49 protein-coding genes (2 of these 49 running past the window's edge) are annotated in these 57,671 nt (G+C 60.8%); 14 read left to right on the plus strand and 35 right to left on the minus strand.

Annotated elements, in window-relative coordinates:
• From HQN82_RS15240 to HQN82_RS15280, 9 genes are all read right to left on the minus strand, one after another.
• Positions 1–38: the 5' end (the start) of an HAD family hydrolase gene (locus HQN82_RS15240; RefSeq protein WP_037092314.1), read on the minus strand. It extends 682 nt beyond the left edge of the window; 38 of the gene's 720 nt are visible here — the first part of the coding sequence; it begins with the start codon at positions 36–38; the stop codon falls past the left edge of the window.
• A 7-nt stretch (positions 39–45) separates the two neighbouring features.
• Positions 46–1,530 carry a mannitol dehydrogenase family protein gene (locus HQN82_RS15245; protein ID WP_173615150.1) on the minus strand — a complete coding sequence of 495 codons (1,485 nt, stop codon included), beginning with the start codon at positions 1,528–1,530 and terminating at the stop codon, positions 46–48.
• 119 nt (positions 1,531–1,649) lie between these two features.
• Positions 1,650–2,648: an ABC transporter ATP-binding protein gene (locus tag HQN82_RS15250; RefSeq protein WP_173615151.1), complete on the minus strand. Its 999-nt coding sequence runs from the start codon at positions 2,646–2,648 to the stop codon at positions 1,650–1,652.
• A 12-nt stretch (positions 2,649–2,660) separates the two neighbouring features.
• On the minus strand, positions 2,661–3,485 hold the full coding sequence (locus HQN82_RS15255; protein WP_004445255.1) for a carbohydrate ABC transporter permease: 825 nt from the start codon (positions 3,483–3,485) through the stop codon (positions 2,661–2,663).
• Positions 3,486–3,497: 12 nt separating this feature from the next.
• Positions 3,498–4,370, minus strand: a complete 873-nt coding sequence (locus tag HQN82_RS15260) for a carbohydrate ABC transporter permease (protein ID WP_034496826.1) — start codon at positions 4,368–4,370, stop codon at positions 3,498–3,500.
• Between the two features lie 166 nt (positions 4,371–4,536).
• Positions 4,537–5,850, minus strand: a complete 1,314-nt coding sequence (locus HQN82_RS15265; RefSeq protein WP_034496827.1) for an ABC transporter substrate-binding protein — start codon at positions 5,848–5,850, stop codon at positions 4,537–4,539.
• Positions 5,851–5,994: 144 nt separating this feature from the next.
• Positions 5,995–6,948, minus strand: coding sequence for a sugar-binding transcriptional regulator (locus HQN82_RS15270; RefSeq protein WP_004445260.1), 954 nt, complete (start codon positions 6,946–6,948; stop codon positions 5,995–5,997).
• Positions 6,949–7,230: 282 nt separating this feature from the next.
• Positions 7,231–9,081 carry an ABC transporter ATP-binding protein gene (locus tag HQN82_RS15275; RefSeq protein WP_173615152.1) on the minus strand — a complete coding sequence of 617 codons (1,851 nt, stop codon included), beginning with the start codon at positions 9,079–9,081 and terminating at the stop codon, positions 7,231–7,233.
• A 49-nt stretch (positions 9,082–9,130) separates the two neighbouring features.
• Positions 9,131–10,294 (minus strand): M20 aminoacylase family protein, encoded by a 1,164-nt coding sequence (locus HQN82_RS15280; protein ID WP_173615153.1) that lies wholly within the window; start codon positions 10,292–10,294, stop codon positions 9,131–9,133.
• A 305-nt stretch (positions 10,295–10,599) separates the two neighbouring features.
• Here HQN82_RS15280 and HQN82_RS15285 point away from each other — a divergent pair, with 305 nt between their 5' ends.
• The 3 genes from HQN82_RS15285 to HQN82_RS15295 all read left to right on the plus strand — a co-directional run bounded on the left by HQN82_RS15285 (position 10,600) and on the right by HQN82_RS15295 (position 14,374).
• A complete protein-coding gene (locus tag HQN82_RS15285; protein ID WP_173615154.1) occupies positions 10,600–12,309 on the plus strand; it encodes a peptide ABC transporter substrate-binding protein in 1,710 nt (569 codons plus the stop codon).
• A 141-nt stretch (positions 12,310–12,450) separates the two neighbouring features.
• Positions 12,451–13,461 carry an ABC transporter permease gene (locus tag HQN82_RS15290; protein ID WP_004445267.1) on the plus strand — a complete coding sequence of 337 codons (1,011 nt, stop codon included), beginning with the start codon at positions 12,451–12,453 and terminating at the stop codon, positions 13,459–13,461.
• Complete coding sequence (locus HQN82_RS15295; RefSeq protein WP_004445269.1) at positions 13,454–14,374, plus strand: ABC transporter permease; 921 nt, start codon at positions 13,454–13,456, stop codon at positions 14,372–14,374. The genes HQN82_RS15290 and HQN82_RS15295 overlap by 8 nt, the downstream gene beginning before the upstream one ends.
• A 77-nt stretch (positions 14,375–14,451) precedes the next feature.
• Here the strand turns inward: HQN82_RS15295 and HQN82_RS15300 are convergent, their stop codons facing one another.
• The 14 genes from HQN82_RS15300 to HQN82_RS15365 form a co-directional block, all read right to left on the minus strand.
• Positions 14,452–14,802 (minus strand): ribbon-helix-helix domain-containing protein, encoded by a 351-nt coding sequence (locus HQN82_RS15300; RefSeq protein ID WP_004445271.1) that lies wholly within the window; start codon positions 14,800–14,802, stop codon positions 14,452–14,454.
• A gap of 69 nt (positions 14,803–14,871) precedes the next feature.
• On the minus strand, positions 14,872–15,438 hold the full coding sequence (locus tag HQN82_RS15305) for a DJ-1/PfpI family protein (protein ID WP_004445273.1): 567 nt from the start codon (positions 15,436–15,438) through the stop codon (positions 14,872–14,874).
• Between the two features lie 97 nt (positions 15,439–15,535).
• Entirely contained in the window at positions 15,536–16,930 is a 1,395-nt protein-coding gene (locus HQN82_RS15310; protein ID WP_173615155.1) for an amidase, read from the minus strand.
• Between the two features lie 53 nt (positions 16,931–16,983).
• Positions 16,984–17,805: an ABC transporter permease gene (locus HQN82_RS15315; RefSeq protein ID WP_173615156.1), complete on the minus strand. Its 822-nt coding sequence runs from the start codon at positions 17,803–17,805 to the stop codon at positions 16,984–16,986.
• Entirely contained in the window at positions 17,802–18,752 is a 951-nt protein-coding gene (locus HQN82_RS15320) for an ABC transporter permease (protein ID WP_173615157.1), read from the minus strand. The genes HQN82_RS15315 and HQN82_RS15320 overlap by 4 nt, the downstream gene beginning before the upstream one ends.
• Before the next feature lie 194 nt (positions 18,753–18,946).
• The gene (locus tag HQN82_RS15325; protein WP_173615158.1) at positions 18,947–20,482 is read right to left on the minus strand and encodes an ABC transporter substrate-binding protein; all 1,536 of its coding nucleotides are present in this window, start codon (positions 20,480–20,482) and stop codon (positions 18,947–18,949) included.
• 211 nt (positions 20,483–20,693) lie between these two features.
• Positions 20,694–21,596: a LysR family transcriptional regulator gene (locus HQN82_RS15330; RefSeq protein WP_035207068.1), complete on the minus strand. Its 903-nt coding sequence runs from the start codon at positions 21,594–21,596 to the stop codon at positions 20,694–20,696.
• A gap of 260 nt (positions 21,597–21,856) precedes the next feature.
• Complete coding sequence (locus HQN82_RS15335) at positions 21,857–22,606, minus strand: ABC transporter ATP-binding protein (protein WP_045531559.1); 750 nt, start codon at positions 22,604–22,606, stop codon at positions 21,857–21,859.
• Positions 22,603–23,439, minus strand: a complete 837-nt coding sequence (locus tag HQN82_RS15340) for an ABC transporter ATP-binding protein (protein WP_173615159.1) — start codon at positions 23,437–23,439, stop codon at positions 22,603–22,605. Before HQN82_RS15340 ends, HQN82_RS15335 begins: the two co-directional genes overlap by 4 nt.
• Positions 23,436–24,368, minus strand: coding sequence for an ABC transporter permease (locus tag HQN82_RS15345; protein ID WP_004445289.1), 933 nt, complete (start codon positions 24,366–24,368; stop codon positions 23,436–23,438). The genes HQN82_RS15340 and HQN82_RS15345 overlap by 4 nt, the downstream gene beginning before the upstream one ends.
• Entirely contained in the window at positions 24,365–25,432 is a 1,068-nt protein-coding gene (locus HQN82_RS15350; protein WP_173615160.1) for an ABC transporter permease, read from the minus strand. The genes HQN82_RS15345 and HQN82_RS15350 overlap by 4 nt, the downstream gene beginning before the upstream one ends.
• A gap of 18 nt (positions 25,433–25,450) precedes the next feature.
• Complete coding sequence (locus HQN82_RS15355; RefSeq protein ID WP_173615161.1) at positions 25,451–27,091, minus strand: ABC transporter substrate-binding protein; 1,641 nt, start codon at positions 27,089–27,091, stop codon at positions 25,451–25,453.
• 50 nt (positions 27,092–27,141) lie between these two features.
• Entirely contained in the window at positions 27,142–28,197 is a 1,056-nt protein-coding gene (locus HQN82_RS15360) for a dipeptidase (RefSeq protein ID WP_173615162.1), read from the minus strand.
• A 204-nt stretch (positions 28,198–28,401) separates the two neighbouring features.
• A complete protein-coding gene (locus HQN82_RS15365) occupies positions 28,402–29,112 on the minus strand; it encodes a phosphoribosyltransferase (RefSeq protein WP_173615163.1) in 711 nt (236 codons plus the stop codon).
• Positions 29,113–29,321: 209 nt separating this feature from the next.
• On the opposite strand from HQN82_RS15365, the gene HQN82_RS15370 reads away from it, so the two are divergent.
• Both HQN82_RS15370 and HQN82_RS15375 read left to right on the plus strand, forming a co-directional pair.
• Positions 29,322–30,494, plus strand: a complete 1,173-nt coding sequence (locus tag HQN82_RS15370; RefSeq protein WP_173615164.1) for a M20 aminoacylase family protein — start codon at positions 29,322–29,324, stop codon at positions 30,492–30,494.
• Between the two features lie 216 nt (positions 30,495–30,710).
• Positions 30,711–31,412, plus strand: coding sequence for a DNA helicase (locus tag HQN82_RS15375; RefSeq protein WP_173615165.1), 702 nt, complete (start codon positions 30,711–30,713; stop codon positions 31,410–31,412).
• 45 nt (positions 31,413–31,457) lie between these two features.
• Here the strand turns inward: HQN82_RS15375 and HQN82_RS15380 are convergent, their stop codons facing one another.
• The 8 genes from HQN82_RS15380 to HQN82_RS15415 all read right to left on the minus strand — a co-directional run bounded on the left by HQN82_RS15380 (position 31,458) and on the right by HQN82_RS15415 (position 40,217).
• On the minus strand, positions 31,458–33,254 hold the full coding sequence (locus tag HQN82_RS15380) for an adenine deaminase (protein WP_173615166.1): 1,797 nt from the start codon (positions 33,252–33,254) through the stop codon (positions 31,458–31,460).
• Positions 33,251–34,183 (minus strand): nucleoside hydrolase, encoded by a 933-nt coding sequence (locus tag HQN82_RS15385; RefSeq protein WP_173615167.1) that lies wholly within the window; start codon positions 34,181–34,183, stop codon positions 33,251–33,253. Before HQN82_RS15385 ends, HQN82_RS15380 begins: the two co-directional genes overlap by 4 nt.
• 2 nt (positions 34,184–34,185) lie before the next feature.
• Positions 34,186–35,211: an ABC transporter ATP-binding protein gene (locus tag HQN82_RS15390; RefSeq protein ID WP_173615168.1), complete on the minus strand. Its 1,026-nt coding sequence runs from the start codon at positions 35,209–35,211 to the stop codon at positions 34,186–34,188.
• The gene (locus HQN82_RS15395; RefSeq protein ID WP_004445302.1) at positions 35,204–35,983 is read right to left on the minus strand and encodes an ABC transporter permease; all 780 of its coding nucleotides are present in this window, start codon (positions 35,981–35,983) and stop codon (positions 35,204–35,206) included. The genes HQN82_RS15390 and HQN82_RS15395 overlap by 8 nt, the downstream gene beginning before the upstream one ends.
• The gene (locus HQN82_RS15400) at positions 35,980–36,807 is read right to left on the minus strand and encodes an ABC transporter permease (protein WP_173615169.1); all 828 of its coding nucleotides are present in this window, start codon (positions 36,805–36,807) and stop codon (positions 35,980–35,982) included. Before HQN82_RS15400 ends, HQN82_RS15395 begins: the two co-directional genes overlap by 4 nt.
• 275 nt (positions 36,808–37,082) lie before the next feature.
• A complete protein-coding gene (locus HQN82_RS15405) occupies positions 37,083–38,105 on the minus strand; it encodes an ABC transporter substrate-binding protein (protein ID WP_173615170.1) in 1,023 nt (340 codons plus the stop codon).
• Entirely contained in the window at positions 38,102–39,163 is a 1,062-nt protein-coding gene (locus tag HQN82_RS15410) for a LacI family DNA-binding transcriptional regulator (RefSeq protein ID WP_173615171.1), read from the minus strand. The genes HQN82_RS15405 and HQN82_RS15410 overlap by 4 nt, the downstream gene beginning before the upstream one ends.
• A 133-nt stretch (positions 39,164–39,296) precedes the next feature.
• Positions 39,297–40,217: a LysR family transcriptional regulator gene (locus HQN82_RS15415; RefSeq protein WP_173615172.1), complete on the minus strand. Its 921-nt coding sequence runs from the start codon at positions 40,215–40,217 to the stop codon at positions 39,297–39,299.
• 96 nt (positions 40,218–40,313) lie between these two features.
• Here HQN82_RS15415 and HQN82_RS15420 point away from each other — a divergent pair, with 96 nt between their 5' ends.
• Positions 40,314–41,501, plus strand: a complete 1,188-nt coding sequence (locus HQN82_RS15420; protein ID WP_173615173.1) for an acyl-CoA dehydrogenase — start codon at positions 40,314–40,316, stop codon at positions 41,499–41,501.
• 87 nt (positions 41,502–41,588) lie between these two features.
• Here HQN82_RS15420 and HQN82_RS15425 read toward each other — a convergent pair whose 3' ends face one another.
• The gene (locus HQN82_RS15425; protein WP_173615174.1) at positions 41,589–43,655 is read right to left on the minus strand and encodes a TonB-dependent receptor; all 2,067 of its coding nucleotides are present in this window, start codon (positions 43,653–43,655) and stop codon (positions 41,589–41,591) included.
• Positions 43,656–43,949: 294 nt separating this feature from the next.
• Between HQN82_RS15425 and HQN82_RS15430 the strand changes: the two genes are divergently transcribed.
• Positions 43,950–44,726, plus strand: a complete 777-nt coding sequence (locus HQN82_RS15430; protein ID WP_173615175.1) for an IclR family transcriptional regulator — start codon at positions 43,950–43,952, stop codon at positions 44,724–44,726.
• Here the strand turns inward: HQN82_RS15430 and HQN82_RS15435 are convergent.
• A complete protein-coding gene (locus tag HQN82_RS15435; RefSeq protein ID WP_173615176.1) occupies positions 44,723–46,030 on the minus strand; it encodes an NtaA/DmoA family FMN-dependent monooxygenase in 1,308 nt (435 codons plus the stop codon). The genes HQN82_RS15430 and HQN82_RS15435 overlap by 4 nt on opposite strands.
• A 214-nt stretch (positions 46,031–46,244) precedes the next feature.
• Between HQN82_RS15435 and HQN82_RS15440 the strand changes: the two genes are divergently transcribed.
• From HQN82_RS15440 to HQN82_RS15470, 7 genes are all read left to right on the plus strand, one after another.
• A complete protein-coding gene (locus HQN82_RS15440; RefSeq protein ID WP_173615177.1) occupies positions 46,245–47,045 on the plus strand; it encodes an ABC transporter ATP-binding protein in 801 nt (266 codons plus the stop codon).
• Positions 47,042–48,055 (plus strand): FecCD family ABC transporter permease, encoded by a 1,014-nt coding sequence (locus HQN82_RS15445; RefSeq protein ID WP_173615178.1) that lies wholly within the window; start codon positions 47,042–47,044, stop codon positions 48,053–48,055. Before HQN82_RS15440 ends, HQN82_RS15445 begins: the two co-directional genes overlap by 4 nt.
• On the plus strand, positions 48,052–49,116 hold the full coding sequence (locus tag HQN82_RS15450) for a FecCD family ABC transporter permease (RefSeq protein WP_173615179.1): 1,065 nt from the start codon (positions 48,052–48,054) through the stop codon (positions 49,114–49,116). Before HQN82_RS15445 ends, HQN82_RS15450 begins: the two co-directional genes overlap by 4 nt.
• A 22-nt stretch (positions 49,117–49,138) precedes the next feature.
• Positions 49,139–50,092 carry an ABC transporter substrate-binding protein gene (locus tag HQN82_RS15455; RefSeq protein ID WP_173615180.1) on the plus strand — a complete coding sequence of 318 codons (954 nt, stop codon included), beginning with the start codon at positions 49,139–49,141 and terminating at the stop codon, positions 50,090–50,092.
• A 233-nt stretch (positions 50,093–50,325) separates the two neighbouring features.
• Entirely contained in the window at positions 50,326–51,165 is an 840-nt protein-coding gene (locus HQN82_RS15460; protein ID WP_173615181.1) for a siderophore-interacting protein, read from the plus strand.
• Positions 51,158–51,436 carry a phosphopantetheine-binding protein gene (locus HQN82_RS15465; RefSeq protein ID WP_108081550.1) on the plus strand — a complete coding sequence of 93 codons (279 nt, stop codon included), beginning with the start codon at positions 51,158–51,160 and terminating at the stop codon, positions 51,434–51,436. The genes HQN82_RS15460 and HQN82_RS15465 overlap by 8 nt, the downstream gene beginning before the upstream one ends.
• 61 nt (positions 51,437–51,497) lie before the next feature.
• A complete protein-coding gene (locus HQN82_RS15470; RefSeq protein ID WP_173615182.1) occupies positions 51,498–54,332 on the plus strand; it encodes a condensation domain-containing protein in 2,835 nt (944 codons plus the stop codon).
• Between the two features lie 111 nt (positions 54,333–54,443).
• On the opposite strand, the gene HQN82_RS15475 is transcribed toward HQN82_RS15470, so the two are convergent.
• Positions 54,444–55,790 (minus strand): condensation domain-containing protein, encoded by a 1,347-nt coding sequence (locus tag HQN82_RS15475; RefSeq protein WP_173615183.1) that lies wholly within the window; start codon positions 55,788–55,790, stop codon positions 54,444–54,446.
• A gap of 60 nt (positions 55,791–55,850) precedes the next feature.
• Positions 55,851–57,671, minus strand: partial view of an amino acid adenylation domain-containing protein gene (locus HQN82_RS15480; RefSeq protein WP_173615184.1) — the 3' end only. The gene runs 2,631 nt beyond the window's last position; only the last 1,821 of its 4,452 coding nucleotides appear in the window; its start codon lies off the right edge, out of view; the stop codon is at positions 55,851–55,853.

Consider the following 57,671-nt stretch of genomic DNA (forward strand, 5'->3'; position numbering starts at 1 on the left):
CAGTCGAAAATCAAAAGGGGGCCGGTGTCGTCTTCCATCTCATCGTCACTTTTCAGCCAGCTTGTCATCCAGATAAAGCTGCAAGGTCTTCGCTGTACCCTCTTGCCACAGCGTCTTCAGCGCGTGGGCGAAGCGTTTACGGAAAAGTTCCGATTCGGCAACTGCTCCGAAAATATCGTTAAGCGCGAGGAAGGCCATGGGATCGTCCTTGGCCTTGATGGCCGCCGCCTGCAGGCGCTCGGCGCTGGCATCGTTGAAGACGATTTCCTTGCCGCTGTCGGACGTGCCGTAGAAATAGCGGCACCACAAGGCCGAAACCAGCGAAAGACCGATGATATCCTCTCCGCGCTCCAGCCGGTCGGCGGTGGAAGGCAGGATGAATTTCGGCTGGCGGTTGGAACCGTCCTGCGCCAGACGCGGAATGGTGTCGCCAATCTTCGGATTGAGGAAGCGCCGCTCGATCAGCGAGAAATACTCATTGAGATCGGTATCCGGCACCGGCGGAATGACCGGTATGATCTCTTCCTTTTCGAGCTTTGCCAGAAACGCCCGGATCAGCGGATGCTCCATCGCTTCGTGGACAAAGTGGATGTCGAGCAGCGCCGCCGGATAGGCGATTGCCGCATGGCCGCCATTGAGGATGCGGATTTTCATATGCTCATAGGGCGCAACATCGGATACGAACTGCACGCCCGCCTTTTCCAGCGCCGGCCGGCCGGCCGGGAAATTATCCTCCATCACCCATTGCTTGAATTCTTCGCAGAAGACCGGCCAGTTGTCGTCGATGTTGAAGTCATCCCGGGCGATGTTGCGTTCGCGCTCGCCGGTGGCTGGCGTGATGCGGTCGACCATCGAATTGGGGAAGGCAACGTTTTCGCCAATCCAGTTGGCGAAGGCCGGATCGGACAGGGCCGCCAGCCCGACCACGGCATTTTTCGTGACCTTGCCATTATGCGGAATGTTGTCGCAGGACATGACGGTGAAAGGCTGCACGCCCTCCTCGCGCCGCGCCTTCAGCCCGGCGACGATCAGCCCGAACACGGTTTTCGGCGAAGCCGGGTTTCTGCCGTCTTCGGCAATCGCCGGATGCTGCGGATTGAAGGAGCCGGAGGCGTCAATGAAGTAACCGCCTTCCGTGATCGTCATGGAGACGATGCGGATCTGCGGATCGGCCAGTTTTTCGATGATCGCCGCGCTGTCTCCGACCGGCAGAATATCGATCATCGGCCCGGTGACACGCGCACCGGTGCGGTTATTGTCCTGCTCCACAACGGTCGTCAGGAAATCCTGTGCGGCGAGTTTTTCGCGCATCACCGTATCCGACGGCAGGACACCCGCGCCGATGATCGCGAAGTCATGGTCCGCTCCGGTGTTGAACAGGTCGTCGAGATAAACCGCCTGATGGGCGCGGTGGAAATTGCCAACGCCGAAATGCACGATGCCGGCGGAAAGATCGTCCCGGCTATAGGACGGAACCGCCGCCGTTTTTCTGGCTTCGTCAAGCGTTGCGAGGGAAAGTTTGCATGTCATGTCATGATCCTCGAAGGGAAAACGGTGGTCTTGCCAATCGCCCTGTCGCGGGCATTCGGACTATCTGCAAACGGCCGCCACCGAATGGCGAGCCGCTGCGTCTTGAGGGCCAGCCCCGCCTAGATTGCTTTGCCCTTGTCATCGAACCTGTGGATTTTGGTATCGTCGGGCGTGATGAAGACAGTGTCGCCGTGTTTGCAGGCGAATTCGCCGTCGGCGCGGGCGGTAATCGGGCCGATGCCTGGGACATCGATATGCAGAAAAGTGTCGGAGCCGAGATGTTCGGCGACCGTGACCTTGCCCTGCCACAGCCCGCTTTCCTTCGATAGCACCAGATGTTCCGGCCGTACCCCGGCGGTGGTGGCATTCTTGCTGCGGGCGAAGTCGCCGGTGATGAGGTTCATGCGCGGCGAGCCGATGAAGCCCGCAACGAAGAGGTTGGCGGGAGAACGATAAAGCTCCATCGGCGAGCCGACCTGCTCGATATTGCCGCGGTTCAGGACAACGATCTTGTCGGCCATGGTCATGGCTTCCACCTGGTCGTGGGTGACGTAGATCATCGTTGTCTTCAGCGTGTTGTGCAGCTCGGATATTTCCAGCCGCATGGTGCCGCGCAGTGCCGCATCGAGGTTGGAAAGCGGCTCGTCGAACAGGAAGGCGGAGGGTTCCCGCACGATGGCGCGGCCGATGGCCACGCGCTGGCGCTGGCCGCCCGAGAGCTGCGAGGGCCGGCGCTCGAGATAATCGGTGAGGTTCAGCACGCGGGCGGCATCCTCCACCTTCTTGTCGATGACGGCCTTGTCGAGCTTGGCCATCTTCAGCGGAAAGGCGATGTTGTTGCGAACGCTCATATGCGGATAAAGCGCATAGGACTGGAACACCATGGCAAGGCCACGCTCGGCCGGCGCACGCTCGGTCACATCCTTGCCATCAATGACGATCTTGCCGCCGGAGACGTCTTCGAGCCCGGCGATGAGGCGCAGCAACGTGGACTTGCCGCAGCCGGACGGACCGACAAAGACGACGAATTCGCCGTCATTGATATCGAGATCGATCGACGGGATGACCTTTGCCTCACCGAAGACCTTGGACACGTTCTGAAGGGAAATGCTGCCCATGTTTGTCGTTCCTTATTTCACGGCGCCAAAGGTCAGGCCGCGCACGAGTTGCTTCTGCGAGAACCAGCCAATGACGAGAATGGGGGCGATCGCCATCATCGAGGCGGCCGAAAGTTTTGCCCAGAACAGCCCCTGCGGCGAGGAGAAGGAGGCAATGAAGGCCGTCAGTGGTGCCGCATTGGTGGTGGTCAGCCGGATGGTCCAGAAGGATTCATTCCAGGCGAGGATGACGTTCAAGAGCAGCGTCGAGGCAATGCCGGGCACCGCCATCGGTGTCAGCACATGCACGATCTCGTTCCACAGCGATGCACCATCCATGCGCGCCGCTTCCAGGATCTCGCCGGGAATTTCCCGGAAATAGGTGTAGAGCATCCAGATGACGATCGGCAGGTTGATGAAAGTCAGCATGATGGTGAGGCCAATGCGGGTATCGAGCAGGCCGGCATTGCGGAAGATCAGATAGATCGGCACCAGCACGGCCACGGCCGGCATCATCTTGGTGGAAAGCATCCACATCAAAATGTCCTTGGTGCGCTTGGTCGGCGAGAACGCCATGGCCCAGGCGGCGGGAATGGCGATGATCAGCGCGATGATTGTCGAGCCGAGCGACAGCACGACCGAGTTCATGAAGGGCTTGAAGTAATCGCGCTGGGTCTGGACCGTCACGTAATTCTCAAGCGTGCCCGAGGGGATGAGGCTGAAGCCGGCGATCGCCTCCGGCTCGGTCTTGATGGAAGTGAGGAAGGCGTAAAGGATCGGGAAGAACAGCAGGAGCGCGACGATCCATGCAGCGATGGAGAAGCCGATCTTTGCGCGAGTGGTTGTCTTGCGGGCCATGATGTTTCCCCTTTACCGGTCGAGGTTCTTGCCGACCGCGCGCATCAGGAAGATGGCGACGATATTGGCGAGGATAACGGCGATGATACCGCCGGCCGAGGCGCCACCCACGTCATAACCCAGAAGTGCGGTGCGATAGATCAGGAAGGCAAGGTTGGTGGAAGCGTAGCCTGGGCCGCCATTGGTGGTGACGAGGATTTCCGCGTAGACGCCGAGCAGGAAGATCGTCTGGATGAGGATGACGACCGTGATGGCGCGGGAAAGATGCGGCAGCGTCAGATAGATGAAGCGGTTGGCGAAGTTGGCCCCATCCATCTCGGCCGCTTCCTTCTGCTCACCATCGAGCGATTGCAGCGCGGTGAGCAGGATCAGCGTCGCAAAGGGCAACCATTGCCAGGCGACGATGATGATGATGGACAGCAGCGGAAACTGTGCAAACCAGTCCACCGGCTGGAAACCGAAGAAGCGCGACAGATCGGCGAGCACCCCATAGCCGGGATGCATGATCATATTCTTCCACACCAATGCTGCCACCGGCGGCATGACGAAGAAGGGCGAGATGATCATGATGCGCACAATGCCCTGGCCGAAAATGTCGTTGTCGAGCAAAAGCGCAATGGCAATACCGCCGATGACGGTGATCAAAAGCACCCCGCCGACGATCAGAAGCGTGTTCCAGATCGACTGGAAGAAGGCCGGATCGGTGTAGAAATACTGGTAATTGAACAGGCCGGCGAAGCTGACATTGGCTGGGTTCAGGAGGTTGTAGTTCTGGAACGAGAACCACAGGGTCATTGCCAGAGGCACGATCATCCAGACCAGAAGCAGCAGAACCGAAGGCGCAAGCATCACCCGCGCAAGACCGCTTGTGTTTCGTGTTGCCATTTGCACTCACCTCCCCTTGGGCTCGGGCATCAAGAGATGCGCCCGGCATATCCGGAAGAACCGGCTCATTCTTGTTTTGATTTGAAAGCTATCGAAGCCGCATGGCGGTCTTCAGCCCGCAGTCTCGCTGCCCGGCATTGGCGCCGGACAGCGATCTTCGGGAGGATTACTTGATGTAACCGGCGCGGGTCATTTCGCGCGTCGCGGTCGACTGGGCGCTGGCAAGCGCATCATCGACGCTGGACTGGCCGGCGACGACCGCCGAGAACAGCTGACCAACCGTGGTGCCGAGCGCCTGGAATTCAGGGATCGCCACGAACTGCCCACCGGTGTAAGGCACAGGCTTTACAGTCGGCTTGGTGATGTCGGCGGCATCCATGGCGGCAAGCGTCGGCTTGGCGAAGGCGGCGGCCTTTTCATAGTCGGCGTTCTTGTAAAGCGAGGTGCGGGTGCCCGGAGGCACGTTTGCCCAGCCTTCCTTGGAAGCGACGAGTGCGGTGTAATCCTTGCTGGTTGCCCAGGAGATGAACTTTTCCGCAGCTTCAGCCTTCTGCGAGCTCTTCGGGATCGCAAGGTTCCAGGACCACAGCCAGTTGCCGTGGTTCTTCAGCTCGCCATGGGTCGGGAAGAGTGCATAACCGACCTTGTCGGCAACGGTGGAATCCTTCGGGTTGGACACGAAGGAGGCTGCCACCGTGGCATCGATCCACATGCCGCATTTGCCCTGCTGGAACAGCGTCAGGTTTTCGTTGAAGCCATTGGAGGAGGCACCGGACGGGCCGGCATCCTTCATCAGATCAACGTAGAACTGCAGCGAGCTCTTCCATTCCGGCTGATCGAATTGCGGCTTCCAGTTTTCATCGAACCAGCGGCCACCGAAGGAGTTGGTGAGCGCGCTGATGAAGGCCATGTTTTCGCCCCAGCCGGCCTTGCCGCGCAGGCAGATGCCGTTGATATCGGCCTTGCGGTCGGTGATCTTGCGGGCCGCATCGCCGATGAATTCCCATGTGGGGTTATCAGGCATCTTCAGGCCGGCTTTTTCAAACAGGTCCTTGCGATACATGATCATGGCGGATTCGCCATAGAAGGGGGCTGCGTAAAGCTTGCCGTCAGCGGAAAGGCCGCCACGGATCGCCGGCAGAATGTCGTCGACGTCATATTTGTCGCCGAGCTTTTCGAGCGGCAGCAGCCAGCCCTGCTTGGCCCAGATCGGCACTTCGTAGTTGCCGATGGTCATGATGTCATATTGACCGCCATTGGTGGCGATATCGGTCGTCACGCGCTCGCGCAGGACGTTTTCTTCAAGCGTTACCCATTCAACCTTGATATCCGGGTTCTTGGCGGTGAAGTCCGAGGTGAGACCCTGCATGCGGATCATGTCGCCGTTGTTCACGGTGGCAATGGTCAGCGTTTCGGCGGAAGCAAGGGTCGAAAAGGCGAGTGCCGAGCATGCGCCCAGCAAAATGGTCTTCAATGTCATATCTTCCTCCCAGAAGAAAAATGATGAGCATTCGCTTTGCTCTGGGGCATTTACTCACCCGGAGACCAAAAATGTCAAGCGACATCCTGTGCTGCGACGCACATGGAAAAACCAAGCTCTTGATTTTACGTGATTAATTTTTGCTCAGTGCGTGAGCAAATATTCGCTTGTCGCTTCGTCGGTGATGAGGCCGTTCAACAGGCCACCCTTCAGCGCCGCCAGAATCGATGCGTTCTTGCGCGCACCCTGCGCCATGCCGATGACGGTGCAGGTGTCTCGTGAGGGAATGGGAACGGAGGCGACGCGCTCGTTGACAGCGTGATCGAGGATGTGGCCGTTGGCATCATAAATCCACCCACAAATCTCTCCCACCGCCCCGCTCGCCATCAGTGCCTTCATCTCATCGACATCAAGAAACCCATCGACGCAGAGCGGTGCATTTTCGCCGAGCTCACCGATACCGACGAAGGTAACATTGGCAGCGGCCCCCAGCGCCAGCGTGGAGCGCACCATGGATTGGTCGTGCAGCAATTCGCGTTCTTCCGCCGATGAGCAGAGCACCGGCAACGGCATCGGGAAATGCCTGGCCTTGATCGCGTCGGCCATGCTGAAGATGACGTTGTAATAGGCGGCCGATCCGTCTGGGCCGATATTGCCCGTCAGCGAGACGATGCGGTGCTGCGGGCATTCCATCGGCGGCAGCTGATCCACCGCGGCCTTCAATGTACGGCCGGTGCCGATGGCGAGCACGATGGGATCGACATTTCTCAGCCAGCGCTCGATTTCCGCCGCTCCGGCCTCGGCGATCCCCACCGTGGAAGAAATCCCGGCAGGATCGCTCGGCACGACTTCGATATATCCAAGGCCGAATTTTTCCTTGAGACGCTCGGCCTTCTCGAGACAGGCGGCAATGGGGTGGTCGAGCCGAACCTTGATCAGCCGCTCGGCAACGGCCAGCGACACCAGCCGCTGCGCCGACTGCCGGGAAATGCCCATGGCGGCGGCAATCTCGTCCTGCGTGCGACCGGCGACATAATAAAGCCAGCCGGCACGGGCCGCATCATCCAGCCGTCCATGTGCGTCGTTTCGTCTGGCCATGCCGCTGCCCTCTGAGAATTACGTCTGCGCATTTGCTGGCATTTTTTTGCAGCGGCTGTCAAACGGGGGATGCGGAAGAGAACGCTGGGCGGTGCGGCGTAATTCTTCTCCCCGCCGGGGAGAAGGTGGCCCGAAGGGTCGGATGAGGGGGCAACGCCAGTAATATGCGGAGAGCTTGCCCCCTCATCCCGCTGCCGCGGACTTCTCCCCGGCGGGGAGAAGAAATATGCGGGAACCACCCGGTCCCTTTACCTGCGTCAGCCCGAAGCCAGCACTGCTCAATCACGCCGCTTCCTGCACCAGATGCCCCGCCGAAACCTCACGATAAAGCCGCTGCGGCGGCACATAGTCCACCGGCCGGATCGGGCTTCTGATCTCGTCGGTCGCCATGTTGCGCTTGATCTGCCGTCGCGCGGGATCGGGCACCGGAACGGCGGACATCAGCTTCTTCGTATAGGGGTGCTGGGGGTTATCGAAGACGGCAGCGCGCGGGCCGATCTCGACGATTTCGCCGAGATACATCACCGCCACCCGGTGACTGACGCGTTCCACCACCGCCATGTCATGGCTGATGAACAGGAAGGCGAGGTTGAGGTTCTGCTGCAGGTCGAGCAGCAGGTTGCAGACCTGCGCCTTGATCGAAACATCGAGCGCCGAGACCGCCTCATCGGCGACGATGACCTTGGGATCGAGCATCAGCGAGCGGGCAATGGCGATGCGCTGGCGCTGGCCGCCGGAAAATTCATGCGGGAACCGCCGCATCATGTCCGGGCTGAGGCCCACTTTTTCCAGAAGATCGGCCGCCTTTTCCCGGGCCTGCTGTTTGGTTCCGAGGCGATGTTCGATAAAGGGCTCCATGATCGCCGTGCCGACGCTCATGCGCGGATCGAGCGAGGCGAAGGGGTCCTGGAAGATCATCTGCACGCTGCGGCGCATCGTTCGCAGCGTCGTCTTGTCAAGCTTCAGCACCTCGTAGCCATCGAGCATGACATTGCCTGACGTCGGCTCGATCAGCCGGGTGATGGAGCGGCCCGTGGTGGACTTGCCGCAGCCCGATTCACCCACCAGCGAGAGGGTTTCGCCCTCGGCGAGATCGAAGGAAACCTTTTCCACCGCATGCACGGCGCCGGATTTGCGGCCGAACAGGCCGGAGCGGATGTCGAAACGGGTGGTCAGATCCTTGACCGAAAGGATGGGCGTGCGGCCGCCGGAGACAGTATCCTTCACGTCCGCCACCGGCTGACTTTCGCCGGTCTTGATATCGATGATCGGGAAACGGGCCGGCAGCAGCCTTTCCTTCATCGAACCCAGCTTCGGCACCGCGGAAAGCAGGGCACGCGTATATGGGTGGCGGCCACGATGGAAGATGTCGTCGGTGGTGCCGGTTTCCACCACATCGCCACGGAACATGACGATGGTGCGGTCAGAGACTTCCGCCACCACGCCCATATCGTGGGTGATGAAGAGGACCGACATGCCCTCCTCTTCCTGCAATGTCTTGATGAGGTCGAGAATCTGGCCCTGAATGGTCACATCGAGCGCCGTCGTGGGCTCGTCGGCGATCAGCAGCTTCGGTTTGGAGGCAAGCGCCATGGCGATCATCACGCGCTGGCGCATGCCGCCGGAAAACTGGTGTGGATAATCGTCGAAACGGTTCTTCGCATTGGGAATGCGGACTTTTTCCAGAAGCCGGATGACCTCGGCCTTTGCGGCAGAGGAGGAAATATCCTGATGCACGGTCAGCGCTTCGGCGATCTGCTTGCCGATCGGAAAGATCGGGTTGAGGCTGGTCATCGGCTCCTGGAAGATCATCGAAATGTCCTTGCCGCGGACCTTGCGCATCTCTTCTTCCGGCAGCGCCAGCAGATCGCGCCCGCCGAGCATGACCTTGCCTTCGATGCGGCTCGTCTTTTTATCGAGGAGCCGCATGATGGAGAGCGAGGTGACGCTCTTGCCCGAGCCGCTCTCGCCAACGATCGCAACCGTCTCACGCGGCGCGATCTCGAAACTCATATTGCGCACCACGGATTTCCAGCCGCCATCGACGCGGAAGGAGGTGGTGAGATTTTGAACCGATAAAACCGGGCTGACCGAACCGCCGGTCTGTTCCATTGATGTCGCTGCCAAAAGCATGCCGATCTCCTGAAAAGCAGAAGGCGGCCACGAGGGGCCGCCAGATGTCTCATGCAGCAAGTGCGGTTTCGGCCATCGAAACCCAGTAGCTGATGCCGTAAGGCAGCGCGTCGTCGTTGAAATCATAGGCGGCATTGTGCAGCCCGGCGGTATCGCCATTGCCGATGAAGATGAAGGCGCCGGGGCGCGCTTCCAGCATGTAGGAGAAATCCTCGGCGCCCATATGCGGATTGGGATTGGTGTTGACGGCGTTGGCGCCGGCCACACCCATTGCCACGCCGGTCGCGAATTCTGTCTCGTAACTGTGGTTGAACGTGACGGGATAACCGCGATCGTATTTCACCTCCACCGTCGCGCCATGAGCCATGGCGGTGGCGGCGGCCACTTCCTTGAGGCGCTTTTCGGCGAAATCGCGGGTCTCCGGCAGCAGCGTGCGCACGGTGCCGGTCAGCGTCACCGCACCGGGAATGACGTTGGACGCCGTGCCGCCATGGGTGGTGGCCACGGTGACGACGAGTGATTTCAACGGATCCGTCTCGCGCGAGACAATGGATTGCAGGGCGATGATGATATGCGCCGAAGTCAGCACCGGATCGATGGAAAGATGCGGTGCCGCCGCATGGCTGCCCTTGCCGGTGATGGTGATTTCGAAACTGTCCGCAGCCGCCATGGTGGAACCCTTGCGGATGGCGAACTGCCCGACGGGGATGCCCGGCTCGTTATGCATGCCATAGACCTGCGAGATGCCGAATTTCTCCATCATGCCGTCATTCAACATGGCGAGCGCTCCAGCGCCACCTTCTTCCGCCGGCTGGAAGATCACCGCCACCGACCCCTTGAAATTGCGCGTCTCGGCCAGATATTGCGCCGCACCCAAAAGCATGGCGGTATGCCCGTCATGACCGCAGGAATGGGCCTTGCCCGGCGTCTTCGAGGCCCATGGCTTGCCGCTCGTCTCAAGGATCGGCAGCGCATCCATATCGGATCGGAAACCGATGGTCGGACCATCCCCGTGCCGGCCCTTGATGATGCCGACCACGCCTGTTTTGCCAATGCCCGTTTCGACCACGTCGCAGCCAAAGGATTTCAGTTTCTCGGCAACGAATTTCGATGTTTCGTAGACATCGTAGAGCAGTTCCGGGTGTTCATGCAGATGGCGCCTCCAACCGGCAACTTCTTCCTGCATTTCAGCCACACGGTTCAATATCGGCATTCTCTTTTTCCCTTTTTTTGTTCCCCGCCGGGTTGTCGGACGCCATATTGAGTTTGGAATTTCCTCTTTTGCAAGCATGAAATTTGCTGCATGGGCGAAAAATAGGCCCAAAACTAAATGGCTCAAAATTTGTTCATCAATGAGACATTGGGACTTGCTTTTCAAAAAAACTGACAATAGCATCATCGGGAATGGAGGAATATTCCTTAGCAAAGTCAAATAGTTAGAACAACAGACCTTGCAGATGACGACGGGAAAAGCGTCAAACATTCAAACAGATAAAATCCAAAAAGGGGAAAACGACAATGAAGAAGCGCAGCGTTCTCTTTGCCGGCACGGTGGCGGCCATGGCTCTCGCGGGCTCTGCCGCCCACGCCGAGCGCGGCAGTGACGGCGAACTGAAAATCCTGTTCTGGCAGGCCGTATCGACGCTTAATCCCTATCTTTCGGGTGGCACGAAGGAAGTCTACAGCTCGTCCATGGTTATCGAGCCGCTGGCGCGGTATGACGAAAAGGGCGAGCTGGTGCCGATGCTGGTGACGGAAATTCCGACGATCGACAATGGCGGCGTCGCGAAGGATCTGCTCAGCATGACCTGGAAGCTGAAAAGCGACGTGAAGTGGTCGGATGGCACGCCCTTCACCGCCGAGGACGTTATTTTCACCTGGAAATATTGCACCGCACCCGATGGCGGCTGCGCGCAGGCGGCACAATATGAGGGCGTGAAGAACGTCGAGGCCGTCGACGCCCACACCGTCAAAGTCAGCTTCACCGAGCCGAAACCCTACCCCTATTCGGCATTCGTGGGCGCACAGTCGCCGGTCATCCAGAAGAAGCAGTTTGAAAAATGCGTCGGCGCGGCGGCTCCCGGCTGCACCTCCGCCAATTTCGGCCCCATCGGCACCGGCCCCTTCGTCGTCAAGGATTTCAAGCCGAACGACGTCATCAGCTTTGTTGCCAACCCCAATTACCGTGACCCCGCCAAGCCCGCCTTCGCCACGGCGACCCTGAAGGGCGGCGGCGATGCCGCTTCCGCCGCGCGCGCCGTGCTGGAAACCGGGGAATTCGACTATGCCTGGAACATGCAGGTGGAGCCGGAAATCCTCGCCACCATGGTGGCCGCCGGGAAGGGCAAGCTGGAAACCGCCTTCGGCACGCAGGTCGAGCGTATCAATCTCAACTGGTACAATGCCGATCCTTCGCTGGGCGACAAGCGCTCCACCAAACAGGCCGGTCCCCATCCGGCAATTTCCGATCCCGCCGTGCGCCGCGCGCTTTCGCTCGCCATCGACCGTGAGGTCATCGATGAAGCAGGCTACGGAGAAGCGGGCAAGCCGACCTGCAACATCGTACCGGCTCCAGAAGCCGTCGCTTCCACCAAGAATGACAGCTGGTGCCTGAAGCAGGATGTGGAAGGCGCAAACAAGCTATTGGACGATGCCGGCTGGGTGAAGGGTGCCGATGGCATTCGCGCCAAGAATGGCGTGAAACTTTCCTTCCTTTACCAGACGTCCACCAACTCGGTTCGCCAGGCCACGCAGGAACTGGTGAAGGACATGTGGTCGCAGATCGGCGTCGCTTCCGAACTGCGCAATGTCAGCGCCTCGGTCTTCTTCGGCGGCGACCCGGCGAGCCCGGATACCTTCCAGAAATTTTATGCCGACGTCGAAATGTACACCAACAACTTCGACGGTACGGACCCGGAAAAATATCTGGCGGAATGGCTGTGCGACAAGATTCCGGCCCCTGAAAACGGCTGGCAGGGGCAGAATATTCCGCGTTACTGCAACCCGGAATTCGACAAGCTTGTGGGTGAACTCTCCAAGACCGCCGACCTTGCCAAGCGTGCGGAGATTTCCAAGCAGCTCAACGACATGCTGACGGAGGAAGGCGCGCATATTCCGCTCATCCACCGCGGCAGCGTTTCCTCGCATTCGCTGACGCTGGAAGGCGTGCGCATGAATGCCTGGGACTCGGAACTCTGGAACGTCGCGGACTGGTCCCGCAAGAAGTAACACGCAGATGCGCCGGCTTCTCCCCGGAGGGGCCGGCCTTCTGCATGCCCCTGGACCATGTTCTGAAGACACATTTGCCGCGTTAAGGCGAAATAGCTCCCAATTTTCGCTCTGCCGCGCTCTGGGTCTGGAGAGTTTCAGATGTTTACCTTTACGCTCCGGCGGCTAGCCTTTGCCGTTCCGACGTTGCTCGTCATCAGCTTCGTCATCTTCGCGCTGCTTGATCTCGCGCCCAACGATCCGACCGGCGACCTTCCCCTCACCATCCCGCCTGAAGTGCGTGAGCAAATCCGCGCCTCGCTTGGCCTCGACCAGCCCTTCTTCATCCGTTACCTGATGTGGCTGCAGCAATTCTTCATCAACGAGCCGCTGAACCTCTTCGAAAAGCTGACCGGCTGGCAGATCGGCGATGGCAGCCGTATGCGGGTGCTTTCCTGGGCGACACGCAGCCCGGTGGTCGATCTCGTCATCCAGCGCATGCCGCAGACACTGTGGGTGGTAGGCCTTGCCTATCTCTTCGGTGCGCTGCTAGCGATCCCGATCGGGGTGATCTCCGCCTACAAGCAATATTCGATCTTCGACCAGATCGGCACTTTCGTCTCCATGGTCGGTTATTCGGTGCCGACCTTCTTCACCGGCGTGCTGCTGGTCGTCATTTTCAGCTCTTACCTGCAATGGTTCCCTTCAGTCTACGACACCAATCTGAGGGTCACGGACTGGGCGAGCTTCGTGGCGCAGGTGAAGCAGATGTTCCTGCCGGTGCTGGTCCTGACGCTCTATAACGTCTCGCAGATCAGCCGCTTCGTGCGCGCCTCCATGCTCGACAATCTGCATCAGGATTATGTGCGCACCGCACGCGCCAAGGGCGTGAAGGAAAAATCCGTGCTGCTCATTCACGTGCTGCGCAACAGCCTCATCCCGGTCGTAACGGTTATTGCGCTTGGGGTGCCGACCATCTTCTCCGGCGCCATCATCACCGAGCAGATTTTCCGCGTGAACGGGCTTGGCCAATTGCTGATAACAGCCGTTCAGGGGGCGGATATTCCGCTGGTTCAGACGCTGACCTTCATCTTTGCGGTGCTGATCGTGCTCTTCAACCTGATTGCCGACGTACTTTACGGCATTCTCGACCCGAGGATCCGCTATGACTGACGCCACCATTACAGCGCCGACGGTTGCGGCCACCCCCACGCAATCCGCCCTTGCCGATATCTGGAAACAGTTTCGCGTTCACAAGGGCGGCGTGGCGGGGCTCTTCGTCTTCATCTTCATCCTGCTCGCGGTCTATGTCGGGCCTTACATCCACACCGTTGCTCCGAACGCCATCAATGTGAAGGCGCGCAACCAGTGGCCGTCGCTTGCGCATCCCTTCGGCACCGATAATCTTGGCAAGGACATGCTGGCGCAGGTCCTGGCCGGCGGGCGCATTTCGCTTGCCGTCGGCATCACCGCCATGCTGCTGGCTCTGTTCCTCGGCACGCTGGTGGGTGTTCTGTCAGGTTATTTCCGCAGGCTGGACGGACCCTTGATGCGCCTCACCGACCTGTTCCTGGCGCTACCGCTTTTGCCGCTGCTGCTCGTCATCCTGATGCTGTTTCGCGATACGCTGCGTGCGGCCTTTGGGCCGGAGACTGGTATTTTCATCCTGATCGTCTTCGTGATCGGGATAACCAGCTGGATGCATACAGCCCGCATCGTGCGCGGTGATGTGCTGACGATCAAAAGCCAGGAATTCATCATGGCCGCGAAATCGAGCGGCATGCGCGAATACCGCATCATTCTCAGGCATATTCTGCCGAATGTGCTGAGCTCGATCATGGTCTCCGCCACGCTCGGCATCGCTGCCGCCATCATCACGGAATCCGCCCTCTCCTTCCTCGGTCTCGGCTTCCCCTCCGACTTTCCGACCTGGGGACGGCTGCTGTTCGACGGCGCGAACTTCCTGCAACTGACGCCCTCGCGCGTGTTGTGGCCGGGGCTGGCGATTTCGCTGACGGTTCTGAGCGTGAATTACATCGGCGATGCCGTGCGCGATGCGCTTGATCCGCGGGCGCTAAAGAGCTGAACGCTTCCCCTCCCTCATCCCTGTGACAAGCACAGGGATGAGGTTGAGCGTATCGCGGCACAAAAGCGGGACGCGTCCTAGTGATAATTCACCTTTTCAGCATCCAGAATGCTGTCCGCATCCAGCGCCGCAATCGGGATATCGTTCCGCGCCGGAATATCCCCGGAAAGCTGAAGCGCGAGATAACGCCCGCAGCAGACCCGCAGGAACGAGGTGAAATTGCCGAGATCGTGCCCGGCATCGATCGATTCGTTGTAAAGCTTGGCGATGAGCTGCACGCTGTTCATGCCGTCGCGCCGCGCGATCTCGTCCAGCGTCGTCCAGAAAAAGTTCTCAAGCCGGACACTGGTGACCATGCCATCGATGCGGAGCGACCGCGTATGGCTTTCCCAGAGCGCCGGGTCTGCCTTGATGAAGAGCTTGCACATAGTTTCCTCCCTCACCACGCCTGAGATATAGGCGGAAAACGGGGCCGGAAAAAGCCCCGTTCACCGGTCTTATTTACCGAGCACCGCCATGAACTGCGAAAGCCAGGCGGGATGGGCGGGCCATGCGGGCGCCGTTACCAGCTTGCCATCGGTCACCGCCGCATCGATGGCGATATCGGCATAGGTGCCGCCTGCCAGCTCCACCTCGGGGCGGCAGGCCGGATAGGCCGAGCAGGTGCGGCCCTTGAGCACACCCGCAGCCGCCAGCAATTGCGCACCGTGGCAGACGGCCGCGACAGGCTTGTCTGCCTCGAAGAAATGTTTCACCGCCGCCAGCACGTCCGCATTGAGCCGCAGATATTCCGGCGCACGGCCACCCGGAATGACCAGCGCATCGTAATCCGCCGGTTTGATATCGGCGAAGGTGGCATTGAGCGCGAAATTATGGCCGCGTTTTTCCGAGTAGGTCTGGTCGCCCTCGAAATCGTGGATGGCCGTGGCGATGGTCTGGCCCGCCTTCTTGCCGGGGCAGACGGCGTGCACCGTGTGGCCGACAGCAAGCAGTGTCTGGAACGGCACCATGGTCTCGTAATCCTCGGCGAAATCACCGGTGATCATCAAAATCTTCTTCGGCATGTCTGCTCCTCCCGTTTTCGAATGCCTTTGGGCACCCTAACAGGAGGGATCGGGATGCGGGTATTATGGCAATACTACAGGCCCGATAAAGGTGATATCAGCCGGCCGGCGGCTCCGGCCAGCGCCGGACGCCACCACCCCAATCCTCGAAAGACTTGGACAGTTTGAGCACGAATAGATCCTGGTAACGCGGACCGACGATCTGCAGGCCGATGGGCATGCCGGATGTCGAGAAGCCGCAATTGATCGAGGATGCGGGCTGCTCCGACATGTTCCACGGCACGGTGAAAGCGATATGCTCGAAGGGGCGTGCAGGATCGTTGGTGGGAGAAGCCCAGTCAGCAGGATAGGAGACGATGGGGTTAACAGGTGAAATCAACACATCAACGGACTGCATCAACCGCCCGCAAACTTTACGCATTTCCATGGTCTGGTTGAAACCGAAAACGGCACGCGCGCCGGAAACATCAGCACCCTTTTCCGCCCATTCGTGAATATAGGGAAGGATCGCGGCACGACGATCCGCGCTCAACGCCACCATGTCGCCCCAGAACTTCGCCCGCCAAAAATCATCCAGCCCGTCGAGCATCTCACGCGTCAGCACCGGCTCGACCGGGATGACAATGGCGCCGGCTGCCTCGAACAGCTTTGCAGCCGCGACAACGGCATCGCGCACCTCTTCGTCCAGCGGCAGGCCGCAGCCCGCATCCAGCATCAGTCCGATTTTCAGGCCTTTCACATCAATATCAAGGTCCATCCAGTCGATGCTGTTCGGCGGCAGCGATGTGCCGTCGCGCCAGTCCGGCCGCGAAAGCGTTGCCATGGCATAAGCCGCATCAACGACCGTGCGCGTCATCGGCCCGGCACAGCGGCCAGTATAATAGGGATCAACCGGGATACGACCCTGGCTCGGCTTGAAGCCGAAGAGGCCCGTCCACCCGGCCGGCAGCCGCACCGAGCCGCCAATATCCGTGCCAATATGTAAGGTGCCGTAACCCGCAGCACCGGCCGAAGCAGCACCGGCGCTGGAGCCGCCGGGATTCTGGGTGGGGTCCCACGGATTGCGGCTGAGCTTATGGAAGCTGGAAAGGCCGGAAGAGAGCATGCCGTAATCCGGGCATGTCGTCTTGGCATAGATAATCGCACCATCCTCACGGCAACGGGCGGCCACCGGCGCGTCTTCAACCGCGGGCACAAGCTCCACCGCCCTGGTGCCGAGCGGCACAGGATGGCCTTTTGTGGCGATGAGCTCCTTCAGCGAGACCGGAATTCCATCGAGGGCTCCCAGCGTTTCGCCGCTGTGCCAGCGCTCGGTCGAGGCCAACGCCTGCCTGCGCGCATCCTCCGGATCGTAAGCGTAAAGGGCGTTCACAACCGGCTCGAAAGCCTCGATACGCGCCTCCACCGCCTGCCAATATTCCGAAGGCGAGAGCTTCTTTTCCCGGTAAAGCGCCAGAATTTCGAGCGTGTTGAGGTGTATGAGATCGGTCATGGCATCGTCTCGTCAGAAAAACAGGAAATAGCGGCGATATCGGCTTGAAGCGGTCAGCTTGTATCGCGCGGGTCCAGCAGGTCGCGCAGGCCATCACCGAGGAGGTTGAGGCCGAAGACGGCGAGCGCAATGGCAAGGCCGGGCATGATGGCAAGCCAGGGCGCCGCGCCGAGATAGGTTTGCGCGTCCGCCAGCATCCGCCCCCAGGTGGCGGCGGGCGGCGGCATGCCGAGACCGAGGAAGGAAAGGCCTGCCTCCGTCAATATCGCCAGACCCAGCTGGATCGTCACCTGCACGATGATCTGGTTGGAAATATTCGGCACGACGTGCAACATCGTGATCTTGGCGCGGTTCTGGCCAATGCTGGTGGCGGCGGTGATGTATTCCCGCGCCCATATCTGCAGCGCAGCGCCAAGCGTCAGTCGCGCAAAGACCGGCACCATGAAGGTGGCGATGGCGATGATGGCGGTAAAGCGTCCCGTGCCGATGAAGGCGCCGAGCATCATGGCCGACAGGATGGGCGGCACGGCGAAAATGATATCGCAGATGCGCATGACGATGGTTTCGGTAAAGCCGCGCAACGCCGCGACCGTGACGCCGATCGCCGTGCCGATAAAGGCGCCGATGGCGACGGCGGCGATGGCGGTGGAGAGCGAGTTCCACGCACCGGCCATCAGCATGGAGAGCACATCGCGGCCGAAATGATCCGTGCCGAGACCGCCATAAACGAAAGGCGATTTCAGCTTTTGCACGATCTGCATCTTGGTGGGCGAAACCGGCGTCCAGACCAGCGACAACAGCGCGACGGCGACGAGGAAGGCCGTGACGACAATGCCGATAACGAAGGCCGGGCGGCGGCGGATAAATCGCATCATCGCGCACCTGCCCGCAGTCTCGGGTCGATGAAGAGATAGGCTATATCGACCACGAAATTCATGATGATGACCAGCGCCGAGAAGAACAGCACGACAGACTGCATGACGACGATATCCCGCTGGGTCAGCGCCTGATAGGCAAGCCGGCCGAGGCCCGGCAGGTTGAAGACGTTTTCCACCAGCACCGCACCCGCAATGAGGAAGGTGAATTGCAGGCCGATCATGGTGACGACGGGGATCATCGCGTTCGGCACCGCATGCCGCCACAGCGCCACCCGCTCGCTCAGGCCCTTGGCCCGGGCGGTGCGGACGAAATCCTCGTTCATCACTTCAAGCACGGCGGAACGGCAGACGCGGGTGAGAACGCCGGCCTGCGACAGCGCAAGAGCGACCGCCGGCAGGATAAGCGCCGTGAGACCCGCTGCAAAGCTTGGCGACCAGCCGGGAAAACCGCCAGCCGGCATCCAGCCGAGCGTGGTGGAAAAGACGATGATGAGCAGCAACCCGGCCCAGAAGCCCGGCACGGCAATACCCACATGGGAAAACAGCCCGGCCGCGAAATCCAGCGCCCCGTTGCGGTTCCTCGCCGCCGCTACGCCGAGCGGGATGGCGATAGTGACGGACAGGCAGACGGCCAGCAGCGCAAGCGGCAGCGTCACGGCCAACCGCTCGACGATCAGGCCCGCCACCGGCACTCCATAGGTATAGGATTGTCCGAGATCGCCGTGGAAGACGCCAGCAAGCCAGTGGATGTAGCGCAGCAGCAGCGGCTGATCGAGACCCATCTGCTTTTGCAGCGCGGCCAGCGTATCCGGACTGGCCGAGGTTCCCAGCATGATGGCGGCCGGATCACCCGGCAACAGGCCCATGACGAGATAGATGATGAGCGAGACGGCAAACAGCGTGATGACGAGGCTTACGAGACGCCGGATGAGGACGGCTAACATCTGGCATCTGCTCCTTGCTATTCTTTACGCGCGACGGCTGGAAAGCTCCACACTCTCCCGTCATGCCGGACTTGATCCGGCATCCAGCCGACGCGCGTCTGCGCGGCGGAGGGAGCCTTTTCAGCCCAAGCACTTGGGCTGGCTGGATGCCGGATCAAGTCCGGCATGACGGAAGACATGAGTATGGTCAAACGTCACTCTTCCCAATGCACATCCGTCAGCACATTCGAGGGAATGGGCTCGTTTTCCCACAGCCCTTTCACCTTCTTGTCCCAGACCCCGAGCTTCGGCATCACGAACAGGAACAGCGCCGGCACATCTTCGGCGAGGATTTTCTGGGCGTCGCCATAAAGCTTTTCCTGCTCAGCTGCATCCGCCGTCTTTTCGACGCTGGCAATGACCTCGTTGAAGGCCGGGTTCTTGTAGTTGAAATAATAGGGATCACGGGAGTAGATATCGATATCCATCGGCTCGGCATGGGCGACAATGGTCATGTCGTAATCCGCACCCTTCAGGACGTCCGCCACCCATTTGGCCGGAAATTCCGTGGTCTCGATGGTCATGGTGACACCGATTTCAGCCAGCATCGCCTGCAGGATTTGCGAGGTGCGCTGGGCATAGGCCATCTGCGGGGCCTTGATGGCGAAGCTGAAACCGTCGGCATACCCCGCTTCGGCAAGCAGCGCCTTGGCCTTATCGACATCATAGGGATGAACGCCCGTCATATCGATGTATCCGCGATCATTCGGCGTATAGTGACTGCCGATGGCCGTTCCGAAACCGGACCATGCACCCTCGATGACGGTGCCACGATCCACCGCCATCATCAGCGCCTGGCGCACGCGCTTGTCGCTGAAGGGCTTGCGGGCGCTGTTCATGCCCGCCACGACCTTCAACTCGGTATTGCCGACGAAGGTGCCGAGGCGCGCATCGCCGTCAAACGAGCTCATCAATTCCGGCGCACCGAATTCCGGGAAGGCGTCGATATCGCCGGATTTTAGCGCCGCCGCCTGCGCCTGCGGATCGGAGACGAAACGGAACGTCGCCTTTTCCAGCTTTACCGACACGGCCTTGTCCCAATAGGCGGCGTTCTTCTGCAACTCCACCTTGTCGCCCTTGGCCCAGTTCACGAATTTAAACGGGCCGGTGCCGACGGGCGTGGTGCGGTTGGTCTCTGCGCTCTTGGGCGCGACCATGACGGAGGCCGGCCAGCCGAGCCAGTAGATGAGGCTGCCGGCGGGCTGCTTCAGCTTCAGCACCAGCGTGTCGGCATCCGGGGTCTCGATGCTGTCGATCGCTGCAAAGAAGCGTTTCTGCGGATTGACGGAGGCTTCGCCACGCGCCCGGTCCAGCGAGAACTTTGCGACGGAGGAATCGAACGCCTCGCCGTCATGGAAGGTGACACCCTTGCGCAGCCTGAAGGTGTAGGTCTTGCCATCAGGGGAAATTTCCCAGCTTTCGGCGAGCTGCGGCTTCACCTTGCCCTTGCTGTCGATGGTGACGAGGCCTTCGAAGACATTCTGCCACGTCACCTGCCCAATCGCGACGGGAGCGGCAATGGTCGGATCGAGACCGGTCGGCTCCACCGTCATGCCGAGCGTCAAAGCGGTTTTCGCCGCAGCTTCGGCCTCAGCAATCGAGAGCGGCAGAAAGAGCGCCGTGCCGAGAGCAAGCGCCAGCGCGGTACGGCGCGAGAGCTTCGCCGCCTGCGAAAGATAGGTACGTGGCATCCTTTAGTCCCCTGTCTGGCGGCCGGGGCATTTTTGCCCTTCAAAAGACCACCCGTTGCAAAAACAGTGTCATGTTGCAGGCGCACACACAATCATGATTTTTGTGTGCTCCGTGTAGCTGAAATGGCTACACGGGAATGCGGGTGAAAATCAACCTTGGTGGGCAATTCCGGGAACGTCTCCGGTTCCTCGCCCCGCCGAGGAGAAGAAACTATCCCGCAGTCGCCTCACGCATGAAACGCTCGATGAAATCGGCAAGCTTGGAAGCTGCGAAGGACAATTGCCTGTCGGGCGCTACACAGAGGTCAATCTGGGTGTGGATACCCTTCTTGCCCGAGAGCGGAACGGCGACCATCTGGCCGCTACGGATTTCGCGCGCCACCGAAAGCGCCGGCAGCAGCGTGGCCGCGGCGTGGCCCAGCACCAGCTCTTTCAGCATTTCCAGCGAACTGGTGATGAAAACGGGGTCAAGTTCGATATCCGCCTCGGCAAAAAGCGTATCGAAGGCCTGACGCGCGGCAAAACTCTTGTCCGGCAAGGCAAGTGGCAACCCGGCCAGTTCCTTCAGCGACACCTCCGGCTGACCGGCAAGGGCATGACCGGCGGGAAAGATCGCATCGTAATTGATGCGCGTGCGCGAGCGCACCTTGACCCCGGAAACCTTTGGCGCAAACAGGCTGACAACGAGGTCTGCTTCCGCAGCCCCCAGCGCTTCCATGGCCTGGCGCGCACTGGTGATATGGACCTCGAAACGCAGCTTCGGATACTTGAGGCTGAACTGCGCCAGCACCGGCGCCAGAAGGTTGGCCACTGTCGCGCCATTGGCGTAAATGGTTACCCGGCCGCGCTGCAGACCTTTGAGATCGTCGATCAACTGGTGCACATGGTCGAGTTCGCGCAGCGTCTTGCCGGCGCGGGCGGCCAGCAGCTCGCCCGCCGCCGTTAGCTTCACGCCACGGCTGGAACGCTCCACCAGGGGCGAGCCGAAATAATATTCGAGATTTTCGATCTGCCGGCTCACCGCCGTCGGCGCCACATTCAGGTTTTCCGCTGCGGCGCGCATGGAATTGGTGCGGACGAGTTCATCGAAATACATCAAGGCGCGCAATTGCATGGGTGGTACCTTGTTCAGATATGCGGGTTTGGCGGGCCAGCATATCACTGTGGCGCGATGAGAGAATACGTCACCGGAGAAGATCGCGCGTGGAATGAAAGATCGCCGCTTGTTTCTTCTCCCCGCCGGGGAGAAGGTGGCGCGCAGCGCCGGATGAGGGGGGCCACGCCGGAGATATACGGAGAGCATGCCCCCTCATCTGCCCCGTTCGGGGCATCTTCTCCCCCTCGGGGAGAAGAAACGCCCGCACCCTCACGCCATCAAACCCGCTTGAAACCCTCGCTCGCCACCAGCAGCTGCCTTGTATAATCCGCGCTGAACTCGCGGCTTTCCAGCGCCTCGGCCTCCAGCATTTCCACCACCTTGCCGCTTTTCATCACCGCCAGACGGTCGCACATGTGGCTGATAACGCCGAGATCGTGGCTGACCATGACGAAGGTGAGGTTACGATCCTTGCGGGCCTGTTCCAGGAGGTTCAGGATTTCGGCTTGAATGGACGCATCGAGCGCCGAAGTCGGCTCGTCGAGAAGGAGTATCTTTGGTTCGACGATCAGCGCACGGGCAATGGCAATGCGCTGGCGTTGGCCGCCGGACAGTTGGTGGGAATAACGGAATCGGAAACCGGAACCGAGGCCCACCTCGTCCAAAGCGCGGGCAATACGCTGTTCGCGATTGTCGAGACCATGGATGACCAGCGGCTCGAGCAGCAGCGCATCTACCGTCTGGCGCGGGTGCAGTGAACCGTACGGGTCCTGAAACACCATCTGCACATCGCGGTAAAAGCTCTTGTCGCGGTGCTTGCCCGAATAGGAGCGCCCGGCCACCATCAACGAACCTTCATCGAAATGGTTGAGGCCGGCGATGGCGCGCAGCAGGGTCGACTTGCCGGAACCGGATTCACCGACAATGCCGAAGGATTCACCCTCGGCCACATCCACGCTGACGCTGTCGAGCGCGATGTAACCGTCGAAATCCACCACCATGTCTCTGATGGAAAGAACTGTGCTCATGCGCGCCACTCCGGCTTGCGTTCCAGAACGGGCAGCGGATGCCGATGGCCGCCAATTTGCGGCAGACAGTTCAACAGCCCCTGCGTATAGGGATGTTTCGCTTCCTTGAGGTTAGCGGAAGCAAGCTCTTCCACCACCTTGCCGGCATACATGACGAGAACCCGGTCGCAGAAGGAGGAGACGAGCCTGAGATCGTGGCTGACGAAGATCAGCCCCATGCCGCGATCGCGCACCAGCTTGTCGAGAATGTCGAGCACTTCCAGCTGCACCGTCACATCGAGCGCCGAGGTCGGCTCGTCGGCGATCAGCAGTTCCGGGCCGCAGACGAGCATCATGGCGATCATGACGCGCTGGCCCATGCCGCCGGAAACTTCGTGTGGAAAGAGATCGAAGACGCGCTCGGGATCGCGGATCTGTACTGCCTCCAGCATGGCAAGCGTGCGCTGGCGCGCTTCGCTGGAGCCAATCTTTTCGTGGGTACGCAGCGTTTCCATGATCTGTCGGCCGATTGTCATGACCGGGTTCAGAGAATATTTCGGATCCTGCAGGATCATGGCCATACGCTTGCCGCGCATGAGACGCCGCTCTTTTGCCGATGCCTTGAGCAGGTCGACATCGCCGAAACGCAGCGTATCGGCCTCGATCCGGGCATTTTTCGGCGTCAGGCCCATGATGGCGCGGCCGGTCTGCGACTTTCCGGAGCCGGATTCGCCGACGATGCCGAGGCGCTCGCGCCCCAGCGTGAAGGACACGCCGCGCACCGCCTCCACCAACCCGGTGCGGGTCGGGAAGGAAACGCGCAGGTTTTCAACCGTCAGAAGAGACGCACTCATTGGCCCGCCTCCTTGGGATCAAGCGCATCACGCAGACCGTCGCCCAAAAGGTTGAAACCGAGGCTGACGATCAGGATCGCAATACCCGGCATGGCAGCCACCCACCATTGATCGAGAATGAAGCGTCGGCCCGACGCGATCATCGCGCCCCATTCCGGCAGCGGCGGCTGTGCGCCAAGACCAAGGAAACCGAGGCCTGCAGCAGTGAGGATGATGCCGGCCATATCGAGCGTGACACGCACGATCAGCGACGACATGCAAAGCGGCATGACGTGTTTCAAGACGATGCGGAAGGGCGACGCGCCCATGAGCTTCACCGCCGCGATGAAATCGGAATTGCGGAAGGTCATGGTTTCGGCACGCGCGATGCGGGCATAGGGCGGCCATGAGGTGACCGCGATGGCGAGTACCGCATTTTCAATGCCAGGCCCAAGGGCCGCAACCAGCGCCAGTGCCAGCACCAGCTTCGGAAATGCCAGGAAAATATCGGTGATGCGCATCAGAACCGCGTCTACCCAGCCGCCGGCATAACCCGAAACGGTGCCGACGATGAGCCCGATGGGTGCGGCGATGATGGCCACCAGCAACACGACGAACAGGGTCAGCCGCGAACCGTGGATGAGGCGCGAGAGAATATCACGGCCCTGATCGTCGGTTCCAAGCAGATAACCGGCAGTGCCGGGCGGCAGAAGTCGGGCATTGCGCAGATCGCCCTGCACCGGGTTATGTGGCGCCAGCACATTGGCAAAAATGGCCACGAACAGCAGCGCGATGATGATGCCAAGGCCGAGCAGCGCCAGTCGGTTTTCCGAAAAGCGCCGCCAGATGACATAGGCGCGGCCAAGCCTTGCCTGCCTGCGCGAGGCCGGCCGGTCGGAAAGCAGCCATTCGCGGCTATAGGGTTTGAGTGTATCGGTCGAAATCGTCATCGGCTGCGCGTCCTTGGATCGAGCGTCCGGTAAAGCAGATCGGAGAAAAGATTGATGCCGACGAAGATGGCGCCGATCACGATCGTGCCGCCGAGAACGGCGTTCATATCCGCATTCTGCAGGGAATTGGTGATGTAGAGGCCAAGCCCGGGCCAGGCGAAGATGGTTTCGGTCAACACCGAACCTTCCAGCAGGCCGGCATAGGAGAGCGCAATCACGGTCACCAGCGGCACGGCGGCGTTGCGCAGTGCGTGGAACCAGATGATACGCGTTTCCGAAAGCCCCTTGGCGCGGGCCGCAACGACATATTCCTGGGCGAGCTCGTTCAGCATGAAGGAGCGCGTCATGCGGCTGATATAGGCGAGCGAGAAATAACCGAGCAGCGAGGCCGGCAGGATGATGTGGCGGAAAAGATCCCACAACACGTCCCATTGCCGCTGCCAGATGGCGTCGATCAGGAAGAAGCCAGTGACCGGCGTGAAGGTGAATTCATAGACGATGTCCATGCGCCCGGGATAGGCCACCCATTGCAGCCGGGCGTAAAACACCAGCAGCGCCAGCAGGCCGAGCCAGAAGATCGGCACGGAATAACCGATAAGGCCGATGACACGCACGACCTGGTCGGCGAAGCTGCCGCGCTTGACGGCGGCCAGAACGCCGAGCGGAATGCCGAAGACGGCGCCGATGATCGTGCCGATCGTGGCAAGTTCGATCGTCGCCGGGAACACCCGCTTGATGTCCTCCATCACAGGATTGGTGGTGAGGACGGAGGTGCCGAAATCGCCCGAAAGCGCCTGCTTCAGATAGATAAAGAACTGCTGCCAGAGCGGCAGGTTGAGGCCGAGCTGCTCACGGACGCGCTCGACCACATGCGCAGGCGCGCGGTCGCCGACGATCGCCAGTGCGGGATCGATCGGCACCACGCGGCCAATGAAAAATGTGACCGCCATCAGCCCCAGAAAGGTGGTGATGACGGTGACGACGAAGCCGAGAATGGCCTTCGCGCGGGCGTTGGCACGGCGTTTGCCCTGCCTCGCCCGGCTGTTTGCTTCAACGATGCTCAAGAGACCGATCCTTCCGGATCATTCCTTGGAGATCGTATAGACATAGTTGGTGTCGAAGCTCGGGCCGAGCTTCAGGCCCTTCAGCTTGTTCGAGTAACCGGCAACTTCCGTCTGCTGGAAGATGATGACGAAAGGACCCTTCGCCAGAACTTCCTTCTGCAGGTTTTCATAGATGGCGGCGCGCTTGGCGCTGTCCTTTTCCAAGAGAGCAGACTGGGTTTCCTTGGTCAGATCAGGAACATCCCAGGCATTACGCCAAGCCAGCGTCTTGTTCTTACCTTCATCCGAATTGTCGTAGTTGATGGTGAAGGTTTCCGCATTCGAGTTCGGGTCGAAATAGTCCGAACCCCACTGGCCGATGTAGATATCATGCGTGCGGGCGCGGTATTTGGTCAGCGTCTGCTTACCGTCGCCGGGGATGATTTCGAGCTTGATGCCGGCCTGTGCCAGCGTCTGCTGCACGCTTTCGGCAATGCCCGTCACCGGCTGGGTGTTGCGCACATCCATGGTGACGGTGAAGCCGTCCTTCAGGCCAGCCTTGGCCAGAAGTTCCTTCGCCTTGGCGACGTCAAGCTTGTAGGGGTTCTCATCAAGCGCACCAAGCTGGCCCTTCGGCAGGAAGGTCTGGTGAACTTCACCGATGCCCTTGATGATGGTCGCGCCGATCGCGTCATAATCGACGAGATATTTGAAGGCTTCGACGACTTCGGGCTTCTTCAGGTTCTCGTTCTTCTGGTTGAGGCTGAAATAATAAACGGTGCCCTTGGGCGCGGAGGTAACGGCAAGGCCTTCCTTCTTGGAAACGGCTTCCATATCGCCGGGTTCAAGGTTACGGGCAACATCGATATCACCGTTTTCAAGCGCCAGACGCTGACCGGAGCTTTCCTTCATGTGGCGATAGACCACACGCTTCAGCTTCGGCTTCTCGCCGTAATAATTCGGGTTGGCTTCCAGAATGACGGCTTCGTTGGCCTTCCAGCCAAGGATCTTGTAAGGGCCAGAACCGGCGTAACCGGTCTTCAGGAACTCGTTGCCGAAATCCGTGTCGTATTTGTAATCGGCGCTCGGCGTGACCGACTTCGCCTTTTCGGTGATGAGCTTCTTGTCCACCACCGAAGCGACGGTTGCGGTGAGCACGTTCAGCACGAAGCTCGGCGCATAGGGCTTGTCGACGGTCAGAACGAAGGTGTTCGCGTCCGTTGCCTTCGCCTTTTCGGTAACGTTGTCGCCCTTCAGGCCGAACTGCGTCAACAGGAATGCGGGCGACTTGTCGAGCTTGACGGCGCGTTCGAAGGAGAAGGCAACGTCATCAGCCGTGACCGGATTGCCGGAGGCGAATTTCAGGCCGGATTTCAGCTTGAACGTATAGGTCAGGCCATCCTCGGAGGTCGTCCAGCTTTCGGCGAGATCACCGACAACCTTGGACGTGTCGTTGAGATCGATGGAAACCAGCTTGCTATAGGTGTTGCCGGTAACTTCCGCAGCGGAGAGTTCGAAAGCCTCACCCGGATCGAGCGTGATGATGTCGTCGATGGCGAAACCTTCCACCAGCGTATCGGCTGGCGTGGCGGCAAAAGCATGCGGGGCAGACAGCATCATCAGCGACAGGGCAGCGCTGGTGCTGAGGATACGCATGGATTTGTTGAGCGATTTGATCATAGGATCTCCCCTTTTGTTATGAGATTGATTTGGTTCGCTTAAACTGTTTATCAGGCCGCTTCGTGCCAAGCCTGGGACAAGACGCGCAGCCAGTTTTCCCGGCATATTTTAGCAAGTTCTCCATCACCGTAGCCCGCCGATTTCAGCGCCGCAACCAGATTGTGGTTGCCGCTGGCATCAGCGATACCAACGGGTACCGTCGCGCCGTCGAAATCCGATCCGAGCGCCACACAGTCGATGCCCATACGCTCCACCATATAGTCGATATGGCGCACCATATCGGAGAGCGGCGTATCCGCGATGTCACGCGCATCGGCACGCAGCATGGTCACGGCGTAGTTGAGGCCAACCAGCCCGCCGCTTTCCTTGATGGCATCCATCTGCCTGTCAGTGAGATTGCGGGCGACCGGAGTGAGCGCATGCGCATTGGAATGGCTGGCGATCAGCGGCTGGTTGGTGGTCTTGGCCACATCCCAGAAGCCTTTTTCGGTGATATGCGCGAGATCGATGAGAATGCCGAGGCGGTTGCATTCCTTCACCAGCGCAAAACCGGCATCGGTGAGACCGGGCGCGGTATCGGGCGACATGGGATAGGAGAAAGGAACGCCATGGCCGAAAATATTGTGCCGGCTCCACACCGGGCCGAGCGAACGCAGACCGGCGGCGTAAAACACCTCCAGCGCATCGAGATCGGCGCCGATCGCCTCGCAGCCTTCCATATGCAGCACGGCGGCGAAGATATCCTCGGCAAAGGCCTTGCGGATATCCGCCGTGGAGCGGCAGAGCCGCCAGGCACCGGCGCGATCAAGCCTCAGCGCAATCGCCGCCTTTTCCATGGCGATATCAAGGGAAGGCAGGCGCTCCAGCGGCGCAGCGAGCGGCGTGTCATAATGGCCGTTTTCGTCCGGTTCCTGCAGAATCAGATCGCCGGACGGGATATAGATGGCGCAGATGCCGCCGCCGAGACCACCCGCCCGTGCGCGCGGACCATCGATATGACCTTCCCGAGTGCCGTTCTTGAATTCGGCCACGGGATCGGCACCGGCCTTGCTGTTGCGCCACAACCGAAGCAGCACATCATTATGACCGTCAAACACTGCATGCATGGGAAGAAATTCCAGTCATCGAAACAATAAACGGGGCAGGCAGACGCCGGGATGACACCGCGCGAAAGCAAGTCGGCGCGTTATCAGCCGACCGCTATTGTCTGTCAGCCGCGATCTTAGGACGATCTATTCGAGCTTCGCAAGATACAAATTAGGCAGCGGTGAATTTATCACCACTTGCCTTTTGACGGAATTTGCGTTTCGTCAGGCGCGCCAGCCATCTTCCGCTTTGGTGAGCAGTGGCGTCGCGAAAACACCCCTAACCCGCTCCGGCCATTCCGGCCCGAAAGCAGCGATTTTTTCCCGCCAGCGATCCGATTGCAGCATGGCTGTGCCGATGACGGCGGGGTTGATGCCGGAGGCGGTGAGTAGCGCAACGCCCGACAGGATGGAACTGCCGCTGGAGATCACGTCATCCACCAACGCCACCCGTCTACCCTCGATGAGCGGCAGCATGCGCGGATCGACATAAAGCCTTTTTTCCTGCTTCGTGGTGATGGAGGACATCGGCACCGACAGCTCCTCCAGATACCAGAATTTGCGCGAGGTGCCGAGCGGCACGTAACGGGAATGGCCAAGATGGCGGGCAACGGCGGCCGCAAGCGTCAGGCCGAGCGTCGGCAGGCCGATAACGACATCCGGCTTGAAGGGAAGAAGCTTTGCGGCAAGATCGGCGGCCAGCGCCTCCAAAACCTCAAAGGAAGCCTGGTTGACGATGAGCGATGCAAGCGCGTGCTCTCCGTCCGCAAGCGGCCGTATGGGCAGACATATCTGCCTTCCATCATCCAGTTCCGCCGGAAAGAATGTGGAATATGCGCCTGCTGTTTCGAAGCTCCGGGGCGGATGGATCTGCTGCCAGAACTCATGCGGCGCGGAGGGAGACGGGGCGATGGCGGGCGATGCTGGTGACGGCATCTGTTTTCCTTTCAGAACAGGGATGGCGCATGGCGGAGACGGTTTTCGGCCACGCCAATCCCGTTCGGCAGATTCATCATTTTAGCAACCACAGAGACGCTGCGGGTTCATTTCATTGGCTTTTTCCGTTAGAAGAGAAAAAAGCAACAGGCATTTGGACAAACCCACCTATGACGCGGGTTTTTCCCACATTCAAGGACAAGCTTCCCATGAGACTGCTGGACCGGATCGGCGAGGACCTGCCATTCCTGACGGAACTCCGTCATGATCTGCACGCGCATCCGGAACTGGGTTTCGAAGAGGAAAGAACGAGCGCCATCGTCGCCGATCTTCTCGAGCGCGCCGGGCTGAAAGTGAATCGCGGTCTCGGCGGCACCGGCGTGGTCGGCACGCTGCAGGTGGGCAACGGCACGCGCAGCATTGGTCTTCGCGCAGACATGGATGCCCTTGCCATGCCTGAGGTTCCAGACCGCCCCTACAAATCGAAATTCCCCGGCAAGATGCATGCCTGCGGCCATGACGGCCACACCGCCATGCTGCTGGGTGCGGCGCGTTACCTCGCAAAGACCCGCGATTTTTCCGGCACCGTGCATTTCATCTTCCAGCCGGCCGAAGAAGGCCGTGGCGGCGCAAAAAAAATGGTCGAGGACGGGCTTTTCGAGCTGTTCCCCTGCGATGCGGTCTATGGCCTGCACAACATGCCGGGGCTGGGCATCGACGAAATGGCCGTGGTGGAAGGCCCGCAGCTTGCCTCGTCGGACAGCTGGCGCGTCACTTTCAGGGGCGTCGGCACCCACGGCGCCAAGCCGCATCTCGGTCGCGATCCGGTAACGGCGGCCGGCACCTTCCTCGCCTCGCTGCAAACTATCGTCGGCCGCGTGGTCGACCCATTGCAGCCGGCCGTGGTCAGTGCCTGTTCGGTGCAGGCAGGCGACCCCAAGGCACTTAATGTGATCCCAGATCTCGTCGAAATCGGCGGTACCGCGCGCGCCTATGCGCCTCAAGTGCGAGACCAGCTGGAGGCGGAAATCGGCAGGCTGGCCAAGGGCACGGCGGCAATGTTCGGCATCGAGGCAAATTACGAATTCATCCGCCGCATTCCGCCCGTCATCAACGAAACGGACGCGACGAAACGGGCGCTCCGGGCAGCCAAAACCGTCTTCGGCAACAAGGCCCGCACCGCCTTTCCTCCTTCGACCGCCGGCGACGATTTCGCCTTTTTCGCGGGCGAAGCCCCAGGCTGCTATGTCTGGCTCGGCAACGGCCCGGCGGTGGACGGCGCACTGCACCACAACACCTCCTACGACTTCAACGATGCGGCCATCGTGCCGGGCGTGGCTTTCTGGGCGACGCTGGTGGAGCAGGAACTGGCAGCGGAGTAAATCCATCTTGTTCCCTGCTGTTTTTCGACCGGCAACATCTCAGACACTTGTGGCGAATCATCGGGCGCGGTAGCTTTCAGACATAGGCTCGACCCACGCCTCCCCCCTCCTTTCGGGGAAGCATTCGACATGCTGGGTAATCTCATCATCGAACCATCTGTTCGGGCATTCGCATAAGGAGGGATTGCGTTTTGAACCCGCAATAGAGGTTTTGTGATGAAGCTTTCCTCTCCGATTTTCCAATTGAAGCGACGGGCCAAACTTATGGTCCGGAATAACGCCATCCCCCTTCACGAAGCGCTGGACCAGATCGCGTGCGAGGAAGGATTTGCAGCCTGGAGCCTGCTTTCCGCTCACGTTGCGGCTGGCTCTTTGTCCAAAGACCTGTTCTCGCGCATCGTGAATGGCGAGATGCTCCTGCTCGCCGGCCGCCCGGGCCAGGGCAAGACAGCGCTTGCTTTTGAGCTTCTGCGGGCGGCAGCCGAAGACGGACGGCAGTCCATTTTATTCACGCTCGAAATGACCGAGCAACAGGTACGAAAACGCACCGAGCAACACGCAGGCGCTCAGAGAGAAATCGAGATCGTGACATCGGACGAGATATGCGCGGACTACATGATCCGTTACCTCTCGCCAGCCAAATCCGGCACCTTCGCCGTCATCGATTATCTGCAGCTACTCGACCAGCAGCGCCATAAGCCGGACCTGTCGCAACAAGTCACCGTTCTTGCAGAATTCGCAAAAAAGACTGGCGTTATTTTCGCTTTCATCTCGCAGATTGACCGCTCATTTGATCCGCAAATCAAACGAGTTCCCGATATGCGCGATATCCGCCTTCCCAACCTGCTTGATCTGGGCCTCTTCACCAAAGCCTGCTTTCTGCATAACGGCGAAGCGCAACTTCACAATGTGAACTGAGACGCACGGGCTGCTGCGACGTTGCCGTCGCGGCAGCCCGTGGCGTTAGTACCCTAAAACCGCCATCACCGGGCTCTCCATCACCTGTCCCGTCAGCACGTCGGCAATGCCCATATCCGTCTGGTGCGGGCCGATATTGCAGGCGAGCGTGGCCCCGAAGCAGGCCTTGAAAACGAGATAGGGCGGCTGCCATTCCACCACCCTGCCAACGGCTTCGCGCAGTTCTTCGAAAGCCTTTGCAACATCTTCAAGTGCCGCATCGGAAACGAGGCCGGAGAGCGGCAGCGGCAGAAGTGCAGTTACCTTACCTTCGGAGGCGACGGCCATACCACCGCCTGCCACTATCACCGCATTGGCGGCGAGCGCCATGTCTTCTTCATTGCCGCCGAAAACGGTGAGGTTATGGCTGTCATGCGAGACCGTTGTGGCGAAGGCGCCGTTCCAGTCTCCCCAGCCGGTGAGGAAGCCAGTGCGGGTGACCGGTTCGGACTTGCCGTGGCGGTGGGTGACGGAGATCATCGTCGCACCTTCGGGCGGAACGACGAAGCCACCTCTCACCTCGGCCTCCACCTCGCCCCATTGCGTGAAGCGCGGGCGGTCGATGGTGGCGAGGCGCACGCTCGCGCCTTCAGAAGCAACCCGAAAATCATCGGTCACGCGCAGCGGCAGCTTCATCGAGCCTTCGAGCGCCGTCGTATCACAGGCGGGCACGTCCACAAGCATATGTCCGCCTTCCGCAACCATCCTGCCCCCGGCAAGGACGTAACGGGCGGCAAAACCGCTCAGGTCCTCGAAGATAACGATATCGGCGCGACGGCCGGCGGCGATGAGCCCGAGGTCAGGACGCTCAAGCCTTTGGGCGGCATTGAGCGTTGCGGCGCGCAGCGCCCATTCGGCTTTCAGGCCATAACGGACAAGGCGGCGCACCACATCATCCAGCCCGCCGCCATTTAACAGGTCATCCGGGAAGACATCGTCCGTGCACAGCGTCACCGTCTGCGGCAGGTGGCCCAGCGCGTTCAGCGCTTCCACGAAGTCCGGCAGCAGGTGGTCATGCGAGCCGCGCAGCTCGATGGTCATGCCGGCCCGCAGTTTCGCCATGAGGTCTTCGCCCGAGACCAGCTCGTGATCGGAAGAGACGCCCGCCGCCATGAAGGCATTGAGATCGGCGTCCTTGAGGCCGCGCGCATGGCCGCAGACCAGTTTCTCCGAGGCAAGCCCGGCCTGTACGATGCCGCTCATGCGCGGATCGCGCTTGATGACGCCGCGCATGTTCATGATTTCCGCGACACCGCCGACCTGGGGCCATGACAGGATATCGGCGAGAATGGCGGCGTCGAAATCGGCTCCACCGCGTTCCAGCCCCGGTGCGGAAGGCACGCATGAGGGCGCCAGCAGAACGGCGCGCAGCGGCAGGTTTTCGATGGCCTTCGCCGCCCAGCGCACCCCTTCGACGCCATGCACATTGCCGAACTCATGCGGATCCCAGACGATGGTGGTAACGCCGCGGGCGACAACCGCTGCCGCATAGGCGGCCGGTGTGACCATCGAGCTCTCGATATGCATATGCGTGTCGATCAGACCCGGCGAGACATACCCGCCGGCCGCATCGATGACCTGCGCGGCGTCGCTCCGGCTCGCCCGTTCGTGCACGCTGGCGACCAACGCACCGACAATTCCGATATCGGCGGGGCGCAGCTCACCGGTTACCACATCCACCAATGTTCCACCGGTGATGAGGATGTCGAAAGGCGCATCGCCGCGTGCGGCGGCAACGGCGCGGGCGCGGAGCGCATCGTCGCCGAGATCTGCAGGTTCGCGTGTGGTGAGGTTCGCGTTCATCGGGCAGCCTCCCGGCGCAGCGCCTCAAGAATAACCGTCCTCGCACCGTCGGCATCCAGCGTTTCAGCAAAATGCGCGTTGAATGTTTGCGCTTTCTCCGCACGCGGCTCGACCACCGTTCTGCCACGCGTCAGCGTCGCCTGAAGCTCGACATCTATCCGCGCGTGACGCCAGCCGATTAGGCCAGAGGCGGAGCCCGAGGCGAAGGCAACGGCGGCGACGGGATCGTAAAGCGCCATGCCTGGTCTGCCGCGACGGGTGGCGATGCCGATGAAACCATCAAGCAGATCGGCGATCAACCCGGCATTCCTGCCGCCCGCGCTGCGGATAGGCAGCACGTCGGCGGGCGAAGCGGTAACCTTGCGGCAGGCATCCAGATCGATCATACGCAACGGCAGGCCATGGGAGAGCACGATGGCCAGCGCTTCCGGATCGGCAAAGGCGTTGAATTCGGCCGAGGCGGTGTGATTGCCGCTCGTCACGCCGCCACCCATCCAGGTGAGGTCGGAAATGTTCGTGGCAAGATCGGGCCGGGCGAGGCACAGGGCGGCAATATTGGTGAGCGGACCAAGCGCGAGAATGCGCCTTTCGCCCTCCCCCTCCAGCCAGGCGCAGAGCGCGGCGAAGGCATCGCTTTTCGGCAAGGCCGCGGCATCCGGCAGGCTTTGGCCGACGGTCGGGATGCCATTTTCGCCCAGAATGCACTGTGCCGTTTCAAGCGCACCCAATACCGGCATGGCGCGGCCCTGATGGATCGGCATCGACCAACCGAAGGCGGCAACCGCACCCGCGGCATTGCCGCAGACGGCCTGAAGCGTCGCATTGCCGAAGACCAGCGAGATGCCGTCTATGGCGAGACCCGACGATTGCACCACCAAGATGGCGGCGATATCGTCAAAGCCCATATCGGTATCGATCCAAACACCCATGATCAGTTGAATACCTTGAGGCTCGCCGCCCTTTCGACCGGCAGGTCGAAGGCAAGCGTATCGCCGATTGCGTGGGAGGTCAGGGCCGCGTCGGTTTCAGCCTTGATGGGCCCGAGCGGTGTGTCGAGCAGATATTCGCGGCTGTTGCCGGCGAAGGATGTGCCGCGCACGGTTCCCTGGAAAGGACCTGAACCGAGGGTGACCATGCGCGGCCGCCAGGCCAGTCCGGATGCTGAAAGGACTGGTCCGGGAAGCGGTGTTGTGCCGTTGGCGGTCTTCAAAGCCCCGCCTTGAAGGGCGAAGATGTTTTCGAAGCCGACGAAGTCGGCCACGAAGGCGGAAACCGGCGCGTTGTAAATCTCTTCCGGCGTGCCGATCTGCTCAATCTTGCCGCCCTTCATGACGACAATACGGTCGGCAAGCGCGAGCGCCTCGATCTGGTCATGAGTGACGAAGATCATCGTGACACCGGTTTCCTTCTGCACGCGCTGCAGTTCGGTTCGCATTTCAAGACGCAGGCGGGCGTCGAGATTGGAGAGCGGCTCATCGAGAAGCAGCACTTTCGGCTCCATGACCATGGAGCGTGCCAATGCCACGCGCTGCTGCTGGCCGCCTGAAAGCTCTGCCGGCTTGCGGGAGGCGAAATTGGAAAGTCCTACGGATTTCAGGCCGGAGGCGACCTTGTCCTCCAGCGCCTGGCCGCTCATACCCTTGAGTTTTAGGCCGAAGGCGACGTTTTCATAGACCGTCAGATGCGGGAACAGCGCATAGGACTGGAACACCAGCCCGACGGCGCGTTTGTTGGCCGCGACGCGGGTAATATCGGCGCCATCGAGATTGATCCGCCCGGCAGCCACCGGCATCAGCCCGGCGATGGCGCGCATCGTCGTGGTCTTGCCACAGCCTGATGGTCCGAGAAGCGCAAGCAATTCGCCCTTGCGGATATCGAGATCGAGATCCTTGACGGCGACATTGCCGCCATAGGCGAGCGAGATTTTTTGCAGCGAAAGATAATTTGCGTCAGACATAACGGGAGAACCCCAGGAAACGTTCGGCCATGAAAACGATGCCGATGGAAAGGAAGGCGAGCAGCGAAGAAAGGGCGGCCACGGAAGGATCAAAGACGATTTCCATGTAGCCCAGCATGTCGATAGGCAGCGTGCGCACGCCGGGACCGGACAGGAACAGCGACACAGGCACCTGGTTGAAACTCGTTACGAAACCGAGAATGAAGGCCGACAGGATGCCGCCGCGGATATTCGGCAGCACAACGCGGAAAAATGCGCCAAGCCGCGACGAGCCGAGCAGCACCGCCGCCTCCTCAATATCGGAGCGCAGATTGTTAAGGCTGGCCGACACCACCCGCACCGCATAGGGCAGGATGAGCGCGGTGTGGGCGAGAAACAAAGCAAGCGTGATGCCGATGCCGAAGGGCACGACGAAATAACGCAGCAACGCAAGACCCACGATAATACCCGGCACGATGATCGGCGCGGACACGATGGTGCGCACCGTCTCGCTAAAGGGCAGCTTGTAGCGCGACATGGCGTAGGAAGCGGGAATGCCGAGGATCAGCGCCGTGAACGTGCCGCCGATGGCAAGAAACATCGACATCGCAAAGCTCTCGCGGAAGCTTTCGACCGTGAAGACCTTCGCGATCCACTTCAGCGAAAAGCCCTGCGGCGGAAAGGCGAGCGTATCGCCGGCCGAAAACGAGGCCGCGACGATGATGAGGAACGGCCCGATGAGGAAGCCGACGACAAGCAGAAGCGTGAGCGGAATGAAGAGCTGCCGGGTCATTTCTTGTTCCTCGCAGTGGCGATGCGCTTCAAGAGGATATTGGCGGCAAAGCTCATGACGATCAGGATGAAGGCGATGACGCTGGCGGCGACGAAATTGTTGGAGACCGTCACCTGCTGGTAGAGCAGGGTTTCCAGCATCAGCACCTTGGAGCCGCCGAGAATGGCGGGCGTGATATAGGCGGTCAGCGAACCGGTGAAGACCAGCGTGCCACCGACGACGAGCCCTTCCCGGGTGAGCGGCAGGATGACCTTCCAGAATACCTGAAACCAGTTTGCGCCGAGCACGCGGGCGGCCGCGATCGTATCCTTCGGCATGTTTTCCAAGGCGCTGATGAGCGAGATGATCATCAATGGCAGGAACAGTTGCAGAAGGCCGATGAAGACGGCCGTTTCGGAAAACAGGATGCGGATTGGCCCGTCGCTGAGGCCCACCGCCTGCAGTGCCTGATTGACGATGCCGGTTCTGCCGAGAATGACGATCCAGGCATAGGTGCGGGCAACCGGCGAAATCATCAGCGGCAGCACGACGAGATTGACCACATGGCCCTTCCTGTCCGGCGACAGGTTGACGATGGCGAAAGCCGCCGCATAGCCCACCACCGCCGAAACGACGGTGACGAGCGCGCCGAGCTTCAGCGTGCGCAGGAAAACCGTCTGGTTCAGCGGATCGGAAAAGAAAGCGCCATAGGCTGATAATGTCCAGCCGTCAGCGGTGCGAAAGCCCTCCGACAAAAGCATGAAGACCGGCACGAGAAAGACCGCCGCCGCGAAAATTGCGGCGGGCAAGGCAAGCGCCAGCGCTTCGGCCCGGTTCTGAAACATATGGCATTCTCCGGTCTTGAAATTCCGCCGGCTACGTTTGGCGGAGGACTTGTTCATTTGGCGTCAGTGGGTGCCGGCCCCCCTCTGCCCTGCCGGGCATCTCCCCCACAGGTGGGGAGATCGGCTGGGCGAAAGCTCACCGCCCCTATGAAAGATCCAGGGCTGGCGAGAGGGTACCGGCATATCGATCTCCCCCCTTGTGGGGGAGATGTCCGGCAGGACAGAGGGGGGTGACGTGCGCCAGCACGTAACCCATTCCCGCCCCTTCGAGCTTGTTACTGCCCCACCTTGGCGTTCCACTCCGACAGCCACTTGTCGCGGTTATCGAGCGTTACGTCGGAAGGAATGAGCTGCAGGCTGCGGGCGGTTTCGTCACCATAGGTGATGTTGTTCGCCACCTCGTCGGAAACCTTGACTTCCCTGTTGGTCGGGCTGTCCACCAGCTTTTCCGCCAGCGCCTTCTGGACGTCGGTCGAGAGCCAGAAATCCATGAATTGCAGCGCAAGATCCTCGTTCTTCGTGCCCTTCGGCACGACGAGCACATTCATGCCGCCGGTCTGGCCTTCCTTGGGCGTTGCCCAGGCGAGCGGCAGGTCGAGCTTGGTGAAAGGCGCCCAGGAGAAGCGGCCGATCGGCGCTGCCCAGATTTCCTCCTGCTGCATCAGCTGCACCAGCTGCGAGGACTTGACGTAGAAGGTGACGATATCGTCCTTCTTTTCGCCCACGGCCTCGATAGCGCCGGCAAGATCGGGCGTGTCCTTGCCGATAGCCTTGCCCAGCATGTAAAGCGCCGGCGGGCCCTGGTTGGTGGTGACATTCGGGAAAGCGACGTGGTCGACGATACCGTCCTTCAAAAGATCGGCCCAGCTGTCGATCTTCATCTTGTCGGTGCGGTAGACAATCGATGTGGCATAGAAATTGACGCCGACGCTCATGCCATCGCCATTCGGGTCCTTGGCGATGTCATAGAGCTTTTCGATATTCGGAACCTTGGATGCGTCGATTTTCTGGATCAGGTCCTTGCGGGTGGCCGACAGCGCATCGGCCATGGAGACGATGGCGAGATCGACGACCGGATTGGCCTTGTTGGCCTCCATCTTGGCCAGACGCTCGACGCTGTTGCCGGTCTCGACGACGAGCTTGCAGCCGCATTTCTGCTCGAACGGCGTATAGACCAGTTCCTTGAATTCATCCTGCGCGAAGGCATAGACCGAGATCGTCAGAGTCTTGTCCTGCGCTTCAGCGGCCCCCATCGTCAGCATCAGGGCGGCGCCCGATGCAAGAATGATCTTTTTCATGGTGTGAGTTCTCCTGCTGTGGTTTTTTTGGCTTCAATCGCATCATGCTTTGCCTGGCCGGTGGAACCGCGCATGATCAGCGCCATCGGTACTTTCGAAACATCCGCCGTGACGTCGACGGCGCCCCCACTTTCTCCGGCGCCATCGATCGCGCGCAAAAGCGCGCCAACGGCGAGATCGGCGATGCGGCCCATATCCATGCGCATGGTCGTCAAGGGCGGGGTGACCACGGCGGAAAAGATGAGATCGTCGAAGCCGGTGACACTCGCCTCTTCCGGCACCTCGATTCCCGCGCGCTGCAATTCGGTCAGCACGCGCAGCGCGTGCAGATCGGATACGGCAGCAAAGGCCGTGAAACCTTCGGCAACTTTCTCCGCAAGGCCCAGCCGGCAGCCCGCGCCACCGGCCTTTTCAATGCCATCGATCCAGAGTGTCTGGGCCAGGCATGTTTTGCCGAGACCATCGCGAATGCCGCCGAGACGGTCATTCTGAACATTGGAATCCCTGTTCTTGCCGACCAGCACCACCTTTCGATGGCCGAGGCTTGCAAGATATTCACCCACCTGCCGGCCGCCATCCCAATGGTCGGCAGCAACGGTATTTCCTGGTGTCGACGGGCTGTCGATGACGGCCACCGGGCAATCAACGCCGGAAATGCGTGTGCCCCGTCGGGGAACGACCACCATGCCGTCCACCCCGCGCTCGATCAGCCGGTCGATCGCATCCGTTTGCATGGCGATCTCACCGCGGGCATCGGCGATCAGCACGCCATAACCCGCGTTGACAGCCGCCTTCTCGATGGCCTGCGCAATCTGTGGAAAGAGAGGATTGGCAATATCGGGCAGGACGAGCCCGAGCACGCCCGATCTGCCGGTGCGAAGCGCCCTACCCGCCGAACTCGGCACATAGCCCAGCTCGTTTGCCGTCTTGCGGATACGTTCCACCAGTTCGGGCGAAACGCGGCCCTTGCCGGACAGCGCATTGGACACGGTTGCCACCGACACGCCGAGTGCCGCTGCTATCGCGCTCAGATTAGTGGCAGGCCGTGACGACGCCATGATGGTCCGGAAGGGCTGATTAAACGTTTAATCACGATAATCGAGGCGCGAACCGCTGTCGAGTCCTGCGCTGGCAAAATAGGGCGAAAAGCTGGGCACAACGGTTAAATGCCCGAAAAAAGAGCGATTATTTTTACGCGCTCTGGGTACTGGCTGCGCGATAAGCCTCCACCTGACGCACCAGCCAATCCCGAAACAGGACGACCGGGACGTGGTTGGCGCGTGAAAGCGGGGCCACCGCGTAATACGAGCTCGGGCTTCTGGCCTGATGATCGAAGGCTTTGACCAGCTGCTTCGATTTCAGCTCGTTATCGATGAGGAAGAGCGGCATCAGCGCGACGCCGAGGCCGGCGATGCAGGCCTGCGCAACGCTGGAAAACTGTTCAAAGCGCATGCCCTGCGGCAAGACGAGTGACAGGCCGAGGCTTTCGAACCAGTGGCCCCATGCTCCCGGCCGCGAGGCCATGTGCAGCAATGGCAGGGCAGCGATGTCTTCTCCCTTTTCCACCGGATGGGCGCTGAGGAACTGCGGGCTGCACACCGGCGCCACCATTTCATGCATCAGAAAGGTGCTTTCCGCGCCTGGCCAATCGGCCTGGCCGATATGGATTGCCATATCCAGCTGCTCACGCTCGAAATCGAACTGGCCGATGCGGGTCGCAAAATTGATGGTGATCTCCGGGTGGTTCGCCACGAAATCGGGTATACGCGGCAGAAGCCAGCGGGTGCCGAAGGTGGGCAGCATGGCGAGGTTCAGCGTATTGCCATGCGTTTTGGTCATGATCTGCAGCGAGGCTGAGCGTATCTCGCCGAGCGCTGCCGCGATCGATTTTGCGTAGATCTGCCCCTCCGCCGTCAGCGCCACGCCGCGTGCGCCGCGGTCGAAGAGCCGCACGCCAAGCTGTTCTTCCAGTGCCATAACCTGCCGGCTGATTGCCCCCTGCGTCAGCGCCAGCTCATCGGCGGCGGCGGAAAAGCTGCCGAGACGCGCAACGGAATCGAAAGCGGCAAGCGCACTTGTGGATGGCAGGAGTTTGCGGCTGAGAGATGTCATGAGCCATTACTATATGTAATGCAAAAATGAGTAAACATGGCTTGTGCCATCCGGGCTGAATACGAATAATCCGGCCAGCAAATCCGGAGGCATAAAGTGAGCGAACGCGCAGCATTCAATTGGCAGGATCCTTTCCTGCTCGAAGACCAACTGACTGACGACGAGCGGATGATACGCGACGCCGCGGCCGCCTTCGGCAAATCGGAGCTTTTGCCGCGTGTCTCCGAAGCCTATCTTTCTGAAACCACCGAGCCGGAACTGTTCCGCCTGATGGGCCGGCAAGGCCTTCTCGGCGTTACCCTGCCGGAAGAATATGGCGCGGCGAATGCGAGCTATGTGGCCTATGGTCTCGTGGCCCGCGAGGTGGAGCGGATCGACAGCGGTTACCGCTCGATGATGAGCGTGCAGTCCTCGCTCGTCATCCACCCGATCTTCGCTTACGGTTCGGATGAGCAGAAGAAGAAATACCTGCCCGGCCTCGTCTCGGGCGAACTGATCGGCTGTTTCGGCCTCACCGAGCCGGATGCCGGCTCCGATCCGGGGGGCATGAAGACCCGTGCTGAAAAGATCGAGGGCGGTTATCGCCTGCGCGGTTCGAAAATGTGGATTTCCAACGCACCGATCGCCGATATCTTCGTGGTCTGGGCCAAATCCGAAGCCCATGACAACCAGATCCGCGGTTTCGTGCTCGAAAAGGGCATGAGAGGCCTCTCGGCACCGAAAATCGGCGGCAAGCTTTCGCTGCGCGCTTCCATAACAGGCGAAATCGTCATGGATGGCGTGGAAGTCGGCGAAGACGCGCTGCTGCCCAACGTGTCCGGCCTGAAGGGCCCCTTCGGCTGCCTCAACCGCGCCCGCTACGGCATTTCCTGGGGCGTCATGGGCGCTGCCGAAGATTGCTGGTTCCGTGCCCTGCAATATGGTCTCGACCGCAAGCAGTTCGGCAAGCCGCTTGCCGGCATGCAGCTTTACCAGAAGAAGCTCGCCGACATGCAGACCGAGATCGCGCTCGGCCTTCAGGCATCGCTGCGCGTCGGCCAGCTGATGGACGAGCACAGGATGGCGCCGGAAATGATTTCCATCGTCAAGCGCAACAATTGCGGCAAGGCGCTGGATATCGCCCGCCAGGCCCGCGACATGCATGGCGGCAACGGCATCCAGATCGAATATCACGTCATGCGCCACGCGCAGAACCTCGAAACGGTCAACACGTATGAAGGCACGCATGACGTGCACGCGCTGATCCTCGGCCGGGCCCAGACGGGCATTCAGGCGTTTTTCTGAGGGTTATGGACCGTAGCGGTTGCGTCAAGAAAGAGGCCTCCGAAGATCGCTTCGAAGGCCTTTTTCTTTTCGAGCTCAGGTGACGGCTCAGAATGTGCCGCGCACCCCGATGCCGAACATGCGCGGTTCGGTCATGCTCGCCTCGATGCCGCCGATGCCGCGGTTTTCCTTCATAAGGGTCGGCGCGCGCTCGTCGAAGACGTTCTTGACGTAAGCGTAGAACTCGAGTTCGTCCTGGAACTTGTAGCTCGCCCGCACATCCGCGATCGTGTAGGGATCGGTCGCATAGACGGCCTTGTTGTCCGTATCGGAATAATAGCCGTCGAGATGGCGGACCTGCCCGGACACGGTGAACTTATCCGTCACGTCCCAGCTTGCGCCGACGGTGAAGCTGTATCCCGGCGACTTGGCGAATTCCTTGCCGACATAGGCGGCATTGCTGGAAATCTCGTCGATCTTCGTCTTCAGCAGACCGGCGCTGGCTTTCAGCGTGAGATTGTCGAGCACCCGATAATCCGCGCCAATTTCTAGACCATAGGCATGGGCTTCTTCGGCGTTAACGGTGTAGGATTCGCTGATGCCGGTGGAGACGACGACCGGTACGTTAAACTGGGCGTTCTTCATGTCCATGTAGAACAGATTGCCGTTTACCGTCAGCGTGTCATCGAGCAGGCTGGCGCGGGTGAACACTTCGTAGTTCCAGATGGTTTCCTTGTCGAAGCTCCGCCATTTGCTGGTGGTCAGGTCGAATGCGACGCCGCCGGGATTGTACCCGCGGCTGACAAGACCGCCGACAGTCCAATCATCATTGATGGCATAGGCGAGAGACGCCTTGGGCAGGATTTCAGAGAAGGTTTCGTCATAATTGACCGAACTTCTGCTGGTGGCGCTGAGCGTCCGGTAACCGGCGCGCTGAATCTGGTCCTGCTGGTAGCGCAGGCCACCCGTCAGAGTCCACTGGTCGGTCAGCCGATAGCTCAGCTCGCTGAAGAGGCCGAGATTGTCCTTGGTGTCGCTGAAGCGAGAGGTGCCGCGCAGATACAGCACCTCGTCGGCTTTCGTGTGCGCATAAAAAATGCCGGCGACACCGCTCAGAACATCCTCCTGATCGCCGAAGGTGACGCGCGTTTCATGCGACGTGTTCCTGAGATCGACATCGGCGTCGCCGTTGTTGGCGATGCCGACCCGGCGTTTGGCGGTGGAGTCGGAAAACTGGGTCTGGTTGAACAGTTTCACGCCGTTCTCGAAATCGTAATTGATGTCGAGAATGCCCGTATTGGTATACTGGCTGAAATTCGGCATCGTCGTGGTGATGTGGTTGAGATCTTCGAAGGGACGCGACGCCGCTTCCTGGCTTGGCCGGTTGGAGGCATTGTAGGAATAGGTCAGCTTTGTGGAAAGACCGGGAATTTCAGACGGTTCCCAGAGAAGCTTGAAGCGACCGTTGAATTCCTTGAAGTTTTGGTCCGTTCCCTCATGCGCAAAGGCGGAATTGATGTAATCGATGAAGGTATCGCGGCCGGAATAATCGATCGCCATGCGCGCCGCCAGCTCGTCTTCGATCAGCGGGCCGGAAAAGGCGAAGGAACCGCGCTTCTGGTGATAGTTGCCGATTTCCGACTGATAGCTGGCTTCCGGCGTAAAGGTCGGGTCCTTGGTGTTGACAAGGATGGCGCCGGCAATGGCGTTGGCGCCCTGCGAGGTCGTCTGGGGCCCGCGGAACACCTCGATGGTGTCGATATCCCATATGGACGTGGCCCCATAGATGAACTCGTTATACCCGAGATAGTGACCGTCCACATTGATCGTCGCGCGCGGCACCGTACCGGTGAAGAAGGCGATGGAGCCGGTATTCGGGCCCTGCGTGTCCTGTCCGCGAATGATGGGGGCACTGACATTGTCGGTGTAGACGACGTTCGGAATATCCTTGATCGCTTCGGATACGGTCGGATCGCCGGTCTTTTCCTTCTTGATCTCCTCGGCGGTTTTGACCGACACGGACGAGGCCGTGTTCTTCATGTCGCGCGCCACTTTTTCACCGGTCACGACAATCGGCTTCAACACGGTCGTCCCTGCTGTATCAGCCTGCTGATCCTGACCGACAACCGGCGTCACGAACAATGTCGCCAACGTCAGAACACTGACCCCGCTCATCAAACGGCCGTTAGAGCTAAACCCCATCATACACCCCAAATAAACATGAGTATCAAAGTCATATTCAAGTAACGGAAGCGTTATCCGTTTCGCAATAGAGAATGCGTTCCGTATTGCGGACAAGCAGGCTTCCGTAACGAGATGTGCCATATTTACAACAAAGTTTAAGGGACCGCCTTTTCCGCCGTGGCAGCCCGGCCAGAGAAGCCATTGAAAAGGATGAAGTCAGCCATTCCGATTTTCGTCGCAATGGGTTAGGCATTCTCGAAAGAGTGGGGCACGACGTTGAACGCCATGGATGACGAAATCGAAGAACGGCAGGAAAACGAAGGTGAAAAGCGCTCGCCGCTTATTCAATCCGTATCGATTGCTGCGCGGTTTCTTAATCTTCTCTCCAGGTCCGATACGGGGCTGGCGCTTGGCGAACTTGCAAAACGCGCCGGCACCGGTCGCTCCACCGCGCATCGTTACATGCAAAGCCTCGTGCGGGAGGGACTGGTGATACAGGACCCCGCAAGCGGCAGTTACGATCTCGGCCCCGCAGCGCTGGGCATCGGCATCAGCGCCCTCCGACGAATCAACCCGGTCGAAACCGCCGGACGTGAGATGAAGGCGCTTGCCGCGCAAATCGGCGCCAGCTGCGGCGTGGCGATCTGGACCGAGCGCGGCCCGGCCGTGGTGCGGTGGGCGCGAAGCGCCAGCTTTTCCATCAGCACCGTCGCTCTTGGCGATGTTCTGCCGCTGGACAACAGCGCCTGCGGTCTGGTTTTTCAGGCTTATCTGCCACCGGAAAGGGTGGCTGCCGTGCGCAGGCTGCAACCACCCGCCTTTCGTGGCTCTCCTCCTGCTGCCGGCATTCTCGAAACCATCCGCGAGACGGGCGGCGCCGAACTCAATGAACATCTGTTCTCCGCCCTGACGGGCAAGGCGGCGCCGGTTTTCGATGCCCAGGGTGAACTCTGCTGTGTCGTCACCACCGTCTCTTTCGTGGCCACCGCCGAAGCGGAACGGCATTTTTCGCGACTGATCGAGGCCGCCCGGCAGGCAACCGCCGAATCCGGTGGCGGCTAGACACCTTCGGCCAGATGCTCCGCAAAGGTGCGACCGGAATAGGCAGTGCGGAAAAGTCTGGCATCGGCGAGTTTCGGCAACAGCCGCTCCAGCACCAGCCGCATGGATGCCACCGAGCCGCCGGGCACCGCGACAAAACCGTCGATTGCCCCTGCGGCCGCCCATTCACGGATGCCCTTAAAGGCATCTTCAACGGTGCCGACGATCTGCCAATGGCCGGATCCCATCACCTCCGGCCGCCGCAGTAATTCCGCGACACTTAGCGTCTCCCGCTCAATCAGCCTGCGCAGCAGTCCGGCATGGGTGCGGCTTCGCGGTTTTTCGGGCGGCGGCGGCAGGTCGGAAGCGGTGACCACCCGCGTGAGCGGCCAGTCGGTGAGGTCGAGGCCCGTCATGTCGAGAACCGACGCCAGGGTGCGGGCGCGGCTGGCGCGGGCATGGGTCTCGGAAAAGAGTTCCAGCGCCTCCTTGCCGCTATCCGCCAGATATAGGCTGAGGCCCGGCATCAGCTTCACCCCGTCAGGCTCACGGCCATGTCCTTCGGCGCGCCGCCGCAAGTCCGCCCTCAGTTCGATGGCTGCCCGCATGTCCGGCGTGGACGCAAAGACTGCATCCGCCACCGAAGAAGCGAAATCGCGCCCCTCGGGAGACGCACCGGCCTGCACCAGCGGAATGCGGCTGGCGTGGGCTGGCAGGTTGAGCGGCCCTTTCACACTGAAATGCCTGCCCTCATGCGCCACCGGGCGCACCAGCGAGGAGTCGGCAAATCGCCCGCTTTCCCTGTCGAGTTTAAGGGCTTCATTTGGAAAACTCGCCCAGAGCTGCTGCACGACCTGCGTGAATTCGGCGGCGCGTCCATAACGCTCCTGCGGTGACGGCATTTCTCTCAGGCCGAAATTTTCGTGCCCCTCAAGTGCCGTGACGATATTCCACCCGGCCCTGCCATTGCTGAGCCAGTTCAGCGACTGGAGCTGGCGGGCGACTACATAGGGCGGCAGAAATGTGGTCGATACGGTGGACAACAGGCCGACATGGCTCGTCTCCCGCGCAATGGCCGAAAGAAGCATGGTCGGGTCCATGCTGGCAAATCCGCCGCCGGTTTCCAGCCCCTCGGTGCGCAGGAAAAGCGTGTCCGGCCGGAACACGAAATCCACATGCGCAGCTTCCGCGCGCTGTGCCAGATCGACGAAATAATCGCTGGAAAATACCCGGTTTATATCGCTGTCGGCTCGACGCCATGCTTCGCCGCTGAGCCAGGTGGGGGCCAGCGACATGCCCACATGAAGCTTGGCTGCGACTGACATGATGCACCTCGACTGAAATATCCGGGAAGAAAACCGCGCGTTGAATCGGCAAATTTCGATTTGTGGAGAGTTTTACTATAGTTTAGTGTCGCTTCAAGACCAGAGTGTCGCGCCCGCCGGAAAGGAGCCCGTTTCCCGCAGGTTCGATATTAAAGTTCAAAGACTTATAATCCTCATGTGGCGTCTCGACGCATGAGCGCATGACTAACAGGAGTTGTATCCGGTGCTTGACGCCACGGACCTTCACGCCAGCTATGGCCACGTTCCCGTCCTGCGAGGGCTCTCTTGCCGCTTCCACAGCGGTCGCGTCACGGCGCTGGTCGGCCCCAACGGCTGTGGCAAGTCGACACTGTTGAAAACCATCATGGGTTTCGTGCCTTTGACATCGGGCGCGATAAGGCTTGGCGAGCGTTCGCTGGGCGACATCGGACGCAGGGATCTCGCGCGCCGTATCGCCTATCTGCCGCAGGAATGCCATTGCCCCGACTATATGACGCTCGGCGAGTTGATCGAGCTTGCCGGTTATGCACGCTATGGCCTTGCCGGCGGCCCGAGCGAGCGTGACCGGGCGCTTTTCGCCGGGGCGCTGAAGACAGTCGGGCTGGAGGACAAGGCGAGAGCGCAGGTCAACACGCTGTCCGGCGGGCAGCGCCAGCGCGCCTTCATCGCCATGGTGCTGGCGCAGGATACGGACGTGATCCTGATGGACGAGCCGGTCAACCATCTCGACATGAAATATCAATATGCCGTTCTTGGCCTTGTTCGCGAGCTGACCGACAGGCACGGCAAGACCGTTATCGTCGTGCTGCACGATCTCAACCTCGCCGCCACTTTCGCCGACGACGTCATCATGCTGAAGGCCGGGCAGGTTCTGGCATCAGGGCCGGTAGCAGACACGGTCACACCCGAAAATGTCGCCGAAATCTTCGACCTCGAAGCCGATATATTTTCCAGACAGGGGCGGCTCATCTGCGTGCCCCGGCTGGATCGACAGGAACAGGCCATTCCGGCATGATCGCGAAAATAACGCTGATCCTTACCGCGGCGCTGTTGCTGGCCGCCATCCTCGCCGTCAATCTGTTCGTCATGTCCGGCGACATGCCGCCTGCCGAAGTCATGGCGACGCTCTGGCGCGGGGAGGCCGACAGCTATGAACAATCGGTGCTCCTCTATCAGCAAATTCCACGGTCGCTGATCGCCATCTATGTGGGCGCCACAACCGCCGTCAGCGGCTGCGTGCTGCAGGGGCTTGCCCGCAATCCCCTCGCCTCGCCCTCGACCCTTGGGCTGAATGCCGGAGCGACGCTTTTCGTGATCGCCGGCGCGCTGCTGTTCGATCTCTCTGCTGAGGCACAGGGCCTTGCCGCGCTTGCGGGCGCCGGCTTCGGTTTTGCCGCCTGCTTCGTTGTCGCGCGTCTTGCCGGGCGGGTGAACGATCCGCGCGGTCTGTCGCTCATCCTTTCCGGAGCGCTGGTTTCCATGCTGCTGATCGGCGTGACAAACGCCCTGCTTCTTTCCAACCCAACGCGTCGGGCCGAATTCCTGAGCTGGGTTGGCGGCAATATCAACCATGTCTATATCGAACGGCTCACCGATTTCTGGTGGATCGGCGCCATTGCAATGGTGATTTTGCTATCGGTCGCGCGGCCGCTTACGCTCGTTCTGCTGGGCGCGGAAAAAGCCGCTTCCGCCGGCGTGAATGTCACGCGTATTTCCCGGCTCGCACTGTTTGCCACCATGCTGGCGTCAGGCTCGGCGGTAGCGATCTGCGGCCCGATCGGGTTCGTCGGCCTTATCGTGCCACATATGATCCGGCCGCTGGTCGGCGTGAATTTCACGCTTGCTTTGCCGGCCTCCGCGCTTGTCGGCGCGAGCATCTGTGTGCTCGCCGATCTTGGCGCGCAAACCCTGTTTGCGCCCTACGTGGTCAATACCGGGCTGTTCATGGACCTGCTTGGCGGCCTCGTTTTCATCGTCATCGTCAAGCGCTTCTATCTGTCGCCTTCGGCAAGGGGGCTATCATGAAACGGGATTTCGCCACAGACGGAAAAGCCGTTCTCAGGCTGCCCGGCGGGCTGCAGATCGGCATCGGCAATCTGACGGCCGGCCTGACGCTGGTTGCGCTGGCGTTGACGATCGCCGCCGTGTCCGTCAGCCTCGGCAATACCGAAACGGGCCTTATTGATCTCCTGCACGGGTTTGCCGGCGGGCATCTCGGCGATGATAAGGAATATGCGCTGTGGACGGTACGGCTGCCGCGCATCCTGCTCGGCTTCATGGCTGGTTGGAGTGTGGCGCTGGCAGGCGCGATGCTGCAATCCGTCGCGCGCAATCCGCTCGCCGATCCCGGCCTGTTCGGGCTGAGCCAGGGGTCGATGACCACCATCATGCTGCTTCTGGTGCTGGTGCCGACGGCACCCAAGACGCTGGTGGCTCTTGCGGCTGTCGGCGGAGGCCTGGCCGTGGCCTTCCTTTTGATCGCGCTTGTCGGGCGCGAACGCTCGAGCGGCCTTGCCATATTGCTGATGGGCATCGCAATTGAGTCGGCGCTTTCCTCTGTCTCATCGGTGCTTCTGCTCTATACGCCAGCCGAAACCTCGCTCTCGCTGGCGGACTGGATGGCAGGTTCGCTGTTTCAGGCAAGCTGGCCGACCATCATCGTTTTTGCTCCCCTCTTTGCAGCAAGCCTTGCCGGCATTTTCCTCATTGGCCGGGCGCTTGCCGTCTTCGATCTCGGCAGCGAGATGGCCATGGCACTCGGAGAAACCGTCAGGCATTCGCGACCGCTCGTCATTGTGTTTGCGGTAATTCTAAGCGCCTCCTCCGTTACTGCCGTCGGCCCGCTGACATTTCTCGGCGTCATCGCCCCGCATCTCGCCACCTTCGTTTCGCCCGCCGCCGGCCGCGCCAGGCTTTTCCTGTCGGGGCTTACCGGCGGTATTCTGGTGGTCGCAGCCGATACGCTCTCGCGCGGGCTGGTGGCGGATGTGCCGATGCCGATTGGCCTTGCTCTGACGCTGATCGGCGTGCCGCTCTTCATCCTCACGCTGCGCCTGCAGGCGTTGCGCAGAACCAACGCTCACTAATATATCGAATAAAGGGAATGCCATGCAAATTGCCATCCTCGTCGCCGCACTTCTGGCCGCCGGAACGAGTCTCGCCGCCGAGCGCAGCGTGACCGATGCCGCCGGCCGCACCGTCTCCGTTCCGGAAAAGCCGCAGCGCATTGTCGTCATGCACGAGCCGCTTCTGGGCGTGCCGCTGATGGATCTTGGCGCTGAGGTGGTCGGCGCCTATGGCCGCAACAGCGACGGCAAATTTGCAACCGCCGTCGATTTCGTTGATACCGTTCTTGGCGAAGGCCACGCGAAACCGAAGGGTTTCGGCGCTGTCGGCCAAATCGACCTCGAAAAGCTGCGGGCGCTGCAACCGGACCTCATCGTCGCCACGGAAATGGACAGCGGCAAGGCCGTACAGCTCTCCACAGTCGCACCCGTCTATCTGCAAAAGGCAAGCGCCGGCAAAGCCTATGGCTTCAGCGTGGAGGAAGACCTTGCAGATCTGGTTGGGCGAAGCGATGTCTTCGCTGAGCGTCGGAAGATTTATGACACCAAGCTCGCCGCCGTCAAAAAGACGCTGGGTGAAGATATCAACGGCAAGACTTATCTCGCGATCCTGCTGACGGACCAGATCAACGCCGTGGGGAACATGTCCGGCGCGGTGCAGGCAATAGAGGATCTCGGTTATGTCAGGCTGAAGATCGACAGTACCGCCTCTTCGGGCGGAATGGGCTCGACCCTGATGATGCCGCTGAGCGCCGAAGCATTCGGCAAGCTCAATCCCGATCTGCTTGTGGTGATGAACAGTTATACCAGCCCAGCCCGCGGCGAGGCGGGAACCCGCGCCGCGCTTGAAAAGATCATTCCCGGCTGGGAGCGTTTCGTAAAACCGGCACGCGAGAAAAGGATTGTTTTCCTCGATTCCACCAGGGTGACGACGCCTTCCATTCCGAGCGCGCTCCATACATTGGATGAAGTGGAAAGCTGGGCAGGCCGCCGCTGACCACCTTTCTGCCCAACAAATCCCGGCACGATCATGTGCCGGGCATAAACTTGAGTTTTCGAAGAAACTTATATTGCCGGGGCGGAAACCGCCTGTTATGGTCCGCGCATCTTGACGCAACGACGCCGGAATATCGCGCCGGATGAGAACCCCAAGGCGCGATCATCCGGCACGCCGACCCGGGACAGCGAGACCGCCGAACCCGTCGGCGTCATCCCAGGAAAGACAGCAGCATGAGCATGCCAGAAACCATGGATTCCGCCCTTCCGGACCGCACTCCCAAACGCCACCGCCACGCCGTGAAGCTGCGCGCGCTGGACGTGGCGCGGACCGAAAAACTCAGCCGGTCCATGGTACGCATCGTGCTGACCGGGCCGGAACTGGAGGGCTTTACGAGCCTCGGTTTTGACGACCACGTCAAAATGTTCTTCCCCCAGCCCGGCCAAACCGAACCGACCCTGCCGGTGATCGGCCCGAACGGCATTGAATTCCCGGAAGGCGCGCCGCGGCCGCTGGCGCGTGACTACACGCCGCGCAGCTTCGATGCCGAAAAAGGTGAACTCGCCATCGATTTCGCCACCCATCACGATGGCCCGGCCAGCAACTGGGCGAAGAGCGCGAAAGTTGGTGACAAGGCGTGGATCGCCGGCCCACGCGGTTCCTTCACCGTTCCCTTCACCTATGACTGGCACCTGCTGATCGCCGACGATACCGGCCTTCCCGCGCTGGCACGGCGACTGGAGGAGATGCCTGCGGGCACACCCGTCGTGGCACTGATTGAAGTCGAGACGGAGGCGGACCGGCTGGAGCTCGTAACCAGGGCGGACGCATCGATCGTCTGGATAACGCAGAGGCCGGACCACGGAACCGACCACGACGCATTAACGAGCGCCCTGCGCCAGCTCGAACTGCCAAAGGGCGATTTCTTCAGCTGGGTCGCCTGCGAATCGAAGACCGCAAAGGCGGTTCGCGCCCTTCTGGTCGAGGAATTTGGCGCCAACCCCAAATGGACCCGTGCTTCCGGCTACTGGCGGCGCGGCGCGAGCGGCGTTCACGATCATTTCGATGAGTAACCCGGCAATCACGACGGCTGCCATGCGGGATGCGGAAGCGACTATGACGCAACTCAGAGCCCTTCTCGCAAGGGTTCTGGAAGATGAAGTGCGCGATATCGAACCGGGGGACAACCTGTTCGGCTATGGACTTCATTCGCTTGCCCTCATGCGCCTGATGCAGCCGCTTTCACAGCTTGCGGGAGCGCGGCTCGCTTATGACGATCTGGCCCGGCGGCCAACGCTTGCCGCGTGGCAGGCACTCATCGAACGGTCGCGCGCGGGACATTGATCCCGCGAACCGGCACGTTTCGCGCCGGAGCGCGATTTCCGACTATACCAAGGAGAGGACCATGGCAGCAGACAACACACGTATGCTCGCGCGTCGCATCGAAGAAGGCTTCCACAACGAAGGGGAGGCCCCGCCGAGCCAATATGAGGAACGGGTCTGGTTCGAACAGTTTCAGGATCCCGATCAGGTCTTTCGGCAGCTTCTCGCCTATCGGATCGGTGAAGAATGCGATCTGCTGCGTCTAACCTCGGCACTGAAGATGGTTTGTGAGGTCTGGCCCGAGCTTCGTGTGCGCTTCGCCTTTGGAGAGGACGGTACGCTTGCCAAGAGTATTGAGGCTCCATCCGCATCCATCGTGCAGCTGCTGCATGTCCCCTCGGCAGAGGAAGCACTGACTTTGCTGCACGACCTTCAGGCGAGGCCCTTTGATGCCGAGACCGACCCGCCTTTCCAGGCCGTCGTGCTTTTGAGCGAAGGTGAAATCCTGCTGGCATTTCTGGTCCATGCCCTGCTGGGCGAGGTCCTCTCGCCGCAGATCCTGCTGGAAGGCATTACGGCGGCCTATGCCGGTGGAACGCCGAAACCGCTTTCGCCGCGTGCGGTCGAAAGTGACAGCGTCGACCCGCTTCCGCTTGGCTGGCTGCAACGTCCAGCCACCGGCTCGACCGTCGTGGCGCTGCGGCAGAACACAATTGACAGGCCTGCGAGCCATAGCCATGGCGTCGACCTTGCGGCTTCCCTGCTCGGCCTCCACAGCTCCACGGCTGCAAACGCGATCCTCGCGCGTGCCGGATCGCGTTTTGCGCTTTTCCTGGCAAGAAGCGGTGGCCCCGAAACAGTAACCCTTCGCCTGGGGCCCGGCCTCGGCGCAGCCACACCGATTTCAGCCGAGTCCGTGGCGCGGATAGCGATCACCCGCGACCAATCGCCCGAACAGGCTGAAAATGCCGTGCTGTCAGGGCTGGAGCAACGAACCGACAATGGAGGCGCAAAGGTCACCTTAACGCTGCAGGCGCTTGGGACACCTGTGCAGGCCATATCGGAGCATGGTCTTCACTTCGAGCACCTGCCCCTGCCCTCCCTACAATCCGGCCTCGGCCTGACACTTGCCGCCGGTCCGACAGCCGCCGGCGATATCCGCCTCGAATTGACGGGCGGCAGGGAAACATCGCCGCATGCGACGGCCTTCCTCCTGGAGCGCTTCGTCAGCCATCTTGAAGGCGGCACGGATTTTTCCGAGGTCGTCCCTCAAGACGCCGCGCCAGCACCGCGGCAGGCAGCCCTTTCGCCCAGTGCGTCCGCTCAGACGGACGACGCCGTCGCAACGATCCTCGCCGAGTTCCGTGAAGCGCTCGTCTCACCCGACATGGGGCCGGATGACGATTTCTTCGATTTCGGTGGCCATTCGCTGATCGCGACCCGCATCATCGGCCGCCTTCTCGCCAATCACGGCATCGAGCTGCGTTTCAACGATCTATTCAGCTACCCGACCGCCGCCACGCTCGCAAAACAGGCGATGCGGCTCGCAACCGCTGCGCCTGCGCAGGCGGACGCGACGGCGAGCGGCTCGCTGACCGCGCCGCTTTCGCTGGCGCAGATGTCGCTCTGGAAAGCCTATGCCGCTTTCGGTTTCGGCGAAATCTTCAACATTCCCTTCGCGCTCGATTTCCTCGATCCCGTCGATGAGACCGCCTTCGAATGCGCCTTCCTCGATATAATCGAGCGCCATCCCGGCCTGCGGACCCATTTCTACGCCGAAAACGATATGGTTCTGCAGAGGATCGTGCCAATGCATGATCTGCCCGGTTACAAATGGTTCTGGACCAGCGAAGAAAGCGAAGGGGTGGACCGCCACGCCGAGGCTGGCTGGCGCTTCGATCTAGCGCGCGAACTGCCGATGCGGCTGCGCTTCCTGCGCGACCCCCACACCGGCCGTCAGCTGCTTTCCTTCCTCTTCCATCACATCGTGCTGGACGAATGGTCGGTGAACCTGATGATGGACGAGCTGACCGAGGCTTACCGGGCAAGGGCGACGGGCATGGCCCCGGTCTTTGCGACCAGGCCGGCTCCGTTCCATGAATTTGCGAGACAACAGGTCGCGTCAGGCGTCGATTCCAGCCACCTTGCCTACTGGACCGATATGTTGCGGGATGCGCCGAAAGGCCTTACCCTCAACGGACAGGAAAGCACACCGCACGAGGCATCGCAGGACGAAGCACCGGCAGGCGGCTGGATCGAGTTCAAGCTGGAAAAACATGTCAGCGACGGGCTTTACGCCATTGCCAGGCAGAACAGCGCCTCGCTGTTCAACGTGGTCTATGCCGCCATTGCCGCATCGCTGCGCCATCTCGGCGGGTTGAGCGATCTCGTGGTCGGCACCTCGGCTTCGGGCCGCACCGACAGCAATTATTTCGATACGATCGGTTATTTCACCACGGTCGTCGCCCATCGCGTTCGTTTTACGGAGACGATGACCGTCGGCGAACTGATTTCCTCGGTGAAGAACACCATCAATGGCTCGCTGGAACACAGCGAAATCCCGATCGATCTCGTGGAGGAAGCACTGGGCATGACGCCGGGTCGCGACCATTTGTTCGAGGTCTTCATCCAGATCCACGCCAAGAACAAGCTGAACGGCGCCCTTGCGGGGCCCGATGGCAGGGCGGTGGAATTCCGCCAGATCGATCCGGACAAACACGAATCCATGCTGGGGCTGCAGTTCGAGGTAATGGAAGAGACGATCGGCGGCGATCGTTCCATTCGCGTGCTGATGAGCTACCGTTCGGACCGTTACGGACCTGAGGATGTCGAGCGGCTGCGCAGCACCACCAGCTGCATCTTCAGCCGTTTTGCGGAAACCGGCGCTTCGGACCGCATGCTGGCGACGCTCGGCTGAACCGGACCTGCCAAGGAAAACCCGGCTTCGCCTGACGGAGCCGGGTTATTTGTCTTTGAACGCTGATGAGAATGTCCTGGCGCGGCCCCTGCATCCGCACTCCGCCACACCTCAAACCGCCAGACGGAACGCCGTGGACGCCTCCACCGCCGCAAGCGCCAAGGCCTCCTCGCGCAGCATGGCATCGAGGAACAATGGCAGCTCTTTACGGTAGCGGGCGAAGTCTTCAGCTTGTGTCAGCGCCGAGTCCGCATCGATGTGCAGGTTCAGTTCGCTGCCGTCATCTTCACCGCGGAAGGTAAGGTTGAACCCGTCGCCGGGACCATTCGCCAGAATGTGCCTGGCAACGGTGAGCCCGGCAAACACCGGCGCGCTGAACGGCAGGACATTGATGAGCGGCGAGAAGAAGAAGCGCCGGCCTTTCGGTATTTCCCGGTCGGCGGCGATCTGTTCAATACGGTAGCGGCCGTGCAGACGCTGCTTCCGCAGATTGGCGGCGTTGCGCGTCAGAAATGCGCCGACGTCCTCTCCAGGATCGATGGTGAGGTGGAACGGCAGGATGTTGACGAGCATGGCCGGCATATGGGCGCCGACACTGCCCCAGCGGCTCATGAAAGGCAGCCACAGTGTCAGGACATCACGATCCGGACGGGGCAGCACCCGGTGGAGATAAAGACCGGAAAGCAGCACCAGAAGATCGGGCCAGCCAATCTCCAGTGCGCCGGCCAGTCGTTGCAACCGCGTGCTGAAACCGGGCGGCAAGGCCGCATCCGCATGCAGGCCGCCGCCGCCATAATCCTCGCAATCCTTGTCCAGCACCGGCAGATCGGCGGGTGCGGCGAGATAGGCTGCCCAGAAATCGCGATCCTTTTCGAAACGCCGGCTCCGCTTGTAGGCTTCCTCTTCCGCCAGGAAATCGCCAAAGGGGTGAAAATCCGGACCCGCTTCACCCTTGCCGCAGTAGTGCCCGTAAAGCTGGCCGCAGCGCTGCTCCACCAGCGTCAGCCCATAACCATCAACGACGATATGATGGGCGCGGATATACCAAAGGTAACGATCATCGGCGATACGGTAGAGGAGCTGCGCCGAGAGCCTGTCGGCCGTGAGATCGAGCCGCGCTTCCACATCCGCGTTCATGCGCCGCAAAGCCTCCTCCAGCGGAGCGGGATTGCCGCGGAGATCGACAAGTTCCACAACCGGGGCATGGTTTGGGTCGCAGCATTGCTGCGGCGTCTCGCCATCATCGCCGATGCGGAAGCGGATAGACAGGACTTCGGATTCGCGCACGGTGCGTGTGATCGCCTGAAGGAGCGCGCTTTCATTCACCGCACCGGAAAGATCGATGTAATGGGCGACGGTTGAAACCGGTTCGTCGGGATGGAAGGAAAATTCCTCCCAGAAATCGAGTTGCGGCTGCGTCAGTGGAAGCCAGCCGCCGGCGGGATCGATATGCGCCATCTGTTTTTCCTTGCACTATTTTCGTTGCCGGGCGCGAAGTGCCACCCGAAATGACGGGGTTCACGCCGCCCGTACGGCCATGAGCGACGTCACCTGCCTGGCGTTGCGGCACCGCAAAAGCTGCTGCGGTGTCAGGTCAACACCGAAGACGGCGCGAATTTCGGCCGAGACGGTTTTCAGGTGCGATGGCAAAAGTCCGAGCGCCAGCAGGTCGCTGTCTGCATCCACATTTGCCGGCTTTTTACCCAGTACGCTGAGATAGATATCCAGCACCCGGCGGTCGCCGTGATCGACGTCTGGAACCGCAGGGGCGGAGAATTTTGCCGGTTCCGCATCAGCCTTTCCACCGGTCAAGAGTTCACGGGCGCGACGGCGGTCGGGCTTGCCATTGGTCGAAAGCGGCAGATCGTCAACCTTGAGAAACCGGCCGGGCACATGCGATTCCGGCAGATGCCGGCGGGCAAAGTTGCGCAGTTCGGCAGTGGTGAGTTCGAGGCCGGGTGCCGTGACATAAAGCACGCCGATGGCCGCCTCGCCCTTTTGCTCGACACCGTAATCCACAACCAGAACCCTCTGGAGAGAAGGGTGGCGGATCAGCTCGTTTTCCACATCCGGCAGCGAGACGCGCACGCCCCGCACCTTGACGTAACCGTTGACACGGCTCGCGAACATGATCTTGCCATCCGGCCGGTAGCGGCCGCGGTCCCCGGTTCGGAAGGCGCGCACGCTGTTTCCCTGCGGATCGGTAATCGTCACGAAATCCGTCTGGGTAATCGCGCCGTCTTCGAGATAGCCGATCGCGACATTCACGCCGGCCGTATGGATGCGGCCAACGACGCCCGCCGGGCAATGGCCGCCGTGATCGTTGAGGACGAAATAACGATTGGCGGGCAGCGGGTGGCCATAGGGCACGGCCGCCACATCTTCCGCAACAATCTCGTGCCAGATGCTCCAGATCGTCGTTTCCGTTGGCCCGCCGAGCGATATCAGCCGCAGGTCAGGCTTCAGCCGGCGAAGCTCTTCTATGATAACAGGCTTGATGTAGTCCCCGCCCTGCGCCACAAGCCGGAGCGACGATAGCTGGTTACCACGGCGGCAGGCGAGAAGCATTTCGAGGATGGCAGGCACGGAGCACCACAGCGTGACACCATGTTCTGCGACCAGCTCGTTCCAGCGCACCGCATCCTTTTCCTCTCCGGGTTCCGGCAGCACCAGCGTCGCCCCTGCAACGAGCGCGCCGAAAACATCAAAGACCGACATGTCGTGATGCAGCGGGGTGACCGAGATGAATACGTCGCGTTCCGTCACCGCCCATTCCGCCAGCGTGCCGCCAATGACATTGGCCGTGGCGCGGTTGGAAAGCACGACGCATTTCGGTTTGCCTGTCGTGCCAGACGTGTAAAGAAAATAGGCAGGCCCCTCGCTTCGGGAAAGCGCCGCTAACTCCGCCATGGAGACCGGTGCGCCAGCCGGAGCGGGCGTGGACAGAAGCACCGCCGGATCGACAGCTTGGAAACCCTGCGGAACGCGACGGGCGACGATGAGCGCCGGGCGGCAGTTGGTCAGCAGATACTGCAGGCGATCGTCGGGTGAACCGGCGTCGACCGGCACCCAGACCGCCCCCATCAGGGCCGCGGCGAGCGTGATCGCCGTGTGTTCGGGGCTACGCTGCAGGCAGATGGCCACGACATCGCCCCGACCGATGCCGCGCGCCCTTAGGCTCGTGATCACGCGCGCCACCATCTCGCCAAGCTCGCTATAGGCGATGCGCCGCTTGCCGCTGACAAGCGCGGTGCGTGACGGCTCTCCTTCGAAAAGACGGCCGGCGATCCGTTCCAGAAATGGCGGGCAGACGAAGTTTCCTTCATCGCCATTCAGCCG

This window comes from Agrobacterium pusense (genome assembly GCF_013285525.1).
Taxonomy (GTDB): Bacteria; Pseudomonadota; Alphaproteobacteria; order Rhizobiales; family Rhizobiaceae; genus Agrobacterium; species Agrobacterium pusense.

Bases quoted from the DNA above. Each gene is read 5' to 3' on its own strand.
- HQN82_RS15400 (WP_173615169.1), bottom strand. From the start codon at position 36,807: ATGTTTCAGAACCGGGCCGAAGCGCTGGCGCTTGCCTTGCCCGCCGCA.
- HQN82_RS15415 (WP_173615172.1), bottom strand. From the start codon at position 40,217: ATGACATCTCTCAGCCGCAAACTCCTGCCATCCACAAGTGCGCTTGCC.
- HQN82_RS15310 (WP_173615155.1), bottom strand. From the start codon at position 16,930: ATGACCGATCTCATACACCTCAACACGCTCGAAATTCTGGCGCTTTAC.
- HQN82_RS15455 (WP_173615180.1), top strand. From the start codon at position 49,139: ATGCAAATTGCCATCCTCGTCGCCGCACTTCTGGCCGCCGGAACGAGT.
- HQN82_RS15330 (WP_035207068.1), bottom strand. From the start codon at position 21,596: ATGCAATTGCGCGCCTTGATGTATTTCGATGAACTCGTCCGCACCAAT.
- HQN82_RS15250 (WP_173615151.1), bottom strand. From the start codon at position 2,648: ATGGGCAGCATTTCCCTTCAGAACGTGTCCAAGGTCTTCGGTGAGGCA.
- HQN82_RS15285 (WP_173615154.1), top strand. From the start codon at position 10,600: ATGAAGAAGCGCAGCGTTCTCTTTGCCGGCACGGTGGCGGCCATGGCT.
- HQN82_RS15475 (WP_173615183.1), bottom strand. From the start codon at position 55,790: ATGGCGCATATCGATCCCGCCGGCGGCTGGCTTCCACTGACGCAGCCG.
- HQN82_RS15335 (WP_045531559.1), bottom strand. From the start codon at position 22,606: ATGAGCACAGTTCTTTCCATCAGAGACATGGTGGTGGATTTCGACGGT.
- HQN82_RS15325 (WP_173615158.1), bottom strand. From the start codon at position 20,482: ATGCCACGTACCTATCTTTCGCAGGCGGCGAAGCTCTCGCGCCGTACC.
- HQN82_RS15245 (WP_173615150.1), bottom strand. From the start codon at position 1,530: ATGACATGCAAACTTTCCCTCGCAACGCTTGACGAAGCCAGAAAAACG.
- HQN82_RS15370 (WP_173615164.1), top strand. From the start codon at position 29,322: ATGAGACTGCTGGACCGGATCGGCGAGGACCTGCCATTCCTGACGGAA.
- HQN82_RS15430 (WP_173615175.1), top strand. From the start codon at position 43,950: ATGGATGACGAAATCGAAGAACGGCAGGAAAACGAAGGTGAAAAGCGC.
- HQN82_RS15380 (WP_173615166.1), bottom strand. From the start codon at position 33,254: ATGAACGCGAACCTCACCACACGCGAACCTGCAGATCTCGGCGACGAT.
- HQN82_RS15445 (WP_173615178.1), top strand. From the start codon at position 47,042: ATGATCGCGAAAATAACGCTGATCCTTACCGCGGCGCTGTTGCTGGCC.
- HQN82_RS15320 (WP_173615157.1), bottom strand. From the start codon at position 18,752: ATGTTAGCCGTCCTCATCCGGCGTCTCGTAAGCCTCGTCATCACGCTG.
- HQN82_RS15405 (WP_173615170.1), bottom strand. From the start codon at position 38,105: ATGAAAAAGATCATTCTTGCATCGGGCGCCGCCCTGATGCTGACGATG.
- HQN82_RS15255 (WP_004445255.1), bottom strand. From the start codon at position 3,485: ATGGCCCGCAAGACAACCACTCGCGCAAAGATCGGCTTCTCCATCGCT.
- HQN82_RS15295 (WP_004445269.1), top strand. From the start codon at position 13,454: ATGACTGACGCCACCATTACAGCGCCGACGGTTGCGGCCACCCCCACG.
- HQN82_RS15300 (WP_004445271.1), bottom strand. From the start codon at position 14,802: ATGTGCAAGCTCTTCATCAAGGCAGACCCGGCGCTCTGGGAAAGCCAT.
- HQN82_RS15340 (WP_173615159.1), bottom strand. From the start codon at position 23,439: ATGAGTGCGTCTCTTCTGACGGTTGAAAACCTGCGCGTTTCCTTCCCG.
- HQN82_RS15375 (WP_173615165.1), top strand. From the start codon at position 30,711: ATGAAGCTTTCCTCTCCGATTTTCCAATTGAAGCGACGGGCCAAACTT.
- HQN82_RS15435 (WP_173615176.1), bottom strand. From the start codon at position 46,030: ATGTCAGTCGCAGCCAAGCTTCATGTGGGCATGTCGCTGGCCCCCACC.
- HQN82_RS15395 (WP_004445302.1), bottom strand. From the start codon at position 35,983: ATGACCCGGCAGCTCTTCATTCCGCTCACGCTTCTGCTTGTCGTCGGC.
- HQN82_RS15280 (WP_173615153.1), bottom strand. From the start codon at position 10,294: ATGCCGATATTGAACCGTGTGGCTGAAATGCAGGAAGAAGTTGCCGGT.
- HQN82_RS15390 (WP_173615168.1), bottom strand. From the start codon at position 35,211: ATGTCTGACGCAAATTATCTTTCGCTGCAAAAAATCTCGCTCGCCTAT.
- HQN82_RS15315 (WP_173615156.1), bottom strand. From the start codon at position 17,805: ATGATGCGATTTATCCGCCGCCGCCCGGCCTTCGTTATCGGCATTGTC.
- HQN82_RS15345 (WP_004445289.1), bottom strand. From the start codon at position 24,368: ATGACGATTTCGACCGATACACTCAAACCCTATAGCCGCGAATGGCTG.
- HQN82_RS15385 (WP_173615167.1), bottom strand. From the start codon at position 34,183: ATGGGTGTTTGGATCGATACCGATATGGGCTTTGACGATATCGCCGCC.
- HQN82_RS15365 (WP_173615163.1), bottom strand. From the start codon at position 29,112: ATGCCGTCACCAGCATCGCCCGCCATCGCCCCGTCTCCCTCCGCGCCG.
- HQN82_RS15425 (WP_173615174.1), bottom strand. From the start codon at position 43,655: ATGAGCGGGGTCAGTGTTCTGACGTTGGCGACATTGTTCGTGACGCCG.
- HQN82_RS15290 (WP_004445267.1), top strand. From the start codon at position 12,451: ATGTTTACCTTTACGCTCCGGCGGCTAGCCTTTGCCGTTCCGACGTTG.
- HQN82_RS15450 (WP_173615179.1), top strand. From the start codon at position 48,052: ATGAAACGGGATTTCGCCACAGACGGAAAAGCCGTTCTCAGGCTGCCC.
- HQN82_RS15305 (WP_004445273.1), bottom strand. From the start codon at position 15,438: ATGCCGAAGAAGATTTTGATGATCACCGGTGATTTCGCCGAGGATTAC.
- HQN82_RS15410 (WP_173615171.1), bottom strand. From the start codon at position 39,163: ATGGCGTCGTCACGGCCTGCCACTAATCTGAGCGCGATAGCAGCGGCA.
- HQN82_RS15265 (WP_034496827.1), bottom strand. From the start codon at position 5,850: ATGACATTGAAGACCATTTTGCTGGGCGCATGCTCGGCACTCGCCTTT.
- HQN82_RS15460 (WP_173615181.1), top strand. From the start codon at position 50,326: ATGAGCATGCCAGAAACCATGGATTCCGCCCTTCCGGACCGCACTCCC.
- HQN82_RS15275 (WP_173615152.1), bottom strand. From the start codon at position 9,081: ATGCTTTTGGCAGCGACATCAATGGAACAGACCGGCGGTTCGGTCAGC.
- HQN82_RS15270 (WP_004445260.1), bottom strand. From the start codon at position 6,948: ATGGCCAGACGAAACGACGCACATGGACGGCTGGATGATGCGGCCCGT.
- HQN82_RS15260 (WP_034496826.1), bottom strand. From the start codon at position 4,370: ATGGCAACACGAAACACAAGCGGTCTTGCGCGGGTGATGCTTGCGCCT.
- HQN82_RS15360 (WP_173615162.1), bottom strand. From the start codon at position 28,197: ATGCATGCAGTGTTTGACGGTCATAATGATGTGCTGCTTCGGTTGTGG.
- HQN82_RS15465 (WP_108081550.1), top strand. From the start codon at position 51,158: ATGAGTAACCCGGCAATCACGACGGCTGCCATGCGGGATGCGGAAGCG.
- HQN82_RS15470 (WP_173615182.1), top strand. From the start codon at position 51,498: ATGGCAGCAGACAACACACGTATGCTCGCGCGTCGCATCGAAGAAGGC.
- HQN82_RS15355 (WP_173615161.1), bottom strand. From the start codon at position 27,091: ATGATCAAATCGCTCAACAAATCCATGCGTATCCTCAGCACCAGCGCT.